The sequence below is a fragment of the Pseudomonas sp. 14P_5.3_Bac1 genome (assembly GCF_025466135.1).
Classification (GTDB): domain Bacteria; phylum Pseudomonadota; class Gammaproteobacteria; order Pseudomonadales; family Pseudomonadaceae; genus Aquipseudomonas.
Genome location: NZ_JANLOF010000066.1, coordinates 112769 through 164567, shown reverse-complemented (window position 1 = coordinate 164567; position 51799 = coordinate 112769). Strand labels below are relative to the sequence as shown.

49 protein-coding genes (1 of these 49 only partly in view) are annotated in these 51799 nt (G+C 60.8%); 24 read left to right on the top strand and 25 right to left on the bottom strand.

Annotation, left to right across the window (positions count from 1 at the left end):
- Positions 1–129: 129 nt before the first annotated feature.
- Genes NTD89_RS18110 through lnt form a run of 4 tightly spaced genes read left to right on the top strand, consistent with a single transcriptional unit; the run spans position 130 to position 3996 of the window.
- A complete protein-coding gene (locus NTD89_RS18110; protein ID WP_145162438.1) occupies positions 130–1131 on the top strand; it encodes a PhoH family protein in 1002 nt (333 codons plus the stop codon).
- Positions 1124–1597, top strand: a complete 474-nt coding sequence (ybeY, locus tag NTD89_RS18105) for an rRNA maturation RNase YbeY (RefSeq protein WP_262208886.1) — start codon at positions 1124–1126, stop codon at positions 1595–1597. Before NTD89_RS18110 ends, ybeY begins: the two co-directional genes overlap by 8 nt.
- 27 nt (positions 1598–1624) lie before the next feature.
- Complete coding sequence (locus NTD89_RS18100) at positions 1625–2464, top strand: HlyC/CorC family transporter (RefSeq protein ID WP_015373027.1); 840 nt, start codon at positions 1625–1627, stop codon at positions 2462–2464.
- An 8-nt stretch (positions 2465–2472) separates the two neighbouring features.
- Positions 2473–3996: an apolipoprotein N-acyltransferase gene (lnt, locus tag NTD89_RS18095; protein WP_262208885.1), complete on the top strand. Its 1524-nt coding sequence runs from the start codon at positions 2473–2475 to the stop codon at positions 3994–3996.
- A gap of 154 nt (positions 3997–4150) precedes the next feature.
- On the opposite strand, the gene NTD89_RS18090 is transcribed toward lnt, so the two are convergent.
- Together NTD89_RS18090 and NTD89_RS18085 are read right to left on the bottom strand one after the other, a co-directional pair.
- Positions 4151–4912, bottom strand: a complete 762-nt coding sequence (locus NTD89_RS18090) for a YdcF family protein (protein WP_262208884.1) — start codon at positions 4910–4912, stop codon at positions 4151–4153.
- Between the two features lie 97 nt (positions 4913–5009).
- Complete coding sequence (locus tag NTD89_RS18085; protein WP_145162454.1) at positions 5010–5321, bottom strand: hypothetical protein; 312 nt, start codon at positions 5319–5321, stop codon at positions 5010–5012.
- Between the two features lie 262 nt (positions 5322–5583).
- On the opposite strand from NTD89_RS18085, the gene leuS reads away from it, so the two are divergent.
- From leuS to NTD89_RS18060, 5 genes are all read left to right on the top strand, one after another.
- The gene (leuS, locus tag NTD89_RS18080) at positions 5584–8190 is read left to right on the top strand and encodes a leucine--tRNA ligase (protein ID WP_262208883.1); all 2607 of its coding nucleotides are present in this window, start codon (positions 5584–5586) and stop codon (positions 8188–8190) included.
- An 88-nt stretch (positions 8191–8278) separates the two neighbouring features.
- Positions 8279–8884 (top strand): LPS assembly lipoprotein LptE, encoded by a 606-nt coding sequence (lptE, locus tag NTD89_RS18075; RefSeq protein ID WP_145162460.1) that lies wholly within the window; start codon positions 8279–8281, stop codon positions 8882–8884.
- A 39-nt stretch (positions 8885–8923) separates the two neighbouring features.
- Complete coding sequence (gene holA / locus NTD89_RS18070; protein WP_262208882.1) at positions 8924–9961, top strand: DNA polymerase III subunit delta; 1038 nt, start codon at positions 8924–8926, stop codon at positions 9959–9961.
- A gap of 218 nt (positions 9962–10179) precedes the next feature.
- The gene (arfA, locus tag NTD89_RS18065) at positions 10180–10344 is read left to right on the top strand and encodes an alternative ribosome rescue factor ArfA (RefSeq protein ID WP_003176285.1); all 165 of its coding nucleotides are present in this window, start codon (positions 10180–10182) and stop codon (positions 10342–10344) included.
- A gap of 61 nt (positions 10345–10405) precedes the next feature.
- Positions 10406–11731 (top strand): lytic murein transglycosylase, encoded by a 1326-nt coding sequence (locus NTD89_RS18060; RefSeq protein ID WP_262208881.1) that lies wholly within the window; start codon positions 10406–10408, stop codon positions 11729–11731.
- 176 nt (positions 11732–11907) lie between these two features.
- On the opposite strand, the gene NTD89_RS18055 is transcribed toward NTD89_RS18060, so the two are convergent.
- From NTD89_RS18055 to NTD89_RS17995, 13 genes are all read right to left on the bottom strand, one after another.
- Positions 11908–12840, bottom strand: a complete 933-nt coding sequence (locus NTD89_RS18055) for an LD-carboxypeptidase (protein WP_262208880.1) — start codon at positions 12838–12840, stop codon at positions 11908–11910.
- Between the two features lie 179 nt (positions 12841–13019).
- Positions 13020–14039: a lipoyl synthase gene (gene lipA, locus NTD89_RS18050; RefSeq protein WP_090401916.1), complete on the bottom strand. Its 1020-nt coding sequence runs from the start codon at positions 14037–14039 to the stop codon at positions 13020–13022.
- 2 nt (positions 14040–14041) lie between these two features.
- Positions 14042–14689 (bottom strand): lipoyl(octanoyl) transferase LipB, encoded by a 648-nt coding sequence (lipB, locus tag NTD89_RS18045; RefSeq protein ID WP_106579371.1) that lies wholly within the window; start codon positions 14687–14689, stop codon positions 14042–14044.
- Positions 14689–14970 carry a DUF493 domain-containing protein gene (locus NTD89_RS18040; protein WP_017136054.1) on the bottom strand — a complete coding sequence of 94 codons (282 nt, stop codon included), beginning with the start codon at positions 14968–14970 and terminating at the stop codon, positions 14689–14691. Before NTD89_RS18040 ends, lipB begins: the two co-directional genes overlap by 1 nt.
- Before the next feature lie 85 nt (positions 14971–15055).
- Positions 15056–16213, bottom strand: a complete 1158-nt coding sequence (locus NTD89_RS18035) for a D-alanyl-D-alanine carboxypeptidase family protein (protein WP_106579372.1) — start codon at positions 16211–16213, stop codon at positions 15056–15058.
- 178 nt (positions 16214–16391) lie between these two features.
- Entirely contained in the window at positions 16392–17402 is a 1011-nt protein-coding gene (locus NTD89_RS18030) for a septal ring lytic transglycosylase RlpA family protein (protein WP_262208878.1), read from the bottom strand.
- Positions 17402–18412, bottom strand: a complete 1011-nt coding sequence (gene mltB, locus NTD89_RS18025; protein ID WP_262208877.1) for a lytic murein transglycosylase B — start codon at positions 18410–18412, stop codon at positions 17402–17404. Before mltB ends, NTD89_RS18030 begins: the two co-directional genes overlap by 1 nt.
- Positions 18413–18429: 17 nt before the next feature.
- On the bottom strand, positions 18430–19533 hold the full coding sequence (gene rodA / locus NTD89_RS18020) for a rod shape-determining protein RodA (protein ID WP_057703348.1): 1104 nt from the start codon (positions 19531–19533) through the stop codon (positions 18430–18432).
- Between the two features lie 31 nt (positions 19534–19564).
- Entirely contained in the window at positions 19565–21463 is a 1899-nt protein-coding gene (mrdA, locus tag NTD89_RS18015) for a penicillin-binding protein 2 (RefSeq protein ID WP_262208875.1), read from the bottom strand.
- Between the two features lie 15 nt (positions 21464–21478).
- Positions 21479–21946 (bottom strand): 23S rRNA (pseudouridine(1915)-N(3))-methyltransferase RlmH, encoded by a 468-nt coding sequence (gene rlmH / locus NTD89_RS18010; RefSeq protein ID WP_262208874.1) that lies wholly within the window; start codon positions 21944–21946, stop codon positions 21479–21481.
- 9 nt (positions 21947–21955) lie between these two features.
- Positions 21956–22450, bottom strand: a complete 495-nt coding sequence (gene rsfS, locus NTD89_RS18005) for a ribosome silencing factor (RefSeq protein ID WP_003215432.1) — start codon at positions 22448–22450, stop codon at positions 21956–21958.
- Positions 22451–22519: 69 nt separating this feature from the next.
- Positions 22520–23164 (bottom strand): nicotinate-nucleotide adenylyltransferase, encoded by a 645-nt coding sequence (nadD, locus tag NTD89_RS18000; RefSeq protein ID WP_106579377.1) that lies wholly within the window; start codon positions 23162–23164, stop codon positions 22520–22522.
- A complete protein-coding gene (locus NTD89_RS17995) occupies positions 23164–24429 on the bottom strand; it encodes a glutamate-5-semialdehyde dehydrogenase (protein WP_262208872.1) in 1266 nt (421 codons plus the stop codon). The genes nadD and NTD89_RS17995 overlap by 1 nt, the downstream gene beginning before the upstream one ends.
- A 174-nt stretch (positions 24430–24603) precedes the next feature.
- Here NTD89_RS17995 and NTD89_RS17990 point away from each other — a divergent pair, with 174 nt between their 5' ends.
- Together NTD89_RS17990 and NTD89_RS17985 are read left to right on the top strand one after the other, a co-directional pair.
- Entirely contained in the window at positions 24604–25287 is a 684-nt protein-coding gene (locus tag NTD89_RS17990; protein ID WP_262208871.1) for a DNA-3-methyladenine glycosylase, read from the top strand.
- 178 nt (positions 25288–25465) lie between these two features.
- Positions 25466–26782 carry a bifunctional DedA family/phosphatase PAP2 family protein gene (locus tag NTD89_RS17985; RefSeq protein ID WP_262208869.1) on the top strand — a complete coding sequence of 439 codons (1317 nt, stop codon included), beginning with the start codon at positions 25466–25468 and terminating at the stop codon, positions 26780–26782.
- Here the strand turns inward: NTD89_RS17985 and NTD89_RS17980 are convergent.
- The 3 genes from NTD89_RS17980 to NTD89_RS17970 are packed head-to-tail and all read right to left on the bottom strand — an operon-like array spanning position 26776 to position 28458.
- Positions 26776–27369, bottom strand: coding sequence for an LON peptidase substrate-binding domain-containing protein (locus NTD89_RS17980; RefSeq protein ID WP_145162492.1), 594 nt, complete (start codon positions 27367–27369; stop codon positions 26776–26778). The two genes, NTD89_RS17985 and NTD89_RS17980, sit on opposite strands and share 7 nt — an antisense overlap.
- A 22-nt stretch (positions 27370–27391) precedes the next feature.
- Positions 27392–28108: an LrgB family protein gene (locus NTD89_RS17975; protein WP_106579382.1), complete on the bottom strand. Its 717-nt coding sequence runs from the start codon at positions 28106–28108 to the stop codon at positions 27392–27394.
- Complete coding sequence (locus NTD89_RS17970) at positions 28105–28458, bottom strand: CidA/LrgA family protein (protein WP_262208866.1); 354 nt, start codon at positions 28456–28458, stop codon at positions 28105–28107. Before NTD89_RS17970 ends, NTD89_RS17975 begins: the two co-directional genes overlap by 4 nt.
- 158 nt (positions 28459–28616) lie before the next feature.
- Here NTD89_RS17970 and NTD89_RS17965 point away from each other — a divergent pair, with 158 nt between their 5' ends.
- The 3 genes from NTD89_RS17965 (at position 28617) to NTD89_RS17955 (ending at position 31567) form a co-directional block, all read left to right on the top strand.
- A complete protein-coding gene (locus NTD89_RS17965) occupies positions 28617–29072 on the top strand; it encodes a MaoC family dehydratase (protein ID WP_145162498.1) in 456 nt (151 codons plus the stop codon).
- A gap of 105 nt (positions 29073–29177) precedes the next feature.
- Complete coding sequence (locus NTD89_RS17960) at positions 29178–30896, top strand: C13 family peptidase (RefSeq protein ID WP_262208865.1); 1719 nt, start codon at positions 29178–29180, stop codon at positions 30894–30896.
- Positions 30897–30925: 29 nt separating this feature from the next.
- On the top strand, positions 30926–31567 hold the full coding sequence (locus NTD89_RS17955; RefSeq protein ID WP_106579386.1) for an oxidoreductase: 642 nt from the start codon (positions 30926–30928) through the stop codon (positions 31565–31567).
- A gap of 147 nt (positions 31568–31714) precedes the next feature.
- On the opposite strand, the gene NTD89_RS17950 is transcribed toward NTD89_RS17955, so the two are convergent.
- From NTD89_RS17950 to NTD89_RS17925, 6 genes are all read right to left on the bottom strand, one after another.
- Positions 31715–31999, bottom strand: a complete 285-nt coding sequence (locus tag NTD89_RS17950) for a YceK/YidQ family lipoprotein (RefSeq protein ID WP_145162504.1) — start codon at positions 31997–31999, stop codon at positions 31715–31717.
- Complete coding sequence (gene ubiX / locus NTD89_RS17945) at positions 31992–32621, bottom strand: flavin prenyltransferase UbiX (RefSeq protein WP_003219402.1); 630 nt, start codon at positions 32619–32621, stop codon at positions 31992–31994. The genes NTD89_RS17950 and ubiX overlap by 8 nt, the downstream gene beginning before the upstream one ends.
- A complete protein-coding gene (mpl, locus tag NTD89_RS17940; protein ID WP_145162507.1) occupies positions 32618–33967 on the bottom strand; it encodes a UDP-N-acetylmuramate:L-alanyl-gamma-D-glutamyl-meso-diaminopimelate ligase in 1350 nt (449 codons plus the stop codon). The genes ubiX and mpl overlap by 4 nt, the downstream gene beginning before the upstream one ends.
- 223 nt (positions 33968–34190) lie before the next feature.
- Positions 34191–35162 (bottom strand): hypothetical protein, encoded by a 972-nt coding sequence (locus NTD89_RS17935; RefSeq protein WP_262208864.1) that lies wholly within the window; start codon positions 35160–35162, stop codon positions 34191–34193.
- Between the two features lie 195 nt (positions 35163–35357).
- Positions 35358–38591, bottom strand: a complete 3234-nt coding sequence (locus NTD89_RS17930) for a hypothetical protein (RefSeq protein WP_262208862.1) — start codon at positions 38589–38591, stop codon at positions 35358–35360.
- 173 nt (positions 38592–38764) lie between these two features.
- On the bottom strand, positions 38765–40666 hold the full coding sequence (locus tag NTD89_RS17925; protein WP_262208861.1) for a sigma-54-dependent Fis family transcriptional regulator: 1902 nt from the start codon (positions 40664–40666) through the stop codon (positions 38765–38767).
- 272 nt (positions 40667–40938) lie between these two features.
- Here NTD89_RS17925 and NTD89_RS17920 point away from each other — a divergent pair, with 272 nt between their 5' ends.
- The 9 genes from NTD89_RS17920 to NTD89_RS17880 all read left to right on the top strand — a co-directional run bounded on the left by NTD89_RS17920 (position 40939) and on the right by NTD89_RS17880 (position 50463).
- Positions 40939–42459 carry an aldehyde dehydrogenase family protein gene (locus tag NTD89_RS17920; protein WP_262208860.1) on the top strand — a complete coding sequence of 507 codons (1521 nt, stop codon included), beginning with the start codon at positions 40939–40941 and terminating at the stop codon, positions 42457–42459.
- 219 nt (positions 42460–42678) lie between these two features.
- Positions 42679–44112, top strand: a complete 1434-nt coding sequence (gene eat / locus NTD89_RS17915; RefSeq protein ID WP_145162522.1) for an ethanolamine permease — start codon at positions 42679–42681, stop codon at positions 44110–44112.
- A gap of 53 nt (positions 44113–44165) precedes the next feature.
- Complete coding sequence (locus NTD89_RS17910; protein WP_169367687.1) at positions 44166–45560, top strand: ethanolamine ammonia-lyase subunit EutB; 1395 nt, start codon at positions 44166–44168, stop codon at positions 45558–45560.
- Entirely contained in the window at positions 45557–46387 is an 831-nt protein-coding gene (gene eutC, locus NTD89_RS17905) for an ethanolamine ammonia-lyase subunit EutC (protein ID WP_145162527.1), read from the top strand. The genes NTD89_RS17910 and eutC overlap by 4 nt, the downstream gene beginning before the upstream one ends.
- 96 nt (positions 46388–46483) lie before the next feature.
- The gene (locus tag NTD89_RS17900) at positions 46484–46942 is read left to right on the top strand and encodes a GNAT family N-acetyltransferase (RefSeq protein WP_145162530.1); all 459 of its coding nucleotides are present in this window, start codon (positions 46484–46486) and stop codon (positions 46940–46942) included.
- A gap of 420 nt (positions 46943–47362) precedes the next feature.
- The gene (locus tag NTD89_RS17895) at positions 47363–48019 is read left to right on the top strand and encodes a DedA family protein (RefSeq protein WP_106579396.1); all 657 of its coding nucleotides are present in this window, start codon (positions 47363–47365) and stop codon (positions 48017–48019) included.
- A gap of 6 nt (positions 48020–48025) precedes the next feature.
- Positions 48026–48856, top strand: coding sequence for a zinc-dependent peptidase (locus NTD89_RS17890; protein ID WP_262208855.1), 831 nt, complete (start codon positions 48026–48028; stop codon positions 48854–48856).
- Between the two features lie 93 nt (positions 48857–48949).
- A complete protein-coding gene (gene ppa / locus NTD89_RS17885) occupies positions 48950–49477 on the top strand; it encodes an inorganic diphosphatase (RefSeq protein ID WP_003176323.1) in 528 nt (175 codons plus the stop codon).
- A gap of 215 nt (positions 49478–49692) precedes the next feature.
- Positions 49693–50463 carry a helix-turn-helix transcriptional regulator gene (locus NTD89_RS17880; RefSeq protein WP_262208853.1) on the top strand — a complete coding sequence of 257 codons (771 nt, stop codon included), beginning with the start codon at positions 49693–49695 and terminating at the stop codon, positions 50461–50463.
- Between the two features lie 301 nt (positions 50464–50764).
- Here NTD89_RS17880 and NTD89_RS17875 read toward each other — a convergent pair whose 3' ends face one another.
- Positions 50765–51001, bottom strand: a complete 237-nt coding sequence (locus NTD89_RS17875) for a hypothetical protein (RefSeq protein ID WP_262208852.1) — start codon at positions 50999–51001, stop codon at positions 50765–50767.
- A gap of 450 nt (positions 51002–51451) precedes the next feature.
- On the opposite strand from NTD89_RS17875, the gene ycaC reads away from it, so the two are divergent.
- Positions 51452–51799, top strand: the 5' portion of a protein-coding gene (gene ycaC, locus NTD89_RS17870) for an isochorismate family cysteine hydrolase YcaC (RefSeq protein ID WP_262208850.1). The gene runs 285 nt beyond the window's last position; the window shows 348 of its 633 coding nt (coding positions 1–348); it begins with the start codon at positions 51452–51454; the stop codon falls past the right edge of the window.

The window sequence follows — 51799 nt, the reverse complement described above, 5'->3', positions numbered from 1 at the left end:
CCCCCCCCCCCCCCCCAGCTCCCACATGGGAACCGTGCTGCACTTGGGCTAGATAAGTGCTTTCGCACGTAGGCCACTGGCGTTATCCTCTCTTTCACCTCAACAGCCAAAGGGCGGCTAAAAGCGACCTTGAACGCACCCATAGAACCCCATCGTTTTCTCCTCGAGCCTTTTGAGGCTCGCCGTTTCGCCAACCTGTGCGGACAGTTCGACGAGCACTTGCGCCTGATCGAACAACGCCTGAGCATCGAGATCCGCAACCGCGGCAATCAGTTCGAGCTTATTGGTGAACCCCAGCACACCACGTCTGCAGAAAACCTGCTCCGCCGCCTCTACCGCGAAACCAAGGGTAGTGAGCTGTCGCCGGAGACCGTGCACCTGTACCTGCAGGAATCTGCCGTGGAAGATTTGGCCAACAACCCGGTGGCCGAAGCCAGCGTTGCCCTGCGCACCAAAAAAGGCATGATTCGCCCACGCGGCTTGAATCAGCAGCGCTACGTCAAAGAAATCCTCGGTAACGACATTAATTTCGGCATCGGCCCCGCCGGTACCGGCAAGACCTACCTGGCCGTGGCCTGTGCGGTGGACGCCCTGGAGCGCGAGCAAGTACGCCGCATTCTGTTGGTGCGCCCGGCGGTCGAGGCCGGCGAAAAGCTTGGCTTTCTGCCCGGCGACCTGGCCCAGAAGATCGACCCGTACCTGCGCCCGCTCTATGACGCGCTGTACGAGATGCTCGGCTTTGAATACGTGGCCAAACTGATCGAGCGCCAGGTGATCGAGATCGCCCCGCTGGCCTACATGCGTGGCCGTACGCTGAACAACAGCTTCATCATCCTCGACGAAAGCCAGAACACCACCGTCGAACAGATGAAGATGTTCCTGACCCGTATCGGTTTCGGCTCAACCGCTGTGATCACCGGTGACGTGACCCAGGTCGACCTGCCCAAGGGCACCAAGTCGGGCCTGGCCCAAGTCATCGAAGTGCTCAAGGACGTGCCGGGCATCAGCTTTACGCATTTCATGCCCAAAGACGTGGTGCGTCACCCGCTGGTGCAGCGCATCGTCGAAGCCTACGAGCGCTTCGACCACAAGGACGACGCACCCGCCAAGGACGTTCGCCGCGATGCTTGAGCTTGACCTGCAGCTGGCCACTGAAGCGCCCGCCCCCAGCGAAGAACAGTTCCGTCAATGGTGCACGCTGGCCCTGCGCCAGCGCACCGCCGACTCGGAGCTGACCATCCGCCTGGTGGACGAGCCCGAAGGCCGCGAACTGAATCGCACGTGGCGCCAAAAGGATTACGCGACCAACGTGCTGTCCTTCCCAGCCGACGTGCCGGATGAGTTACTGGATATCCCGCTGCTGGGCGACCTGGTGATCTGTGTCGAGGTGGTGGAACGCGAAGCAAAGGATCAAGGCAAGGAACTTGAGGCCCATTGGGCCCATCTAGTGATCCACGGCTGCTTGCATCTCTTGGGTTACGACCATATAGACGATGACGAAGCGCTGGAGATGGAAACACTGGAACAAACGTTGCTTGCTGAATTGGGTCACCGTGACCCTTATGCAGACGACGAAATCGAAACTACACCTCACTGAAACAACAAAGGATTTAGAGTAATCGCTATGAGCGAAGACCGATCGAGCAACGGGCAGAAGTCATGGCTGGGTAAATTGACCCAGGCTTTTGCCCACGAGCCGAAAAACCGCCAGGAGCTGCTTGAGCTGCTGCGCGAGGCCCATCAGAACAAGTTGCTGGACAGCGAAGCGCTGGCCATCGTCGAAGGCGCCATCCAGGTGGCTGACCTGCAAGTCCGGGACATCATGGTCCCGCGTTCGCAGATGATCAGCATCAAGGCGACCCAGACCCCTCGGGAATTCCTCCCGGCCGTGATCGACTCGGCGCACTCGCGCTACCCGGTGATCGGTGAAAGCCATGACGACGTCATGGGTGTCCTGCTGGCCAAGGACCTGCTGCCGTTGATCCTCAAGGAGAACGGCGACAACTTCAACATCAAGGACCTGCTGCGTCCGGCCACCTTCGTGCCTGAATCCAAGCGCCTGAATGTGCTGTTGCGTGAATTTCGCGCCAACCACAATCACATGGCCATCGTGATCGACGAATACGGCGGCGTGGCGGGTCTGGTGACCATCGAAGACGTGCTGGAACAGATCGTCGGCGACATCGAAGACGAGCACGACGTCGAAGAAGACAGCTATATCAAGCCGCTGCCCAGCGGTGATTTCCTGGTCAAGGCGCTCACGCCGATCGAGAACTTCAACGAGTTCTTCGACAGCGAATTCTCCGACGACGAGTTCGACACCGTCGGCGGCCTGGTGATGAGCGCGTTCGGGCATCTGCCCAAGCGTAACGAGACCACCGAGATCGGCGCCTATCGCTTCCGCATCCTGAATGCCGACAGCCGCCGCATCCATTTGATTCGCCTGACACCTATTGCCCGCTAAGGATTGATATGCGCCGTCTGACCCGCCCCGGCTGGCCCGGTAACTTGCTGGCCGTGGTGGCCGGCGCCATCACCACCCTGGCGCTGGCGCCGTTCGATCTGTGGCCATTTGCACTGGTGGCGGTCGGGTTGTTCTATATCGGCCTGCGCGAGCTGACGCCACGTCAGGCCCTGGGCCGTGGTTGGTGTTTCGGCTTCGGCCTGTTTGGCGCCGGCACCAGCTGGATCTACTACAGCATTCACCACTTCGGCGGCGCTTCGGTGCTGCTGGCTGGCTTTTTGATGCTGCTGTTTACCGCCGCCATCGCCTGGTTTTTCGCCCTGCCCGCCTGGCTGTGGGCGCGCTGGCTGCGCCGTAATGAAGCACCGTTGGCCGACGCGCTGACGTTTGCTGCGTTGTGGGTCGGCCAGGAGGCCTTTCGCGGCTGGTTCCTCACCGGTTTCCCCTGGCTCTACTCTGGCTACAGTCAACTCGACGGCCCACTTACCGGCCTCGCGCCGCTGGGCGGGATGTGGCTGATTTCCTTCGCGCTGGCGTTGACCGCTGCGGTGCTGTGCAACCTGCCACGCCTGCTGGCGAGCAAGCGCAACGGGTTCATCGGCGCAGGCCTGGTTCTGCTGGTTGCGCCCTGGGCCATCGGCCTGGCGCTCAAGCACCACGCCTGGACCACGCCCTCGGGCGCGCCCCTGACGGTGGCAGCGATCCAGGGCAACGTCGAACAAAGCATGAAGTGGGACCCCGAGCAGCTCAATGCGCAGTTGGCGCTGTACCGCGACATGAGCTTCAGCTCCAAGCGTGTCGACCTGCTGGTGTGGCCGGAAACCGCCGTGCCGGTGCTCAAGGATTCCGTCGAAGGCTATCTGGGCATGATGGGCAAGTTTGCTGCAGACCGGCACACGGCGCTGATCACCGGCGTGCCGATCCGCCAGGAAGTGCACCACCAGAAGCGTTTCTTCAATGGCATCACCGTGGTCGGCGAAGGCGAAGGCACTTACCTTAAGCAGAAGCTGGTGCCGTTTGGCGAATACGTGCCGTTGCAAGACATGCTGCGCGGGCTGATTGCGTTCTTCGACCTTCCCATGTCGGACTTCGCGCGCGGCCCGGCTGACCAGGCGATGCTGCAGGCCAAGGGCTATCAGATTGCGCCCTTCATTTGCTATGAAGTGGTGTACCCGGAATTTGCCGCCGGCCTGTCGGCCCAGAGCGATCTGTTGCTGACCATCAGTAATGACACCTGGTTTGGCCGCTCCATCGGCCCGCTGCAACACCTGCAAATGGCGCAGATGCGCGCATTGGAGGCTGGCCGCTGGATGATTCGGGCGACCAACAACGGCGTTACCGGCCTGATCAACCCGTTCGGGCAGATCACCGCGCAGATCCCGCAGTTCGAGCGCGGGATCCTGTACGGCGAAGTGGTGCCGATGCACAACCTCACGCCGTACCTGCAATGGCGCTCATGGCCGTTGATCATCGTGTGCCTGGGGCTGTTTGCCTGGGCGTTGCTGGCGGGGCGGATGTCCAAGACGGTCTGACAGAGAAACCCAAAATCAATGTGGGAGCTGGCTTGTGTGGGAGCGGGCTTGCTCGCGAATAGGGTGCATCAGCTAATGAACAGGCTGACTGACGCACCGCTTTCGCGAGCAAGCCCGCTCCCACATAGGCCCACCGCAACGTTGATTTACGGTGTTACCGATAAAACACCCGATACCCCACCTGCCCCACCGCCTCATTGATCAACTGCCCGCTGCGCCACACCGACACAAACTCGGGCATCCAGCCGCCGAGCGGCCGGGCATTGTCCACGCCCAAAAATCCCACCGGCGCCGGCACCACGGTGAAGCCGGCCTTCTCAAAACTCCACACCGCGCGCGGCATGTGCCAGGCCTGGGTCACCACCACCACGCGCTTGATGCCTTGGGGCAGCAGTATCTCGGCACTCATCTGCGCGTTTTCCCAGGTAGTGCGGCTGCGTTCTTCCTTCCAGCGCACCGTCACGCCGAAGTCATCCTGCATCGACACGGCCATCAACTGCGCCTCACTGGGCGGCGTGCCGTAGTGCAAGCCGCCGCTGGTCAATACCGGCAACCCGGAGGCCTTGGCCAGTCGCGCGGCGTAACGCTGGCGCTCAAGGCCGATGCCGGTGGGTTGATCACTGCCCCAGGCCGGATCACCGCGTTCGCGCCCGGAGCCCAGCACCACAATGGCATCGGCGCGCTGCGCCAATGTTGCCCACGCTTCACGCGCCAACGGTGGCTCGGTTTCCAGCGCATGCGCGCCCCATTGCACCATCACCGGCAGGCTGATCAGCCACATCCCGCCCAACCCCACCACAAAGCAAAACCCCGCCAGGCGCGGGCGGCTTTTACGAAACCACCAGGCAAACACCAGCAGCAGCAAAAAAATGCCGGGCGGCAACAGCAATTGTTTAATGAAATAACGAAAAGGCATCGGGCATCTCCAAAGATGCCCGAAGCCTAGATGCAACGGGATTTAGCGACAATCTTTACCCACACATTTCGAGAAGGTCACTGGATAACGCGATGTTTCACCGAACGGCCCGAAGCTTTTCGGGGCCGCGACCGGCCGCCACATCCTTCAACCAGATTACCTTGGCCGAACGTGATGGCGCCTGGGCTGGCGGGGAAGCCGGCCCTTGAGAGGCACGCTGGTGATTCAACTCCAGGTAAACCTTGATCAATTCAAGCTCAGCCTGGCTCAAGCCTCGCAACTCCAATTCCAGAGGCCGTTCATCACGCAATCGGCCTGCGGTTCTGGCAGCATCCAATGCCCGACCCAAACGGTCGATCAGTCCTTGGTACAACTGCGGTTTCGTTAAAGTTCGCTGCGATTCAACCATCCCCTCACCTCATTGAAGATAAGACTCACTCCCCAATAAACAGCGTAGTCCCCGTGGCTGCGCCTGCCCGGCGCCGCGACAGACGGCCCTGCCTGCGCAATCAGGGTTTCCCTCGATAGAGTGGGGTCATGTATGCTACGGCGCTTCCTGTAACTCCACTTCCCGCAGGGTTTGGGCACGGACGCGCCGCTTTTTGGTGTCGATCAACCTGAACGTTGCACCGAAGAGGATTAGGCCACCCCTATTCAGTTCAAAAGTAGCCATGCACGAACAATATCAGCCCCGTGAAATAGAAAATGCCGCCCAAACCTTCTGGGACGAGCAAAAGTCCTTTGAAGTCAGTGAACAGCCAGGCAAGGAGACTTACTACTGCCTATCGATGTTCCCTTACCCCAGCGGCAAGCTACACATGGGGCACGTGCGTAACTACACCATCGGCGACGTGATTTCGCGCTACCAGCGCATGCTCGGCAAGAACGTTCTGCAACCCATGGGTTGGGACGCCTTCGGCATGCCGGCGGAAAACGCCGCGATGAAAAACAACGTGGCGCCCGCCAAGTGGACCTACGAAAACATCGCCTACATGAAGACCCAGCTGCGCAGCCTGGGCCTGGCGGTAGACTGGTCGCGCGAGGTGACCACCTGCAAGCCCGATTACTACCGTTGGGAACAATGGCTGTTCACCCGCCTGTTCGAAAAAGGTGTGATCTACAAGAAAAGCGGCACCGTGAACTGGGACCCGGTCGACCAGACCGTACTGGCCAACGAGCAGGTCATCGACGGTCGCGGCTGGCGCTCCGGCTCGCTGATCGAAAAGCGCGAAATCCCGATGTACTACTTCAAGATCACCGCCTACGCGGATGAACTCTTGTCGAGCCTCGACGACTTGCCGGGCTGGCCTGAACAGGTCAAGACCATGCAGCGCAACTGGATCGGCAAGTCCAAGGGCATGGAAGTGCAGTTCCCGTACAACGTCGATTCCATCGGCGTTGCCGGCGCACTGAAAGTCTTCACCACCCGCCCAGACACCCTGATGGGCGCGACCTACGTCGCCGTGGCCGCTGAACACCCGCTGGCCACCCAGGCCGCACAGAACAACCCAGAGCTTTCGGCCTTCATCGCCGAATGCAAAGGCGGCAGCGTGGCCGAAGCCGACGTCGCCACCCAGGAGAAAAAAGGTCTGCCAACCGGCCTGCTCGTCGAGCACCCGCTGACCGGTGAAAAACTGCCGGTGTGGGTCGCCAACTACGTGCTGATGCACTACGGCGATGGCGCGGTAATGGCCGTGCCGGCTCACGACGAGCGCGATTTCGAATTCGCCACCCAGTACGGCCTGCCGATCAAATCGGTCGTGCGTACCAGCTCGGGTGATACCAACCCGGCTCCGTGGCAAGACGCCTACGGCGAGCACGGCGAACTGATCAACTCCGGCGAGTTCGACGGCCTGGATTTCCAGGGCGCTTTCGACGCCATTGAAGTGGCACTGATCAAGAAAAACCTCGGTGCCTCGCGCACCCAGTTCCGCCTGCGCGACTGGGGCATCAGCCGCCAGCGCTACTGGGGCTGCCCGATTCCGATCATCCACTGCCAAACCTGCGGTGACGTGCCGGTGCCGGAAGACCAGTTGCCGGTGGTACTGCCCGAAGACGTGGTGCCCGATGGCGCCGGTTCGCCGTTGGCGCGCATGCCCGAGTTCTACGAGTGCGCCTGCCCGAAATGCGGTGCACCGGCCAAGCGTGAAACCGACACCATGGACACCTTCGTCGAGTCCTCGTGGTACTACGCTCGCTACGCCTCGCCGCACTATGAAGGCGGCCTGGTGGAAAAATCCGCGGCCGACCACTGGTTGCCGGTGGATCAGTACATCGGCGGCATCGAACACGCGATTCTTCACCTGCTCTACGCGCGTTTTTTCCACAAGCTGATGCGCGACGAAGGCCTGGTCAGCTCCGACGAGCCGTTCAAGAACCTGCTGACCCAAGGCATGGTGATCGCCGAGACTTACTATCGCCGCGAAGCCAATGGCGCCTACACCTGGTTCAACCCGGCGGACGTAGAGCTTGAGCGTGACAGCAAAGCCAAGGTAATCAGCGCCAAGCTGAAATCCGACGGCCTGCCGGTGGAAATCGGCGGCACCGAGAAGATGGCCAAGTCCAAGAACAACGGCGTCGACCCACAGTCGATGATCGATCAGTTCGGCGCCGACACCTGCCGCCTGTTCATGATGTTCGCCTCGCCGCCCGACATGAGCGCCGAATGGTCCGACTCCGGCGTCGAAGGCTCGCACCGTTTCCTCAAGCGCGTCTGGCGCCTGGCGCACGCCCATGTCAGCCAGGGCCTGCCGGGCAAGCTGGACGTGGCGTCGTTGAGCGATGAACAGAAAGCCATTCGCCGCAGCACTCACCTGGCCATTCGCCAGGCCAGCCAGGACGTGGGCCAGAACCACAAATTCAACACCGCCATCGCTCAGGTGATGACGCTGATGAACGTGCTGGAAAAAGCACCGCAGGCGACCGAACAAGACCGCGCGCTGGTCCAGGAAGGCCTGGAAACGGTCGTTCTGTTGCTGGCTCCGATCACGCCGCACATCAGCCATGATCTGTGGAGCCGCTTGGGCCACAGTGGCGCGGTGATCGACGCAGGCTGGCCGGTACAGGATGACAGCGCACTGGTGCAGGACACGCTGCAGCTGGTGATCCAGGTCAACGGCAAACTGCGTGGCCAGATTGATATGCCAGCCAGCGCCAGCCGTGAAGACGTCGAGGCGGCTGCACGGGTCAACGAGAACGTGCTGCGCTTTACCGAAGGCCTGACGATCCGCAAAGTGATCGTAGTGCCTGGCAAACTGGTCAACATCGTCGCCAGCTAATCGGATCGGGCGCAGGGCTTGGGCCCTGCGCCGAACCAAACCTTTAAGGCCTCGATAAGGCCCACATGGTTTCAAGGGGAGCAACAAAATGATCAAACGCAATTTGCTGGTGATGGGCCTCGCTGTGCTGCTGAGCGCTTGCGGCTTCCAGCTGCGCGGCACCGGCACCAATGAACTGAGCATCAAGGAACTGGACGTCAGCGCCCGCAACGCCTATGGCGACACCGTGGTTCAGCTGCGCCAGACCCTGGAAAACAGCGGTGTGCACGTCTACACCGGTGCAACCTACAAACTGGTCCTGGTGGACGAGCAGGAATCCCAGCGTAGCCTGAGCTACGCCAGCGCCGGCCGCGCGTCGGACGTTGAGCTCAATACGGCCGTCAACTATGAAGTACAAGGCCGTGACCACCTGTCATTGATGGCCGACAAGCTCGAAGTCCAGAAAGTTGTGAGCCACGACGGCAACAACCTGGTGGGTTCGGACTCGGAGATCATTCAGGTTCGCAAGGAAATGCGTCGTGAGCTGATCCAGCGCCTGATGGTACGTCTGCAACAGCTGACGCCGGAAAAACTGGCCGCTCTGCAGCAAACCGCCGACAACAAGGCCAAGGCTGACGCCGACGCCCTGAAAGCCGCAAAAGAGTACGAAGACAACACGCCGAAACAATCGCCTGTTGAAGTCCCTGTCGAGTAAGCCAGACGGGGCGCCCCTGGCGCCCCGTTTGCCCCGCCTATGAAGCTCGCCCCCGCCCAACTCGCCAAACACCTGCAAGGTGGCCTCGCGCCTGTCTATATCGTCAGCGGTGATGACCCGCTGTTGTGCCAGGAAGCGGCAGACGCTATTCGCAACGCCGCGCGCCAGCAGGGTTTCGATGAACGCCAGGTCTTCAGCGCCGACGCCAGTTTCGACTGGGGCACGTTGCTGCAAGCCGGTGCGAGCATGTCGCTGTTCGCCGAAAAACGCCTGCTGGAATTGCGCCTGCCCTCGGGCAAACCCGGGGACAAGGGCGCGGCGGCGTTGATGGAATACTGCTCGCGTCCCGCTGAAGACACGGTGCTGCTGGTCAGCTTGCCCAAGCTCGACGGCAGTGCGCAGAAAACCAAATGGGGCAAGGCGCTGGTAGAGGGGCCACAGACCCAGTTCATCCAGATCTGGCCAGTGGACAGCAACCAGTTGCCGCAGTGGATTCGTCAGCGCCTGTCCCAGTCGGGGTTGTCAGCGACGCAAGACGCTGTTGAGCTGATCGCCGCCCGGGTCGAAGGCAACTTGCTTGCTGCCGCCCAGGAGATCGAAAAGCTTAAGTTGATGGCCGAAGACGGGCAAATCACCGTCGAAACCGTGCAAGGCGCAGTGGCCGACAGCGCTCGCTTTGACGTGTTCGGGCTGGTGGACGCGATTCTTAACGGTGAACCCGCCCACGCCCTGCGCATGCTCGAAGGGCTGCGCGGCGAAGGCGTGGAACCCCCGGTGATTCTATGGGCGCTGGCCCGTGAGTTGCGGGTGCTGGCCAATATTTCGCTGCAATACAGCCAGGGCACTCCGCTGGACAAATGCTTCAGCCAGGCACGGCCACCGGTCTGGGACAAACGCAAACCGCTGATGAGCAAAGCCCTGCAACGGCACTCGGCGCAACGCTGGGCGCAATTGCTGCTGGAAGCGCAACGAATAGACGCGCAGATCAAGGGCCAGGCGGCGGGTTCGCCGTGGATGAGCCTGAGCCGTTTGTCGCTGTTGATGGCCGGCCAGCGCCTGACCTTGCCCGCCGAATAACCTTCTCTCAAAAACATCACAGATCCCATGTGGGAGCGGGCTTGCCCGCGAATGCGGTGGTTCAGCTGACACTTGTAGTGACTGACACGCCGCCTTCGCGGGCAAGCCCGCTCCCACATTTTGATCGTGCACCTTTCCTACACCGCGCCGGGCTTTACAGCGGCGTCACTTCGGCAGATGATTTGCACCGCTTCATCCCACCGACAGAGAGTATCGACATGAGCAAAAAGCCATCCAAGCATGGCCCCAACAAGGCCAAATCCATCATCGCCCAGCCACTGTTCCGCAGCCGTCAGGAACGCGCCGGCAAGGGCAAAGGCAGCTACCGCCGCGAAGCCTTCCAGTCTAATAGCTGGGAGGCTTCTTACTTTCTGGCTGCCTGAAGGCAAGCGCCCCTCCGGCATGATAAGGTCTGTACCTGATTTGTAATCCCTGGACCTGTGCATGCCCTCTAGCCTTTCCCGTCGTTGGCACCTTCGCCAATTGATCGCTGCCTCCAGCCTCATTCTGCTTGTCGCCTGCGCGGAAAAACCCACCGCCGCAGACGCGCAACCCCTGCCAAAACTGCAGACTGTGCCGGCCGTCGCGCCCGCCGTCGTTGCGCCGTTGGCCGTGGACAACCTCGATATCCAACCGACCCAGACCTTTGCCGAATGGCAGGCGGCCTTTCGCGTTGACGCGCTGAAAGCCGGGATCACGCCCGCGGTGTTCGACAACGCCTTTGCCGGCGTCACCCCCGACATGGCGGTGATTCGCGCTGACCGCAGCCAACCGGAATTTTCCCGCCCGGTTTGGGAATACCTCGACGGCGCCCTCTCGCCGGTGCGCGTACGCAATGGCCAAGCGTTGCTGATCAAGTACGCCGACATCCTGCAAAGCATCGAACAACGCTATGGCGTCGACCGCCAGGCGCTGGTTTCGGTGTGGGGCATGGAAAGCAATTTTGGCCAGTTCCAGGGCAATAATTCGGTGATCCGCTCCCTGGCAACCCTGGCCTACGAAGGCCGTCGCCCGGCATTCGCCCAGGCGCAACTGCTGGCGGCGCTGCAGATCATCCAGCATGGCGACATCCAGGCCGACCAGATGAAAGGCTCCTGGGCCGGCGCGATGGGCCAGACGCAATTTATCCCGACCACCTACAACACCCACGCGGTCGACTTCGACGGTGACGGTCGCCGTGACATCTGGAACAGCCCAGCCGACGCCCTCGCCTCCACGGCGCACTACCTGCAAAGCTCTGGCTGGCAAAAAGGCCAGCCGTGGGGCTTTGAGGTGCAACAGCTGCCGGCCAACTTTGATTACGCCCTGGCAGACGGCGGCGTGCGCAAGACCGTTGCCGAGTGGCTGAAACTCGGTATCCAGTTGCCACCTGGCGCGAGCATGCCGCCCAACGTCGACCAACTGTCCGCCGCCCTGTTGCTGCCGGCAGGCTACCGTGGCCCGGCGTTTCTGGTGCTGGACAACTTCCGCGCCATCCTCAAGTACAACAACTCGTCGTCCTACGCATTGGCGGTTGGCCTGCTGTCGGAGCGGTTTGGTGGCGGTGGTGTGATTCGTGGCGATTGGCCCAAAGATGAGCTGCCACTGAGCCGCTCCCAGCGCATCGACTTGCAGACAGTGCTGAGCGCCAAAGGGTATGACGCGGGCAATGCAGACGGCATCATCGGCGCCAACACGCGCAAGGCGATCCGCGCAGCGCAGCAGTCGTTGGGCTGGCCGGCAGACGGGTATCCGACTGTGAAACTGCTGGAGTCGTTGCAGAACCGATAGACCTGCAATGGTGGCGAGCGGGCTTGCCCCGCGTTGGGCCGCGAAGCGGCCCTGATCAAGCAGAATACGGTGTATCAGCTGCGCCTGAGTGGCTGGTTTTGGGGCTGCTGCGCAGCCCGACGCGGGGCAAGCCCGCTCGCCACAAAAAAGGCCCGCGCGGTGGCTTTATCACCACGTCAGGGCTTGAACACTACATCCTGCTCCAACACCAACCGCTGCGCTCCCGCATCCAGCCGTACCAATGCGCCCATCGGCAGCGTCAGGTTCGGGTCGCAGTGCCCACTGCGCCAGCCGGACAACACCGGAATGCACAAAGGTGCAAAGGTCTGCTTCAGCAGTCGCTCCAGCGCTGCTTTATCCACACGCGCCACGTCACCCACCAGCACACCGGCAATCTGCTCCAGCTTGCCCGCCAGGCGCAGGTGAGTCAGCAGGCGGTCGATACGGTAGATCGGCTCGTTGACGTCTTCGATCAGCAAAATGATGCCTTCGGCGTCAATCTCATAAGCCGTGCCCATCACCGCCGCGATCATCGACAGGTTGCCACCCAGCAAGCGCCCACAGGCGATACCTGGCTCAAGGGTGGTCAATGGGTAGGCCACCGGGTGCGCCACTACACTGCCGGCGCCAAGCTGACCGCGCAGCATGCTGAACAGCGATGACTCCGTGGGCTGTTGCTTGTCGCCCAGCAAATCGGCGTTGAGCATCGGCCCGTGGAAAGTCACGAAGCCCGCGTAGCGGCTGATCGCCAGGTGCAACGCGGTGATGTCGCTGTAACCCACGAAAGGCTTGGGGTTGGCGCGCAGCAGGTCGTAATCCAGACGATCCAGCAAGCGTGGCGTGCCGTAGCCGCCGCGCAGGCAGAAGATGGCATCGATGTCGGGGTCGGCGAAAGCAGCATGAAGGTCACGCAGGCGCACGTCATCGCTGCCTGCGAGATAACTGTCGCGTTCGTATACACCTGGAAAAATCCGCAGCTCATGGCCACGGGCGCGCATCCATTGCCCGGCTTTTTCAACGTCGAGGGCGGCAGGGCCGGCGGGGGCAATCAGGCCGATGATGCCTTCGGGGCGAAGTGCAGGTACCGCGGCCGCAAGTTGAGTTGTCATCCATGGGTCTCCCTGTATGACGCGGAACGAAATGTGGGAGCCGGACCCTGTGGGAGCGGGCTTGCCTGCGACGCAAACGCCTCGGTTTTCAGTCAAACCGAGGCGATGCTATCGCGGGCAAGCCCACTCCTACATAAGCCCGCTCCCACATTGGATCTGCGGTGTTGCGCACATCGTTATTACGAAACCAGGCTGGCCTTGACCAGCTTGGCCTGCTCGTCAGCGTGGTACGAGGAACGCACCAGCGGGCCGGACGCCACGTTCTTGAAGCCCATTTTGTAACCTTCCTCGGCGAACCAGGCGAAGGTGTCCGGGTGCACGAAGCGCTGCACCGGCAAATGGCTGCGCGACGGCTGCAGGTACTGGCCGAGGGTCAGCATGTCGATGTCGTGTTCGCGCATGCGCTTCATGACTTCGATCACTTCTTCGTCGGTCTCGCCCAGGCCCAGCATCAGGCCGGATTTGGTCGGGATGTGCGGCATCATCTGCTTGAATTTCTGCAGCAGGGTCAGCGACCACTGGTAGTCCGAGCCTGGACGCGCGGCCTTGTACAGGCGTGGCACGGTTTCCAGGTTGTGGTTGAACACATCCGGTGGCTCGGCCGCGGTGATTTCCAGCGCGACGTCCATACGGCCACGGTAGTCCGGCACCAGGGTTTCGAGCATCACGTTCGGCGACAACTTGCGGATCTCGCGAATGCAGTCGGCAAAGTGCTGGGCACCGCCGTCACGCAGGTCGTCGCGGTCTACCGAGGTGATTACCACGTATTTGAGTTTCAGGTCGGCGATGGCGATGGCCAGGCTTTCCGGCTCGTTGACGTCCAGAGGCTTCGGCCGGCCGTGGCCAACGTCGCAGAACGGGCAACGACGGGTACAGATGTCACCCATGATCATGAAGGTGGCGGTGCCGCCGGAGAAGCATTCGCCCAGGTTCGGGCAGGACGCCTCTTCGCACACGCTGTGCAGCTTGTGTTTGCGCAGCAGGGCCTTGATACGGTCGACTTCCGGCGAAACCGGGATGCGCACGCGGATCCAGTCAGGTTTTTTCGGCAGTTCGGTGGTCGGGATGATCTTGACCGGGATGCGTGCAACCTTCTCGGCGCCGCGCAGCTTGACGCCGGCTTCCACCTTGGCACGCGGGGCCGGACGCTCGGTGATGTCCAGCGTCGGGATCATGGTTTGCACTGCATCAGTAGTCATAATCAGTCGATTCCGCCCGTAAGGGTCGTCTGCTCAGCATAGTCGAGGTGTTTGACGAGCTGCGCACGCAGCCGGGCACTTACCTCGGCAAATTTAATCGGTGTGGCGTGATCGCTCAGTTGCGTCATCGCCAACCCTGCATAACCGCACGGGTTGATGCGCCCGAATGGCGCCAGGTCCATGTCCACGTTCAAGGCCAGGCCATGAAAGGAACAACCGTGGCGGATCCGTAAACCGAGGGAGGCGATTTTCGCGCCGTCCACATACACACCGGGTGCATCGGGCTTGGCCGCGGCGCTCACGCCGTAACTGGCCAACAGCTCGATCAGGCAAGCTTCCATGCGGCTCACCAGGTCACGTACGCCAAAACCCAGCTTGCGCACGTCCAGCAAGAGATAAGCAACAAGCTGACCCGGCCCATGGTAAGTCACTTGACCACCTCGGTCGACCTGCACCACCGGAATATCCCCCGGCAGCAGCAGATGCTCGGCCTTGCCAGCCTGGCCCTGGGTGAATACCGGCGGGTGTTCCACCAGCCAGATTTCATCCGGGGCCGAGCTGCCGCGCTCGTTGGTGAAGCGCTGCATGGCATGCCAGACCGGCTCGTAGGCCATCTGGCCGAGCTCGCGAAAGCCCAGGACCTGAGACATCACAGCACCATGTGCACGAAGCCGGTGGCCCGCAGTTCGCTGTTGATGTCGTAGAGCTGGTCTTGACCGGTCGCAACGATGTGCAACTGGATCGTGGTGTACTTGCCGTTGGAGCTCAAACGCTCGTCCACACGGTTGTCGTTGATCGTCGCGTGTTTACGCACGATCTCCAGAATCTTGTCTTTGTTGCCCACACCCGTATCGCTGATTACCTTGACGGGATAGTCCACGTTAGGGAATTCGATCTTTGGCGCCTTTACTTCTACTTCTTTATCGGTCATGGCGTAACGGCCTCGTAAGCGTAAGCCGTGGCGACGGGCAAAGCCCCGCGTCAGGTCGACGCGGGGCTTTGCAGGTGCACACTTATCAGTTGAACAAGCTGTAGAAGAATAGACGGATGCTATCCCACACGCGGCGGAAGATACCACCTTCGTCGACGGCGTCCAGCGCGATCAGGTCGGCGCTGTGCACCACCTTGTCGTCCAGCTTCACTTCGACTTTACCGATAACGTCACCCTTGGCGATTGGCGCAACCAATTGCGGGTTCATGGTCATGCTGGCAGCGAGCTTTTTCAGCTGGCCTTTAGGCATAGTCAACGTCAGGTCATCAGCCAGGCCGGCTTTGACTTGGTGGGTAGCGCCTTTCCATACCGGGGCTTGAGCCAGCTCAGCACCCTTCTGGTAGAAGGTCTGGGTTTCGAAGAAGCGGAAACCGTAGGTCAGCAGCTTTTGCGTCTCGGCCGCACGGGCCTGCTCGCTGTTAGTACCGAAGACCACGGCGATCAGGCGCTGGCCGTCACGTACAGCAGACGACACCATGCAGTAGCCGGCTTCGTCGGTGTGGCCGGTTTTCAGGCCATCGACAGTCTTGTCGCGCCACAGCAGCAGGTTGCGGTTAGGCTGCTTGATGTTGTTCCAGAAGAACTCCTTCTGGGAGTAGATCGCGTAGTGCACCGGGTCGACGCGGATGATCGCGCGCGCCAGCAGCGCCATGTCGTGAGCCGACGAGTAGTGCTCCGGGTTCGGCAGACCGGTCGGGTTCATGAAGTGGCTGTTGGTCATGCCCAAGTCGCCGGCCGTCTTGTTCATCATGTCGGCAAAGGCGTCTTCGCTGCCGGCGATGTGCTCGGACAAGGCCACGCTGGCGTCGTTACCGGACTGGATGATGATGCCGTGCAGCAGGTCGCTGACAGTCACCTGCGAACCCACCTTGATGAACATCCGCGAACCGCCGGTACGCCAGGCGTTTTCGCTGACGGTAACCGGGTCGTTTTCGCCGATCTGGCCGCGACGGATTTCCAGGGTCGCGATGTACGCCGTCATCAGCTTGGTCAGGCTCGCGGGTGGCAGGCGCTGGTCACCGTTGTTCTCGACCAGCACGTTGCCGCTGGCGGCATCCATGAGGACCCAGGCCTTGGCGGCCAGTTGCGGGGAAGCCGGCACCATTTCAACCGCCCAGGCGGCCGGGGTGATGATCAGCGAAAGAAGCAGGCACGTGCGTTTGGCTAAGGTGGTGATGTTCATCCGTCTCTCGAAATTGCTTATGGAAACTTGCCCTCGCGGGCAAAACTATTCAGACAGCCCGCTGCCAGACTGTCACGTGTTCGGTTGCCCGCTCACCCCTTGCCCCTGGGTTTTTATTGTTCAACGAGCCAACAACCAGGGCCCAGACCCGCGCACGCGCCTGAGCCATCAATCTTTCTTATTCGGCGGTGACCACGCTGGGTTGCCCCAGGTTGGCCAGGCGCACGCTGTTCTGTACTTGCGCCACTTCACTTGGCGAACCAATTGGCCCCATGCGCACACGGTGCAGGGTCTGCTGGTTACGCACGATGGAGCTGATGAAAACCGGCGCATTGACCATGCTGCTCAGCTTGGACCTTAACAGTTCTGCCGCATCGGGGTTGGCGAAAGCGCCGACCTGCAGGTACTGACCGCCCACCGTGGAAGCGCCCGGCGCTGCGTGCGGCACGACCACCGTGTCCGGTGCGTGCTGCGCCGGTGGCGGTGTCCACTGTTCGATCTTGCCGGCTGACGCGGTCACTTGCGGCTGTGGCGTTTGCGGCTCGTTGAGCATCAACGGCGCCGGTTTGCCACGCTGGGCCCAGTACTGCGCCGGGTCGATGCCTTCGACTTTGACGCGCGCGGTGCCGATTTCGGCGTAACCGAGTTTCTTCGCGGCGGCGTAGGACAAGTCGATGATCCGGTCCGAATAGAACGGCCCACGGTCGTTGACCCGCAGGATCACCGTGCGGTTGTTGTCCAGGTTGGTCACGCGTACGTAGCTGGGCAGCGGCAGGGTCTTGTGGGCCGCGCTCATGCCGTACAGGTCATACACTTCGCCGTTGGCGGTGTTCTGGCCATGGAACTTGGTGCCGTACCAGGACGCCGTGCCCGATTGGACGTAGGTCTTGGAATCCTGCAGCGGGAAGTAATTCTTGCCCAACACGGTATACGGGTTGGCCTTGTAAGGCCCGGTGTGCAGGGTCGGCGTGGCATCCGGGATTTTCGACACGTCGACATCCCACCACGGCGCGCCGTCTTTGTGCGCGCGGTTGATGTCCAGGCCCGGCTGGGCGCGGACGATACCGCCACCGCTCTTCTGGGCCGGCGCGCGGCTTTTGGTGGTGGTGGAAGAGCAACTGACAACCAGCAAGGACAACGCGGCAAACGCCACCAGCTTGAGCGGTTTATTGAACGGCGATGCCCGCATTACTTGTTGCCCCGTGCTTGGACCAGCATGTCTGACAGCTGATGCACGGCCATGGCGTACATCACACTGCGGTTATAACGCGTGATTGCGTAAAAATTCTTCAGGCCCATCCAGTATTCCGGGCCGTTTTCGCCTTCCAGGCGGAACGCCGTCACCGGCATATCATCGCGTGGCGCATTCTGACTCGACCAGCCCAGGGCTCGCAACTCCCCGACGGTCTTGACCGGCTCGATTCCCTGGGTCAAACCTGCGTCGGCGCGCTCCCCGGTGACATCGGCACGGATCACCACCGGCTCGCCGGACACCCAACCATGGCGCTTGAAGTAGCTGGCCACGCTGCCAATGGCGTCATCCGGATTGCTCCAGATATTGATGTGGCCGTCGCCGTCGAAATCCACCGCGTAAGCACGGAAGCTGCTCGGCATGAACTGCGGCAAGCCCATCGCACCGGCGTAGGAGCCCTTGAGGGTCAGCGGGTCGACTTGTTCTTCGCGGGCCAGCAGCAGGAATTCGCGCAGCTCCTTGCGGAAGAACTCGGCGCGCGGCGGGTAATCGAAGCCCAGGGTCGATAAGGCGTCGATCACCCGGTAACTACCGGTATTGCGCCCGTAAAAGGTTTCAATGCCGATGATCGCGACGATAACCTGGGCCGGCACGCCGTATTCCTGCTCGGCGCGGGCCAGCGCGGCTTCATGCTGGCGCCAGAAGTCCACACCCCGCGCCACGCGGGCGTCGGTGAGGAACATCGGACGGTATTCTTTCCACTGTTTGACGCGCTCGGCGGGACGCGAGATCGCATCAAGGATCGCCTGCTTGCGCTGGGCTTCGCGGAACACGCCCATCAGCTGTTCACCGGCGAAACCGTAGTCGCGGGTCATTTCACCGACAAATTCGGCGACCTGGGGTGAGCCATCGTAGTCACCGGCCTGCGCCTCTTGCGTCGCGCCCAGCAGCCCAATCAGGCTCATCCAGGACGCATGCCGAGTCGCCCAGCCGCGCATTACTTGCATTGACATCTTCACCTTATTCAAACCTGTGCGATCCACTTGCGATGCGTGTGAATCGACATCAAAACCCCAAACGCTGACAGCAATGTCACCAGCGAAGTTCCGCCGTAGCTAATGAACGGCAACGGCACCCCAACCACCGGCAGCAGGCCACTGACCATACCGATGTTGACGAAAACGTAAACAAAAAAAGTCATGGTCAGGCTGCCGGCGAGCAGTTTGCCGAACAGCGTCTGCGCCTGTGCGGTGATCACCAAACCGCGACCGATCAACAGCAAATAAATCAGCAACAGCGCGCAAATGCCTACCAGGCCGAACTCTTCGCCCATCACGGCAATGATGAAGTCGGTGTGGCTTTCGGGCAAAAAGTCCAGGTGCGACTGCGTGCCCAGTAACCAGCCCTTACCAAATACTCCGCCGGAACCGATGGCGGCCTTGGACTGGATGATGTTCCAGCCAGTGCCCAGCGGGTCACTCTCCGGGTCGAGGAACGTCAGGATCCGCTGCTTCTGGTAGTCGTGCATAAAGAAGAACCACATGGCCACGGCCACGGGGATGGCGGCCGCCAGCACGCTGAGGATCCAGCGCCAGCGCAAGCCACCCATAAACAGTACGAACGCGCCACCCGCGAGGATCAGCAACGAGGTGCCGAGGTCGGGCTGGCGCACGATCAGGATGAACGGCACGCCAATCAAGATCAGGCTGATGCCCACGTGCTTGAGCTGCGGCGGCAAGGTGCGCTTGGACAAATACCAGGCGATGGTTGCCGGCATCAAAATCTTCATGAATTCCGACGGCTGGAAGCGAATCACCCCTGGAATGTTGATCCAGCGCGTCGCCCCCATGGCGTTGTGGCCCATCACGTCCACCACCACCAGCAGCAATACGCCAGCGACATAACCAAGCGGCACCCAGCGCGCCATGAAACGCGGTTCGAGCTGGGCGATCACCACCATCGACAACAGGCCCAGGCCGAACGACGAAGCCTGCTTGATCAGCAGGTCCCAGTTCTTGCCGCTGGCCGAATACAGCACGAACAGGCTGCCGGCCGCCAGGGTCAGCAGCAGGATCAGCAACGGGCCATCAATGTGCATGCGCTGCAATAACGTCGCGCGGCGACGCATCACATCCTCGCTGGAGAGGATGCGGTCAAAATTACTCTTCACGGGCCGTAACCTCGGTGCTTGAAGGGGGGCCGCCATATTCGGGCTTGAGCCGGCCGTCGTCGGCCAACAGCCAGGCGTCCATGATCTGGCGCACCACGGGCGCAGCCACGCCGGAGCCGGACTCGCCGTTTTCGACCATCACCGCCACGACGATTTTCGGATCATCTGCCGGGGCAAAACCGACGAACAAGGCGTGGTCGCGATGGCGTTCCTGAACCTTGGAGCGGTCGTATTTCTCGCCCTGCTTGATCGCGACCACCTGCGCAGTACCACTCTTGCCGGCGATGCGGTATTGCGCGCCGACCGCCGCTTTGCGCGCGGTGCCCCGGGCGCCGTGCATCACTTGCTGCATGCCGTGGTTGACCTTGGTCCAGTCGGACGGGTCACGCAGCACGATGTCGGGAATCGGGTTTTCATCCACAGGCTTTTCGCCTTCGATGGTCTTGGCCAGGTGCGGACGGTTCCAGATGCCTTTGTTGGCAACCAGCGCCGTGGCCTGCGCCAGCTGCAAAGGCGTTGCCTGCATGTAACCCTGGCCGATACCAAGAATCAGGGTTTCGCCCGGGAACCAGGCCTGGCGACGGGTTGCGCGCTTCCACTCCCGCGACGGCATCAGGCCGGGGGATTCTTCGAACATGTCCAGGGAGACTTTCTGACCCAGGCCAAACTTGCCCATGTAGGCAGACAGCCGGTCGATGCCCAGCTTGTGGGCCAGGTCGTAAAAATAGGTGTCGTTGGAGCGCATGATCGCGGTGTCCAGGTCGACATAGCCGTCACCGGTGCGGTTCCAGTTACGGTATTTGTGATCGTAGTTGGGCAGCATGTAGTAGCCCGGGTCGAACACACGGCTTGACGCGGTGACCACGCCCGAATCCAGGCCGGCAATCGCCACCGCCGGCTTGATGGTCGAGCCCGGCGGATACAGCCCGCGCAGCACGCGGTTGAACAGCGGTCGGTCGATGGAATCACGCAGCTCGGCGTAGGCCTTGAAGCTGATGCCGGTGACGAACAGGTTGGGGTCGAAGCTTGGCTGACTGACCATCGCCAGCACTTCGCCGGTTCTCGGGTCCAGTGCCACCACGGCACCACGACGGCCGCCGAGGGCCATTTCGGCCGCTTCCTGCAACTTGATGTCCAGGCTCAACACGATGTCTTTGCCCGGCACCGGGTCGGTGCGCTTGAGCACGCGCAGCACGCGGCCGCGGGCGTTGGTCTCGACTTCCTCGTAACCCACCTGGCCATGCAGTTCCGGCTCGTAGAAACGCTCGATGCCGGTTTTACCAATATGGTGGGTGCCGCTGTAATTCACCGGATCGAGGCTTTTCAGCTCTTTCTCGTTGATGCGCCCCATGTAACCGACGGAGTGGGCAAAGTGCGGCCCTTGCGGGTAATGCCGCACCAACTGCGCCACCACTTCCACACCGGGCAGGCGGAACTGGTTCACGGCGATTCGCGCGATCTGCTCTTCGGTCAGCTCGAACAGGATCGGCACCGGCTCGAATGGCCGGCGCCCCTGCTTCATGCGTTTTTCGAAGATCACCCGGTCCTCCGGCGTCAGCTGCAGCACCTCGACGATCACGTCGAGGATTTGCTGCCAGTCACCGGAACGCTCGCGGGTCATGCTCAGGCTGAAGCTGGGCCGGTTATCGGCCACCACCACGCCATTGCGGTCGAAAATCAGCCCACGGGTCGGCGGAATCGGCTGCACATGCACCCGGTTATTTTCCGACAGCGTGGAGTGATAGTCGTACTGGATCACCTGCAGGAAATACAGGCGCGCAATCAGCACACCGATCAGCCCCACCACCAGAAAGGCGCCGAACACGACCCGCGCGCGTACCAGACGTGCGTCTTTCTCGTGGTCCTTGATGCGGATCGGCTGGGTCATCGGCAGGGGCGCAGATTATTTGTGGTAAGGGTGCCCGGACAGAACTGTCCAGGCGCGATACAGCTGTTCACCGATCAGAATCCTTACCAACGGGTGCGGCAGCGTCAGCGCTGACAGCGACCAGCGCTGCTCCGCCCGCGCACAGACTTCCGGCGCCAGCCCTTCGGGGCCGCCGACCATGAAGTTGACCGTGCGCGAATCCAGGCGCCAGCGATCCAGCTCCACCGCCAATTGCTCGGTGCTCCAGGGTTTGCCGTGCACCTCGAGGGTGACGATGCGCTCGTTGGGGCCGACCTTGGCCAGCATGGCTTCGCCTTCCTGACGGATAAAGCGCGCCACGTCGGCATTCTTGCCCCGGGTGTTGAGCGGTATTTCCACCAGTTCCAGCGACAGCTCAGCGGGCAGACGCTTGGCATATTCGTGCCAACCTTCTTCCACCCACTTGGGCATGCGTGAACCGACAGCGATCAGACGCAGGCGCACAGCCGTTCCTTATTCCTGGTCTTTGTTGAGCTTGTCGAAGTGCGCGTGGCCCACTTCCGGGCTGTGGTGCTTGCCATCAGCGGCACGGCTCTGCTCGGCGCCTTTCCACAGACGCTCCAGGTCGTAGAACTGACGGGCGTTGGACGTCATCATGTGAACGATCACGTCATCCATGTCCAGCAACACCCAGTCGCTGTCGCCCTTGCCTTCTTCACCCAGCGGCTTCACGCCTTGGGCTTTGACGGCTTCGCGAACCTTGTCGAGCATCGCGCCGATCTGGCGGTTGGAGGTACCGGTGGCGATGATCATGAAGTCGGTGATGCTTTGCTTGTCGCGCACGTCCAGCACCTGGATGTCCTGGGCCTTAACGTCTTCCAGGGCGGCAACGGCGACTTTTACCAGCTCTTCGCCAGCCAGCTCAGGGCCGGTGTGCGCTTCAACTGGCAGCGGGGCGCTTTTGAAAGTGCCTTTGCGCTTAACTTTGCTTACGTCTTTGTTCGTCATATAAAACTCGTTTTGCTCGTATGTTCGGGCGCTTGCTGCACGACTGTGCGTGCGATCAAACGCGCCTTTTCAGTTCGACGCACGGTAAAGCCCGTGCGCATCGATGTAGGCCAGGACCGCGTCAGGCACCAGGAAACGTACCGACTTCCCGCTGGCCAGCAGTTGACGGATCTGGGTGGCGGACACCGCAAGCGGGGTCTGCCAGACGAATGCAATATTCCCGTTCGGCCCGGTCAGGGCCAAGGGGTCACTTACCGACCGCGCGGCCAGCAGGTTGCGCAAGGCATCCGGCGGTTCGCTGTCGGCATCCGGGCGTTGCAAAACCAGGATGTGGCAATGCTGGAGGAGTTCCTCCCAGCGATGCCAAGAGGGCAGGCCGCAAAATGCGTCCCAGCCCAAAAGCAGAAACAACTGGTCGTCTGCGGCCAACTCGGCACGCATCAGTTCCAGGGTATCGACAGTGTAGGACGGTTTATCGCGCTTGAGCTCGTGGTCGTCCACCACCAGCGGCGCAATGCCGTCTACCGCCAGGCGCACCATCTCCAGGCGTTGTTGCGGTGATACCTGTGGCGTATCGCGATGCGGCGGCCGCGCGTTGGGCATCACCCGCAGCTCATCCAGCGCGAGGGCGTCCGCCACCTCCAGGGCACTGCGCAAATGGCCGATGTGCACGGGGTCGAAGGTACCGCCGAGCAGCCCGATGCGTTTAGCCATCAAGTGCGCACGTGACCGTCGCCGAACACCACGTACTTCTCGCTGGTCAGGCCTTCAAGGCCAACCGGGCCGCGTGCGTGGAGCTTGTCGGTGGAGATGCCGATTTCCGCCCCCAGGCCATATTCGAAGCCGTCGGCAAAACGCGTCGAGGCGTTGACCATCACCGAAGCGGAATCCACTTCGTTGAGGAAACGCCGGGCATCGCTGAAATGCTCGGAAACAATGGCATCGGTGTGCTTGGAGCCGTATTTATTGATGTGCTCGATGGCCTGGTCCAGGTCGTCAACGATGCGGATCGACAGGATCGGCGCCGTGTATTCGGTGTACCAGTCCTGCTCTGTCGCCTCGATCACGTCCGCGCCCAACAGCGCACGGGTACGCTCACAACCGCGCAGTTCCACGCCCTTGTCACGGTAGATGGCAGCCAGCGGCGGCAGCACGCGATCGGCAATGCCGACGTGCACCAGCAGGGTTTCCATGGTGTTGCAAGGGGCATAGCGGTGTGTCTTGGCGTTGTCGGCAATGCGGATCGCCTTGTCGATGTCGGCGGCGATGTCGATGTACACATGGCAAACGCCGTCCAGGTGCTTGATCACTGGCACCTTGGCATCGCGGCTCACGCGCTCGATCAGGCTCTTGCCACCGCGCGGCACGATCACGTCGACAAATTCCGGCATGGTGATCAGCGCGCCAACGGCGGCGCGGTCGGTGGTTTCCACCACTTGCACCACTTCAGCCGGCAACTCGGCCACGGCCAGGCCCTGCTGAATGCAGGCGGCGATGGCGCGGTTGGAATTAATCGCCTCGGAACCGCCACGCAGGATCGTAGCGTTGCCCGACTTGAGGCACAGGCTCGCGGCGTCGATGGTCACGTTCGGGCGCGACTCATAGATGATGCCGATCACGCCCAGGGGCACGCGCATTTTGCCGACCTGGATACCGGACGGCAGGTAACGCATGTCGCGGATTTCACCGATGGGGTCAGGCAGCTTGGCCACCTGACGCAGGCCTTCGATCATGTCGTCGATACGCGCCGGGGTCAGCGCCAGGCGGTCGAGCAGGGCTGGCTCCAGGCCATTGGCGCGGCCATTGGCCAGGTCCTGTTCATTGGCGGTGGCCAGCTCGGAGCGCGAAGCATCCAAAGCATCGGCGGCGGCCAACAGGGCACGGTTCTTCTGCGCAGTGCTCGCACGGGCGATCAACCGCGAGGCCTGCCGGGCAGCGCGACCCAGGCGGGTCATGTAGTCAAGAACGGACTCAGTCATGGTCAGGGAGTCTTGGCAAAGAGGAAAGCGGCAGATTATAGCTGTGACGCCGCCCGACTGACAGCGGTGAGGGGCGGATGGTCGAAATGAACTGTAAAAACTTGGGGTTCAGCGGTAATTAAGGTGGGAGTTGTTATTATTCCGTCACATTTAGCCGCATTAACCCTGATCGCCATGTCCAGTTTTGCCCCTCTGCTCCCCGCCAGCGCCCTGCCCGACAGCTTCTTCGACCGCGACGCGCAACTACTCGCGCGCGAATTACTCGGAAAAGTCATACGCCACCGCGTGGGCGATATCTGGCTTTCAGCGCGAATTATTGAAACCGAAGCCTATTACGTGGCCGAAAAAGGCAGTCACGCGTCGCTCGGCTACACAGAAAAGCGTAAGGCTTTGTTTCTGGATGGCGGGCACATCTACATGTACTACGCCCGTGGCGGCGATTCGCTGAACTTCAGCGCCCAGGGCCCAGGCAATGCCGTGCTGATCAAATCGGCGTATCCGTGGGTCGATGAGCTCTCCGGCCCGGCGAGTCTGGCGCAGATGCTGCTCAACAACCCCGACGCCAACGGCCACCCTCGCCCCACGCAGAAACTCTGTGCGGGCCAGACGCTGCTGTGCAAAGCCTTGGGATTGAAAGTGCCGATGTGGGATGCCAAGCGTTTTGACCAGGAACTGCTCTACGTTGAAGACGTCGGCCAGGCGCCGTCGCAGATCATCCAGACCACGCGCCTGGGCATACCCAGCGGGCGCGATGAACATTTGATGTACCGCTTTGTGGACGCGGGCTATGCACCGTATTGCACCCGGAACCCGCTGCGCCGGGGCCAGGTCGAAGGCCGCGATTACTTTTTGATTTGAATTGATTGAACGTAGAAACCCGCAGCACAGCAATTCCAATGTGGGAGCTGGCTTGCCTGCGATAGCGGTGGCCCAGGCGACTCTATGGTCGTCTTGAGGCCGCCATCGCAGGCAAGCCCGCTCCCACAGTTGATCTTCACTGTCTCAGGTTTCGCAATACAGATATGGAGTTGATTGTATGGGCCAATGGCTCGATAGCATTACCGGCTGGCTGACCCTGAACCCGCAATGGCTGGCCGTCGCGGTGTTTATCGTCGCGTGCGTGGAATGCCTGGCCATCGCCGGGCTGATCGTGCCGGGCACTGTGCTGCTGTTTGCCATTGCGGCGCTCGCCGGCAGTGGCGCGCTGTCCTTGAGTGAAACCCTGTTGCTGGGTTTCCTCGGCGGCTTGCTGGGCGACGGGGTTTCCTACTACCTGGGCCGACATTTCCATCAGAACATCCGACGCTTGCCCGGCCTGCGCCACCATCCTGAATGGATGAACGGCGCAGAAACCTACTTCCACAAGTACGGCATCGCCAGCCTGTTGGTAGGACGTTTCATCGGCCCGTTGCGTCCGATGCTGCCGATGGTGGCCGGGATGTGCGACATGCCCTTCCCGCGCTTTGCCGCCGTGAGCGTGTTGGCGGCGGCCGGCTGGTCGGTGGCCTATCTGCTGCCGGGCTGGGCCACCGGCGCGGCCTTTCGCCTGCCACTGCCAGCCGCTTTCTGGCCGCAGGCAGGTATCGTCGCGGCCTGCCTGGCGGTGTTGCTGGGCCTGAGCTTGAACAGCAGCCTGCGCGGCCATCGTCGCGCCACCTTGTGGATGGGTTGCGCCAGCCTGACGCTGTTGATCGCCCTGTTCATTGGCTACCCGCACCTCAATGACTTTGATCAAGGGTTGAGCGCACTGGTGCAGGAACACCGTAGCCCCTGGCTGGACGAGGTGATGGTGCGGATCACCCAGCTGGGTGAGTTCAGGAAGATGTTTTTCGCCAGCGCCATCTTCACCGGTTTGTTGCTGCTGGCGCGGCAGTGGCGTCATGCGGTGTTCGTCGGCGCGACGCTGGCCGGCGCGGCGGTGATCAACACCGGCACCAAGCTGTTTTTCGCCCGTGGCCGGCCGGAAATCCTCACCGACCCGCTGACCAGTTTCAGCATGCCCAGCGGCCACGCCTCCGGCGCATTTGCGTTTTTCCTGGCGCTGGCGGTACTGGCCGGTCGCGGCCAACCCACAAGATTGCGCCTGACCTGGATGCTGCTGGGCTGTATTCCGGCGGCCTTCATTGCGCTGTCGCGCGTCTATCTCGGCGCGCATTGGCCCACGGACATCCTGGCCGGCACGTTGCTGGCGATGACGGTGTGTGCGTTCAGCCTGACCGTCACCCAGTATCAAAGCCCGCTGCCGGCCATGCCGCGCAAGACCTGGTGGCTGCTGCTGCCGGTGCTGGTGGCGCTCATGATTTTTATCGCCCTGACCGGCACCCCGCACGCCCTGCTGCGCTACGCCTACTGAGTGAAGAGTTCGCCCTGCAACTCGTCGAGCAACATCTGGATGGCATCCAGGCGTTGCTGCGGGTCGTCGAGTTGCAGCAGGTCGATCTTGTCGGCCTCGGTGAACGGCAGCAGATAGGCCAGCTGGTTACCCAAGGCTTGCTGGCCATCGGCGTGGGTGCCCATGTCCAGCGAGGCAACCATCGGATGCTCAGCCAGCGCCTGGAGCAATGCCAGCAGGTCAGCGTCCTCTTCTTCCAGCGGTTGATCCGGCAGCTCTTCGAGCCACTGCACCTCGGCGACCAGTAGCTGGTCCTTCTGCACGCCGGTGTCACGCACGCGGAACCTGCGCCCGCCTTCGACGCGAATCCCCAGCAGGCCGTTGTCCTGTTGCTTGAAGTCGCGAATCAGCGCTTCACAGCCGATCAGCGCGTAGCCGTCCGGGGCCATGCCCACTTCCCTGCCGCTTAAGATGCACACCACGCCGAAGCTTTCGCCCTTTTTCATGCAGCGGCTGATCATGTCCAGGTAGCGCGCCTCGAACAGTTGCAAGTCGAGGGTGCAGCCAGGGAACAGCACGGTATTGAGCGGGAACAGCGCCAGACTCATAGAGGTTTCCTTCAAACCCGGTTTAAACGATCACGGACACGGCCAGCGGCAGGAACACCGCCGTGGCCACGCCCATCAGACTCATGGCCAACGCCGCGAAGGCGCCGCACTCTTCGCTTTCCTGCAGCGCGACCGAGGTGCCGACCGCATGGGCGGTCATGCCCAGGGCCATGCCGCGCGCTTCGGGGCTGTGCACGCCCAGGCGCGACAGGTACGCCGGGCCGATCATCGCGCCGACCACACCGGTGATCAACACAAACACCGCCGCCAGGGCCGCCACGCCACCGATCTGCTCGGCCACCAGCATGGCAATCGGCGAGGTCACCGACTTGGGCGCCATGGTCATCAGCATCCTATGCTCAGCGCCAAACCACCAGCCCAGCAGCACACACAGACCAGTGGCCAACACGCCACCTACCACCAGCGTAGTAAAAATCGGCCAGAACAATTGGCGGATCCGCCGCAGGTTCAGAAACAGCGGCACCGCCAGGGCCACGGTCGCCGGGCCGAGCAGGATGCCCATGATCTCGGTGCTTTTGCGGTACTCGACGTAAGTCAGGCCACAACTGAGCAATACGCCGATCACCAGCAGCATGGACACCAGCACCGGCTGCAGGAAGATCCAGCGGGTTTTCTCGAAAGCCGCCAACACCAGTTGATAGGCACCAAGGGTGATACCGATGCCGAACAGAGGGTGATGAATGACCGCCGTCCATGCGCCTTGCCAGTCGAAGGTCATTGATCCTTCTCCTTGCGTTTAACCATCTGCTGCATCAGCACACCGACAAAGCCCATGGCGATCACCAGCGACAACACCAGCGCGCCGACGATAGCCCAGAAGTCGGCGGCGATGTCCCTGGCGTACACCATCACGCCCACGGCCGGCGGCACCAGCAGCAATGGCAAATAACGCAACAGGCTGCTGGCGGCCAGGCTCAAGGGCTCGCCGACTTCACCGCGCCAGATCAGAAAGCCCAGCATCAGCAGCAAGCCGATGATCGGCCCAGGCAGCACCGGCATCAGCAAATGGTTGATCGCGGTGCCGATCAATTGAAACAGCACCAGCCATGTCAGGCCCCTTAACAGCATCGCTTATCTCCCCCTCAAAACCCGCCCGCATTATAAGCACGCCGGCTCTATGCTTCGGCATTCGCCAAAAGCATGGTGGGTTGACCGGGTGGGTTGCCCATGATGATCTACCCTGGATTTGGCCCACCTATAAAAACGATGAACCAAGGAGAGTCACAATGCCCTATGTACCCGTAGCGCAGCTCAAAGATTATGTCGGCAAGGAACTGGGACGTTCCGAATGGCTCACCATCGACCAGGCGCGTATCAACCTGTTTGCGGAGGCCACCGGCGATCATCAGTTCATCCACGTCGACCCGGTCAAGGCCGCGCAGACCCCGTTCGGCGGCACCATCGCCCACGGTTTCCTGTCGCTGTCGCTGATACCCAAGCTGATGGAAGACCTTCTGATCGTGCCCGAAGGCCTGAAGATGGCGGTCAACTATGGCCTGGACAGCGTACGCTTCATCCAGCCGGTCAAGGTCAACTCCAAGGTGCGCCTGAACGTAACGCTCAATGACGTCACCGAGAAAAAGCCTGGCCAATGGCTACTCAAAGCCACCGCCACCCTGGAAATCGACGGGCAGGAAAAACCGGCTTACGTCGCCGAGTCGTTGTCGCTCTACTTCGTGTAAGCCCGCGCCTGTGGTGGGGATATAAACCTCACCACAGCGTATGTAAATTTATGTATGAAACTCGCAGCTGCGGCATACTCGGCGCTCAATTATCCGGATCCCGCTATGCGCCCACTCGCTCCCCTTGCCCTTGCCCTGTTGCTCACCGCTTGCGGAGACGGCGAATCGCTGTTGCCGCCCGATGCGCGCCTGCCCGACGGCGGCCGTTACCGGGGCGATGTGGTCAATGGTTTGCTGCAAGGTCAAGGCCGGGTCGACTACCCCAACGGCAGTTGGTACGCCGGCCAGTTCGACAAAGGTCAATGGCACGGCCAGGGTGAATGGCATGGCAGTAACGGCGAGGTCTATAAAGGTCAGTTCAAGCAAGGCCTGTTCGATGGCCAGGGCAGCCTGACCACGGCGGGCAGCAGTTACGTTGGTGGTTTCAAAAATGGCCGGCGCAACGGCGAGGGCACCCTCAAAGAGGGGCAAATGACCTATCGCGGCGAATTCAAGGACGATCAATATTCCGGCCTTGGCCGCCTTGAGCTGGCCGACGGCAGCCAATACCAGGGCCAGTTCGCCCACGGCAAACCGAATGGCGAAGGCCAGCGTAACGACGACAGTGGCAACCAGTTCAGCGGCCACTTTGTCGATGGCCAACTCGAAGGCAATGGCACGTTCAACAGCGCCGACGGCGACATCTATGTCGGCCAGTTCAAACAGAACCAGCTCAACGGCAAAGGCCGCTATGAAAACGCCGACGGCGACGTGTGGATCGGCCAGTTCAAGGAAGGCGCCCTCAGCGGCAAAGGCGAGCTGATCGGCGTGGACGGCAGCCACTATGTCGGCCAGTTCAGCGACTGGCGCTTCACCGGCGAAGGCCGCTTGAACCTCACTGACGGCAGCTTCTATATCGGGGATTTCGACAGCGACAGCTATCAAGGCAAGGGCACCCTCGTGCTCACTGATGGCACCGTAGAGGCCGGCACCTGGGTCAATGGCATGCGCGTGCGCGACGCCGACGGCAAGCTGCTGCCCGACCCGCTGGAAATCGGCATACTGGCCCAAGGCCGCTTGCTCGATGCCGCCCTTGCCGCCGTGCCCGCCTCCACCCCCGCCGTCGAGCTGTACACCCTGGTGCTGGCCGGCGACGGCAAGCAAAGCGTGTTCCTGCGCGAAGCCGATTACGTGAGCAACATGCTCGCTACCCGTTTCGGCGCGCGCGGGCAGATTCGCCTGGTCAACCACCGTGACCATATTGCCGACCGCCCTCTGGCCACGCGCGAAAGCCTGCGCCGCGCCGTGCAAACCCTTGCCGAGCGCACGGGGCCGGAAGACCTGGTGTTTATCTACATGACCAGCCATGGCACCCACGAGCACGAACTGGTGCTCGACCAACCGCGCATGGAACTGGCCGACCTGCCGGCCGATGAACTGGCGGCCGTGCTCGCCCCCCTGAAAAACCGCGACAAGGTCATCGTGATTTCCGCCTGCTACTCCGGTGGGTTTATCCCGGCGCTCAAAGATGAGCGCACGCTGATCATGACCGCCTCGCGTGCCGATCGCGTGTCCTTTGGCTGCTCCGAGGAAGCGGACTTCACCTACTTTGGCGATGCCCTTTTCGCACAAGCTTTAAACCAGACAGATGACTTACAGCAGGCTTTCAAACTGGCACAAATGCACGTGGCCGAGCGCGAACAGGCGGACAACTTCGAAGCGTCCGAACCGCAGATCTGGGCGCCCAAAGGCGTGATCGCCCATTGGCAGTTATTACGTAAACAGCAGGCACGAAAGGCGCTCGAAAGCGTCTCAATGAATAGCAAGGAAGCCAAAGGCAACTAAGCTGTAACGTGTTACAAGGGGGAAACACCATGTACCTGACACCACAACATATCTTGCTCGCCGGGGCCTCGGGCCTCACCGGCGAACACCTGCTCGACCGCCTGCTCAACGAACCTACCGTGACCCGCGTACTGGCGCCTAGCCGCAAGCCGCTGGCTGAACACCCGCACCTGGAAAACCCGGTGGGTGATCCAGTGGCGTTGCTGCCGCAACTGAGCGGCCAGGTCGATATCGCCTTCTGCTGCCTGGGCACCACAATCAAACAGGCTGGCTCCGAAGCGGCCTTTCGCGCCGTCGATCTGGACATGGTCGTGGCCTTCGCCAAGCGCGCTCGGGAAATGGGCGCGCGGCACCTGATCGTGATCAGTGCAATTGGCGCCGACCCGAAATCCTCGATCTTCTACAACCGCGTCAAAGGCGAAATGGAACAGGCGTTGAAGGCTCAGGACTGGCCGCAACTGACCATCGCGCGCCCTTCGCTGCTGCTGGGAGAGCGCCTGGAACCTCGCCTGGCTGAACAGCTCGCCGGGCCGTTGTCGCGGTTGATTCCAGGCAAGTACCACGGCATTGAAGTCTGCGAGCTGGCCCGGGCCATGTGGCGCCTGGCGCTGGAAGAGCAGGACGGGGTGCGGGTGGTCGAGTCGGATGAGCTACGCAAACTCGGCAAGTAATGTCATTGAGCTCTGGCACGCAACAAACGGTGGGAGCGGACTTGCTCGCGAAGGCGGTGGACCAGTCAACTTAGGCATCGACTGACACGCCGCCTTCGCGAGCAAGCCCGCTCCCACATTGGTTTTGTGTTGCCTGCGAGGTCGGTGCTACAGACCACCGGTTGCATTGAAACCCACGCCCAATACCGTCAACGCCGACAACGGCAACAGCAGCGTGTCGAGCAACGCACTGGCCGGCAGGTCGATGTGCGGATAGCTCGGCGCTTCAGCGCCAAACCGGTCCTTGGCGCAACAGCCGCCGTTAATCGCATACAAATCCAGCCGTGTGCCGGCGTACACCACCGGCGCGCCAGGCTGCGCGGCGTCGAGCGTGCGCGCGGTGGCGCAGCCCGTCAGTTGCAGCGCCAGCATCACCAGCAGCGCCTTATTCATCGCTGCTCAAATGGTGCTCGCCCCAACGCGGCAGCATGTCTTGGGGAATATTCAGCAGGTTGAGAATCCGCGCGACCACGAAATCCACCAGGTCATCAATGGTCTGTGGCTGGTGATAGAAGCCAGGCGAAGCCGGCAAGATGGTCACACCCATGTTCGACAACTTGAGCATGTGCTCCAGATGGATACTCGAATACGGCGCCTCGCGCGGCACCAGAATCAGCTGGCGGCGCTCCTTCAAGGTCACGTCCGCCGCGCGCTCGATCAAGTTGTTGCAGGCGCCCGTCGCAATCGCCGACAAGGTGCCGGTCGAGCACGGCACCACCACCATCGCCGCCGGCGCTCCGGAGCCTGAGGCCACGGGCGACATCCAATCCTCTTTGCCGTAAACCTTGATCTGCCCTGCCGCCGCGCCCGTGTATTCGGTGAGGAAGGCTTGCATCATCTGCACTTTGGGCGGCAACGCGACATCAGTTTCGGTGGCCAACACCAACTGCGCGGCCTTGGAGATCAAAAAATGCACCTCGCGGTCTTCGCGCACCAGGCAATCGAGCAAGCGCAGGCCATAAGGCGCGCCGGAGGCACCGGTCATCGCCAGCGTGACGCGTTCCGGGCCGCTCATTTCAGGGCCTCGGCCAGCTTGCCATGCAGACCGCCGAAGCCGCCGTTGCTCATCACCACGATGTGGGTGCCCGGCGTGGCTTGATGCTTGACGTGTTCAATGATGCCCTCGATGGAATCGCAAACGGTGGAAGGCACGGTGCACAGCGCTGCAATGCCCGGCAGGTCCCAGCCAAGGTTGGGCGGCGCATACCAGACCACTTGGTCGGCGTCGTTGACGCTTTCCGGCAGGCCATCGCGGTGCGCGCCCAGCTTCATGGAATTGGAGCGCGGCTCGACAATGGCAATGATCGGCGCATCGCCGACCTGCTTGCGCAGGCCATCCAGCGTGGTGGCAATGGCCGTCGGGTGGTGGGCAAAGTCGTCGTAGATGGTAATGCCGTTGACGTCGGCGACTTTCTCCATGCGGCGTTTCACGCTTTTGAAGGCACTCAACGCGGCGATGCCCATGGCGGGCACCACGCCCACATGTCGCGCGGCCGCCAGGGTGACCAACGCGTTGGCGACGTTGTGCTGGCCAGTCATGCCCCACTCGACGATGCCTTGGGCTTGCCCTTCAAACAGCACTTCAAATCTGGAACCGTCTTCGCTGAGCAGCTTGACCTGCCACTGCCCGCCCGCGCCGGTGGTTTGCACCGGGGTCCAGCAGCCCATGTCGATCACGCGCTGCAACGCCGGCTCGGTGGTCGGATGGATGACCAGGCCTTCGCTCGGAATGGTGCGCACCAAGTGGTGAAACTGGCGCTCGATGGCCGGCAGATCGGGGAAGATGTCGGCGTGATCGAACTCAAGGTTGTTCAGGATCGCCGTGCGCGGGCGGTAATGGACGAACTTGGAGCGTTTGTCGAAGAACGCGCTGTCGTATTCATCCGCCTCGATCACAAAGAACGGCGTGTCACCCAGGCGCGCCGACACCGCGAAGTTCTGCGGCACACCGCCAATCAAAAAGCCTGGGCTCATGCCCGCGTGTTCCAACACCCAGGCGAGCATGCTGCTGGTGGTGGTCTTGCCGTGAGTGCCAGCCACCGCGAGTACCCAGCGACCTTGCAGCACGTGGTCCGCCAGCCACTGCGGGCCGGAGACATAAGGTAAACCTTTATTGAGTACGTACTCGACCGCCGGGTTGCCACGCACCATGGCGTTGCCGATCACCACCAGGTCTGGCACCGGGTCGAATTGCGACGGATCGTAGCCTTGGGTCAACTCGATACCCTGGGCCTGCAGTTGCGTGCTCATGGGCGGGTAAACGTTGGCGTCGGAGCCGGTGACGTGGTGGCCCAGCTCTTTGGCCAGAACCGCCATCGAGCCCATGAAGGTGCCGCAAATACCGAGAATATGAATGTGCATGGTTGACCTCGTAAAACATCGAGGCAGGTTAGCGCAGGGAGGGGAAAATCGCACTCTTTAGCTGTCGCCGTGCAGCGCTGACGGGGGTCAATCCCGACGTGCGTTTGCCGAAAAAGAAGTGCCGCCACGTACGCTGTGGTTGCCAGTACGCAACCCATCGAACACAACAGCACTTCTTTCATTGCTGGCTCCGTGGCTCGGAGCCTGGAACGTCGGCGCTCACCTAGGCGGCGCTGGCCCTATGCTTGACTTTCATTGCCCCCATCAATGCGGTAAGGGCCGCCATCCTGGACTCCAAGCCAAGCGCCCGGCTTTTGATGTCGTCTTTTGCGGCCCCGGTTGAGGCGGCCTGAAAGGAAATACTCAGCTTCTGCGCTTCGTTGGCAAATGCCGGCTCAATGTAATCAAGCATCTCCTCGAGATAATCCATTCGCTCTTCATTTGTTTTCGCTACCCATTCCAAGCCTGGCTGTACATGCGGCTCGGAACGAAGATCCGCCAAGGTATTCGCCAACAGGAATACGCTCTTCTGACTATGATCCACCAAACGCCCATCCTGAACACTTTGCTCGGTGGCGGCCGTCTGCGCCGAACTGATGAGGGGTTTTACAACCTCCAGAATGGCTCCGCTGACGACCACGCCGACCGTCGACAGCGGTACTGTGACCGCGGCCGTGATGCTGGCGACTTTTGCAATGTCCTTGCGCTGAAGTGGAAGCGCGCGGTCCGCTTTCGCACTGCTGGCTTTCACCAACTCTACTGCGTTTTCTTCCAGGCCCTGTGCAGAAAACGGTTCGACTTCCTGGCCCTCTACTCGACCGGGCGTCGGCTGCGCAAACAACTTATCTCGCAATCCAGCATCTTTCTGGGCTTGCCATTCTTTTTGATGCCTGGCGTGATAATCAGCCATTTCCGGTGTGTCAGGCGTATCAGGTGCCTCTCCCGGCGTGCGGGTACCGCTCGCATGGCCTGGCGCGCTGAAGCCATTCACGTGTGCGTCCACGAACTGCTGATCATAGGCCTGATTGCCAGCCCCGGGTTTACTGCCTGCCCCGCCTTCCAGTTTCGGCGCGTCAATCACTCGCGTAGAACCGGAAGGAACACCCGAGACATCCACCCTGTTAAAACCCGTGGAGAAAAGATCGCCGATCTTTGAGAATGCCAATGGCCGCGAGATTGAATTTGAAAACATCATAATGATTTACCTAATGGTTGATTAACATTAGAAAGTCATCCATTTCCTTCATTTAATACGTGGCAAAACAATCAATAACGTTCCGACCAGAGTCTATAAATATACAACCGATTAATTAGCATGCCACTTACCCACAGCCATAACTTCTCAAATACGAAGAGACCGCCACATAGCACAATGTAACTACTTGCTAAACTATTTGGCCGCAGGCGCTATTGCGCTTACTACACCGAACTGCAGCAACTGAGGCCCAAACGGCGTATTAGTGAGAATATTGTAGGCGTACCATGCACCTTTCTTGAAAACTGCAACCACGGGCACCCACAAACTATTGCTTTGCGCGCGATGAAACCCCTTAACGATATCATCGTCTTTATAAACTTTTGTCACATCATAGCTGCGCCAGCGCCCTCTTAATCGGGACAACACCTCGTCGCCATGTTCAAGCACGTACTTGATATCTTTATACCCAGCGCTCGCGCCTCGATTAAGGTTTTTTGCAATATCGGCCGCATCGGTATAGCCCACCGAAGCGCCGACACCGGAAAAGACCGAACTCTTGATGACATTGCCGAGCGACTGACCGCCCTTGACTGCTTTTCGAGCCGTGTTAAGCGCCGGAAGCGCAAAGCCTAAAATATCGAAGCCGATATTAAAGATCGCGCCCGATACGTCACCCTTGATCGCGTCCTGAATACCGTCGTAGAAAGGGATAAGCCCAAGAAAAAAAGCCTTCAACTGTTTGTCGTAGCGCTCTCCCTTTTCTATCGCTGTCATGCCGGCCGCCTTGGACTTTAGCGCCTCATAGTCACGGGTAAAAAAGCTGGCTGCGGTGATACCAAGGGCACCGCTTTTGGCGGAAAAATACGTCCCGTGTGATTTACCGGGGTTTTCAAGGGGATCACGTCCGTGATGGGTCACGCCGTATTGCGTATAGACGTTGTACGTGCCCGGAACACGGCCTTGGGTGCTCCCGCCAAAATAAGCGCCATCGTTAGCATTGGTGTGTTCACCCGGAAACCCGCTTTCCTTGACGAACCGCCCCAATGCCGGGAAGTAACTGTAGTAGCTGGCCTGGCCCGCACTCCCCGCTACTTTCATGAGCAAACCATGCCGGCCCTTGAGTGCCTCTATCTCCTGTGCTGTCGGCGTGCGGGGCTTGATATCGGCGTACAAGGAGAGCCCTGATACAGGCTCTGCACTGTTCCAGGACAATCCCGGTGCGGGCGCTGTATTGAGAAAGGGGCGAGACACCTCGATAAAACTGACCGCCGACTGTTCGATCCGCGCTTGATCCTCCCTGGGTAAAAGCGAAAGCTGATACTTAAACTGAATGGCCCAGGCACTGTCGTGCGCCACTTTATAGTTCTCAAACGTTGTAGAAAATACCTGATTGATATCGGGAACAAGTTGAGTAAGGCGTGGCGTTATTGCCGCCCAAGGCAGCACCTTGTTATTCAGCGACCGCCAGCGCTCTGGCTTGATCGGCCCGCTCATATAGACATCAAGCAGCGAAACAGGGTCATGTTTGACCCACGGTGCCTGCAATACTTTTTGGGTGGGGTCCAACTCAGGAAACACCCGCTTCAACTCAGCCGCCGCCAACTGCTCCCGTGTCGTCGCAGGCGCTGACAAGGTATCACGCGCCCATGCCAGCTCTTTTTGTTGTTTATTCAACGCCTCTTGGGAACGCTTGACGTCTGTGTACGTATAGTTGTGGTCGGGTTTATGCGCGATAACACCGTTGGCCAGGCCCCAGGTAATAATCGCAATGCCTGACGCAGCGCTCAGCTGATCCTCGCTTTCCAGGGACGTAAGTGGCGCTTCACCAAACGCCATGACCTGGCTGAACGTCATGTTCCCCGAAGCGCCAGGCACTTGTTGCTCTATACGTGAAACTTCGATGGAAAAGTTCGCCCATGTATGAGAGCCGTAAACAAGGTTAGGCGGGATGTCTTTTACCAGGAACTCCGGGGCGGCTGCCGCTAATAACAGCTGCGCAGCAAGAGGCGCCGCTTCAACCCCGACCTTACGCTCAAGGTGAGTGATGAAACTTTTGACGATGGTTGCCGGTGAGTAACCTGCGTTGTCCCTTTGATACAGGTTGTAGCCCGCCAGGTTGAAGCAGGACTTGCCCATTCCAGGATCAAGCTCTTGCACCAGGGCGACACTTACACTCTCAATGACGCTGGTGGGCGTCTCGATCACCTTGATCTTTTTTTGTATCTCCTGACCCAAGGCCCGCGCCTTGGGTGATCGAATCAGCTGGTCCAATGCCGACGCAGGGTTGGTCGCTATCGTCGTCCTGGTGGCCGGAGGAAGCTCGCTGATCAACCCCCGTAATAAGCTGCCGGCACCCGCTTGAGGATTTGAACGGTGGGTTACTTGGGCCTTGTGCCATTGAACTACCGTTGCGCGGACCTTGCGCAGTGAGGTTGCGCTCAATAAACCAGCAATCGGCCTTGCCCCGCCAGCGTTCGCCCGCGGCGCCCGGTGGGCAAGGTCAAACGATAAAGCCAGCGCCAAACCCTGGGCCTGCTGACTATTGACGGGCACTTTATGCCCATCCTGCCTGAGCATTTGCGCCACGCTCATCTGGCGGCGCTGCTCGCTGGCAAATCGGCTGGAACGCGGGTCGATCTGGAGCATGACCTGGTCCAGGTCGATGCTCCCGTTGGCGTCGTCTGCCTGAGACCTCAGCGCAGTCATGAGCGCATGACGGTCAGCGTCATCACCCAGCGCCGTCTGCTGCTGGGCCAACGCCTCTGCAGACCGCAGCGATGCATAAGCCGAGGGCGCGAATTCAAACAGCGCCTTATTCGCCAGCTTCTTGCGGTGCAAGGCCGCTTGCGCCGGCGTGAGGTCTATCGGCTGGTTGTAAAACCGGCCCACTGTGTACAACGGCACTTTGCCTTCCGGCCAGGGGTAACTGAACCCATGCCCGGGTTGAGGCGCGATCACCCTGGCAATCGACAACAGTGTTCGGGACACATCGGACCACCCCGAATCGTCCCGCAGCGTAAAAGTCTGCACCTTGCCGTCGACGATGCCGGCAAGCTCCCCGCGCGCCGGGTCCAGTTGCATGCCCGCCGTATCAAGCCCCTGCCCTTTTGCCCATGCGAGGAACCCAGGGGCTTTGAACGCGCTGTCCAGCTGGGCGCGCCAACGCCCAAGCGTGGACCCCGCGGGCACTTGAACATCAGGCGACATCCCCGACGTCTGGTAGGAACGCGTGGCCAATGCGCTTGCGAAGAACCTCGCCAATTGGGCATCCCCCGTGGCACGGCACTCGGTGCTGTCCGGCAACGCGGCACTGCGCGCCTGTCCAATGGCAGGGTTATCGACAGGCGCCGGGGCGGACTTCACGACCGGCGCCGCTGCATGAGTTGCAAAGATTGGCTGTGGACTAAACTTCGAAACATTAGTCATTCAACACCTCGCAGGCAAAACAGTCTGGCTGACTGTTCACGCACTGAGTGGTGCAACCGCCTACAAACATCACAACAAACTGCCAAAAAGTCTGCGTTCGGATATGTCAATTACTGGTTGTTTCTCTCTCTACATTACGCAACACATAACCGGCGTTAATTGCCTGACTAAGCTCAAGAACTTCGTTCAATCCCGTGTTTGCGCAACTTTCTGTAAAGCGTATTTCGGCTCACCCCCAAATGCTCAGCGGTGTGGGTCATGTGCCAATGGTGTTGCTGCAACGCTTCAAGCAAGGCCACGCGCTCCGCATCGTTCAAGGCAAGACCGGGAACGGGTTCAGAGGCCACGGCGGGGCGGGCCTGGCGAATGATTGGCGGCAAGTCGTCAAACCTGATGCGCCCATCCTCGGACAACGCCGCCAAGGTGCGTAATACGTTGCGCAACTGCCGCACGTTGCCCGGCCAGGCAAAGTCCAGCAGCGCCTGGCGCGCTGTCTGGTCGAGCAACACGACCTGCCCTGGCGCCTCATCGGCGAGCAAAAAGTCCAGCAATTGGGCTTTGTCGCTGCGCTCACGCAGAGGCGGCACGTCAATTTCAAGGCCATTGAGGCGGTAGTACAAATCTTCGCGGAAGCTGCCGCTGGCCACACGCGCCAACAAATCACGGTGGGTTGCGCTGATGATCCGCACATTGATTGCTTGCGGCTCACCGCCGATGGGCACGACCAGACGGTCTTCCAACACCCTCAGCAGACGGGTTTGCAATGCGAGGGGCATGTCGCCGATCTCGTCGAGAAACAAGGTGCCGCCGTCGGCCTGCTGTAACTTGCCGCGCATGCCTTCCTTGAGCGCGCCGGTAAAACTGCCGCCGCGATACCCGAACAGCTCGCTTTCGATCAGGCTTTCAGGGATGGCGGCGCAATTGAGCGCAACAAACGCCTTGTCGGCCCGCTGACTGGCCTGATGCACGGCCTTGGCGAAGGCTTCCTTGCCCGAACCGGTTTCACCGTTGATCAGCAACGGCACGTCACGTTCGAACACCCGCAGCGCCTTGCGAAACTCATTCTGCAGCACCGGGTCGCCCAGGCAGATGCCCGCCAGGCGCGGCGCCTCGGGCTTGGCCAGCGGTGCCGGTACGCTGCGCGCCTGGCCGCGCAATGCGGCGAATAGATGCCGGCCATCACGGGTACGCAGTGGCCAACTGGCTGTCGCATTGGCGCTGGCACGGCCGAGCAGCTGATCAAGGGAACACTCGAAAAACGCCTCCACCGGTTGCCCCAGCAAACCGCCACGAGCCTGTGCCAGCAGGTTCAGCGCGCTTTGGTTGACGGCGCAGATCCGCCCTTCGCCATCGAACGCCAGCAACCCTTCACTGAACAGCCCCACGGATTCGGCCTGCAGGTGAAAACGCAACAACCACTGGTTTTCAAAATGACGCAGGAAGTAACAACTCTCGATCATCTTCGCTGACAGGTTCACCAGCGCCATGGTGTGGAATTGGCTCTGACGCGACACGGCTTCACGCGCCGACGACACGTCCAGCACGGCCAACAGCTCACCCTGAGGGTCGAACACCGGGCTTGCCGAACAGGTCAGGCCGGTGTGGCGGCCGCGAAAATGTTCATCACGGTGAATGGTCAGGGACTGGCGCTCCACCAGGCAGGTGCCGATGCCGTTGGTGCCTTCGCACGCTTCGCTCCAGTCGGCGCCCAGCCACAGCCCGGCACGCTCGAAAATCTTGCGTTCCGAAGGTGCCGTCACACAGTTGAGAATCACCCCACGCGCATCGGTGAGCAATACCGCATGGCCGGCGCCGGAAAGCTGCTGATGCAGGCTGTTCATTTCGCTGCCGGCGATGTGCAGCACCTGCTGCAGGCGTTCGCGGCTTTCCAGCAGGCGGCCATGTTCGAGCACGGTGGGGGCGATGCTCAAGGCGGGGTCGAGGTGATAATCCTCCAGGCAACGCAGCCAGGAGCGGGCGATGGACGGGTCGCTGCCGGGGCCTTGGGCAAGGTCCTGCCCACGGGTGACGGTGAGGACTTGCTGGGCATGGCGACTGAAATGATCGTTTTGCATGTTCTTATTATTCTCTCTGCGTGAGAACAGCCAGCATCCCCCAGCCATCCAGGCATTGCAATCCCGGGCAGACCCGCCGGTCATAGGCTGTACCGTTTATGGCACACACTGTCACCCCGCCTGTACCAGCCCTGTCACAGCAACGCTTTGCAATAAACCTCAAGCCCTTGATTTACCTGGCCTGCAAAGCAGTGGCCCGACCTTTGCTCTACGCTTTATCAAGCGCAACACCGCTGAACTCCAATAAACATAAAAGTCAGGAGATACCCACCATGCGTTATGCAAATCCCGGTACTGAAGGCGCGATCGTTTCGTTCAAGGCCAAGTACGGTAACTACATCGGCGGCGAATTCGTCGCGCCGGTGGATGGCAACTACTTCACCAACACCTCGCCGGTCAACGGCAAGCCTATCGCCGACTTCCCGCGCTCCACGGCCAAAGACATCGACAAAGCCCTCGACGCCGCCCACGCCGCCGCAGATGCCTGGGGCAAGACCTCGGCTCAGGACCGCTCGCTGGTGCTGCTGAAAATCGCCGACCGCATCGAACAGAACCTCGAACTGCTGGCCATCACCGAAACCTGGGACAACGGCAAAGCCGTGCGTGAAACCCTCAACGCCGACATCCCACTGGCGGCCGACCACTTCCGCTACTTCGCCGGCTGCATCCGCGCGCAGGAAGGCACCAGCGCCGAAATCAACGAACTGACCGCCTCGTATCACTTCCACGAGCCGCTGGGCGTGGTCGGCCAGATCATCCCGTGGAACTTCCCGCTGCTGATGGCCGCGTGGAAACTCGCCCCGGCCCTGGCTGCCGGTAACTGCGTGGTGCTCAAGCCCGCCGAGCAAACGCCGCTGGGCATCAACGTGCTGATGGAGCTGATCGGCGACCTGCTGCCGCCAGGCGTGCTGAACGTGGTACACGGTTACGGCAAAGAAGCCGGCGAAGCCCTGGCCACCAGCAAGCGCATCGCCAAGATCGCCTTTACCGGCTCGACACCGGTGGGCTCGCACATCATGCACGCGGCGGCCGAGAACATTATTCCGTCCACCGTTGAGCTGGGCGGCAAGTCGCCGAACATCTTCTTCGCCGACATCATGAAAGCCGAACCGTCGTTTATCGAAAAGGCCGCCGAAGGCCTGGTGCTGGCGTTCTTCAACCAGGGCGAGGTGTGCACCTGCCCATCGCGCGCGCTGGTGGAAGAGTCGATCTACGACGACTTCATGAAAGTGGTGATGAAAAAGATCGAGCAGATCAAACGCGGCGACCCGCTGGACACCGACACCATGGTGGGCGCCCAGGCGTCCGAGCAGCAGTTCGACAAGATCCTCTCCTACCTGGAAATCGCCAAGGGCGAAGGCGCGCAACTGCTCACCGGCGGTAAGGTCGAGCAGCTTACCGGCGACATGGCCGGCGGTTATTACATCCAGCCGACCCTGCTCAAGGGCACCAATGAAATGCGCGTGTTCCAGGAAGAAATCTTCGGCCCGGTGGTGAGCATCACCACCTTCAAGGACGAAGCCGAAGCCCTGGCGATTGCCAACGACACCGAGTTCGGCCTGGGTGCCGGTGTGTGGACCCGCGACATCAACCGCGCCTACCGCATGGGCCGCGCGATCAAGGCCGGCCGCGTGTGGACCAACTGCTACCACCTGTACCCGGCGCACGCCGCGTTCGGCGGTTACAAGAAGTCCGGTGTGGGCCGTGAGACGCACAAGATGATGTTGGATCACTACCAGCAGACCAAGAACTTGCTGGTGAGCTACGACATTAATCCGTTGGGCTTTTTCTAACTTAAACCTGTAACGGGCGACCAGTTCTCAACTTGAAATGCAATCAAGTGTGGGAGCTGGCTTGCCTGCGATGGGGGTGTATCAACTAAGCGTGTGGTGGCTGACACACTGCTTTCGCAGGCAAGCCAGCGCCCACATTAGCTCTTCGCAAGTACTCGCAACTCGCATTCGGCACAAAGAGGCCGAGTTAAAAACAATAAGAATGGACGGTACTTTCCCATGCCTAGCGAACCTACTGGCTCTTCCGTCGACTTCGAAAAAGTCGGCACCGACTACTTCCAACAACGCGAACTGAAAAAAGGCGCCGCCGGCTGGGTGCTGTTGGTCGGCCTTGGCGTTGCCTATGTGATCTCCGGCGACTACGCCGGTTGGAACTTCGGCCTGGCCCAAGGTGGCTGGGGCGGCATGTTCCTCGCCACCTTGCTGATGGCCACCATGTACCTGTGCATGTGCTTCTCCCTGGCCGAACTGTCTTCCATGATCCCCACCGCCGGCGGCGGCTACGGCTTTGCCCGCAGCGCCTTCGGCCCCTGGGGCGGCTTCCTCACCGGCACCGCGATCCTGATCGAATACGCCATCGCCCCCGCCGCCATTGCGGTGTTTATCGGCGCTTATTGCGAGTCGCTGTTCGGCATTGGCGGCTGGATGATTTACCTGGCGTTCTACATCATCTTTATCGGCATCCACATTTTCGGCGTGGGCGAAGCCTTGAAGCTGATGTTTGTGATTACCGCCGTTGCAGCGATTGCCTTGGGCGTGTTCCTGGTGTCGATGGTGCCGCACTTCAACGTTGCGAACCTGCTGGACATCCCGGTGACCGAGGCCAAAGGCGCCAGCACGTTCTTGCCGTTCGGCTACGTCGGCGTATGGGCGGCGATTCCCTATGCAATCTGGTTTTTCCTCGCCGTCGAAGGCGTGCCGTTGGCTGCCGAAGAAACCAAGAACCCCAAGCGTGACCTGCCTCGTGGCCTGATCGGCGCCATTGTGGTGCTGACCAGTTTTGCCCTGTTGATTCTGGTTATCGCCCCCGGCGGCGCGGGCACTTACGCGTTGATCAAGTCGGGCAACCCGTTGGTTGAGGCGCTGGCACTGTCCTACGGCGGTTCGACCTGGATGGGCAGCTTCGTCAACCTGGTCGGCTTGGCAGGCTTGATCGCGAGCTTTTTCTCGATCATCTACGCGTATTCCCGGCAGATCTTCGCCTTGTCCCGCGCCGGTTACTTGCCGCGCAAACTGTCGCAGACCAACAAAAGCAAGGCGCCGGTGCTGGCGTTGGTAATCCCGGGCATCATCGGTTTTGGCCTGTCGCTGACCGGCCAGGGTGATTTGCTGATCCTGGTGGCGGTGTTTGGCGCGACCATTTCCTACGTACTGATGATGGCCGCGCACATCACCCTGCGCATCCGCCGCCCCAAAATGGATCGCCCGTACCGCACACCGGGCGGCATTTTCACCTCAGGTGTCGCGCTGGTACTGGCCTGCGTAGCCGTAGTAGCGGGCTTTCTGGTGGATCCACGGGTGGTGATTGGCGCCGCGATCATCTATGGAGTATTAATTGCTTACTTTGCTTTCTACAGCCGGCATCACTTGGTAGCAGGCACGCCCGAAGAAGAATTCGCCGCGATCCAGGCCGCAGAGGCCGCCTTGCACTGAATGCCGTAAACCTCGACGCGGGCAGTTGGCCCGCGTCGCCAAGGAGACACTGTATGGCAAGCTTTTCCCACGCGGTGGGTGCACAGACCTACCGCTTCGACAGCCTCAAGGACGTGATGGCCAAGGCCAGCCCGGCGCGCTCCGGGGACTTCCTCGCCGGCGTGGCCGCGCAGAACGACGGCGAACGCGTGGCCGCGCAGATGGCGTTGGCGAACATCCCGCTGAAACACTTCCTCGAAGAAGTGCTGATCCCCTACGAAAGCGACGAAGTCACCCGGCTGATCATCGACACCCACGATAAACAGGCGTTTAGCGTGGTCAGTCACCTCACCGTCGGCGGCCTGCGCGACTGGCTGCTCAGTGACGCGGCCGACGAACACGCCCTACGCGCATTGGCGCCGGGGCTGACACCGGAAATGGCCGCCGCCGTCTCCAAGATCATGCGCGTGCAGGACCTGGTGCTGGTTGCGCAAAAGATCCGCGTGGTCACCCAGTTTCGCGGCACCATGGGCCTGCGCGGGCGCCTGTCAACGCGCCTGCAGCCCAACCACCCGACGGATGAGCCGGCGGGCATCGCGGCGAGCATTCTCGACGGCCTGCTCTACGGCAACGGTGACGCCATGATCGGCATCAACCCGGCCACCGACAGCATCGCCTCGATCTGCGCGATGCTTGAGATGCTCGATGCGATCATCCAGCGCTACGAAATCCCCACCCAGGCGTGTGTGCTGACCCACGTGACCACGTCCATCGAGGCCATCAACCGAGGTGTACCGCTGGACCTGGTGTTTCAGTCGATTGCCGGCACCGAAGCGGCCAACGCCAGTTTCGGCATCAGCCTGAGCGTGCTGCAGGAAGGTTACGAAGCGGGCTTGAGCCTGAACCGCGGCACCTTGGGCCAGAACCTGATGTACTTCGAAACCGGCCAGGGCAGCGCCTTGTCGGCCAACGCGCACTTTGGCGTCGACCAGCAAACCTGCGAAACCCGCGCCTACGCCGTTGCGCGGCATTTCAAGCCGTTTTTGGTCAACACCGTTGTAGGTTTTATCGGCCCCGAGTACCTGTACAACGGCAAGCAGATCATCCGCGCCGGCCTCGAAGACCACTTCTGCGGCAAGCTGCTCGGCGTGCCGATGGGGTGCGACATCTGCTACACCAACCACGCCGAGGCCGACCAGGATGACATGGACACCCTGCTGACCCTGTTGGGCGTGGCCGGGATCAACTTCATCATGGGCATCCCCGGCTCCGACGACATCATGCTCAACTACCAGACCACCTCGTTTCACGACGCGTTATACGCCCGGCAAACATTGGGTTTAAAACCGGCGCCGGAGTTTGAACAGTGGCTGGCCAAGATGGGCATCTTCACGCAAGCCGACGGCAAGGTGCACTTCGGCAACAGCCTGCCACCGGCATTTCGCCACGCCTTGAAGCAATTGGGATGAAGGAGCCGCCTGTGCAAGTAGAACTGCCTGACAACCCGTGGCTGGAACTGCGCCGCCTGACCCCGGCGCGCATCGCCCTGGGCCGCACCGGCACCAGCATTCCCACCAGCGCGCAGCTGGATTTTCAATTCGCCCACGCCCAGGCGCGCGATGCGGTGCACCTGCCTTTTGACCATGAAGGCCTGAGCAGCCAATTGGCCGAGCGCGGCCGTGAGAGCCTGTTGCTGCACAGTGCCGCTGTTGACCGGCATATGTATTTGCAACGCCCGGACCTGGGGCGACGCCTCAGTGATGAGTCGGCGCAGAGCTTGCGCGACTACGCCGCCGCCAACCCTGGCGGGGTGGACCTGGCCGTGGTGGTGGCCGATGGGCTGTCGGCGCTGGCCGTGCATAAACACACGTTACCGTTTCTGACACGCATGGAAGAACAGACTCACGCCGAAGGGTGGTCCTTGTCGCCTGTCATCCTGGTGGAACAGGGCCGCGTAGCGGTGGCCGATGAGATCGGCCAATTGCTGGGCGCCAAGATGGTAGTGATTCTGATCGGCGAGCGGCCGGGGCTCAGCTCGCCGGACAGCCTGGGGCTGTATTTCACCTACAACCCCAAGGTCGGGCTTACCGATGCGTATCGCAACTGCATTTCCAATGTGCGCCTGGAAGGCCTGAGCTACGGCATGGCCGCGCACCGCCTGCTTTACTTGATGAAAGAGGCGTGTCGCCGGCAGCTGTCGGGGGTCAATCTCAAGGACGAGGCACAGGTGCAGACCCTCGAGTCGGATGATCCTGACCTGATGAAAGGCAATTTCCTGCTCAGCCCGCCGGAATGAACGATAGCCGCACGATTGCGCTTTTTCGCGCCATTAGGCAGCATCCGGTCACGGCCGCTTGTGTGGTCATCCCCCCTTTGGAAGTTGAGGCCTGGCATGCGGATTACTCAAGCGACCCTGGAACACTTAGACCTGTTGACCCCGTTGTTCGTCAAATACCGCGAGTTCTATGGCGCGCTGCCGTTTCCGGATTCATCGCGGGCGTTTCTGGAAAAACGCCTGCGCCGCAAGGAGTCGGTGATCTACCTGGCCCTGGCCGACGATGATGACAAGCGGTTGCTGGGCTTTTGTCAGCTGTACCCGAGCTTTTCGTCGCTGTCGCTTAAACGCGTGTGGATCCTCAACGACATCTACGTGGCCGAAGATGCGCGCCGGCAATTGGTGGCAGACAACCTGATGCGCACGGCCAAGAAAATGGCCAAGGAAACCCAGGCGGTGCGGCTGCGGGTGTCAACCAGCAGTGATAACGAGGTGGCGCAGAAGACTTATGAGTCGATCGGCTTTCGCGAAGATACGGAGTTCAAGAACTACGTGTTGCCGATCAGCGAAAACTGATAACGCCGAATGACGTTGGCTTCCCCTTGTGGTGAACGGCCTTACAGTGGCGAGCGGGCTGAGTGTGGCGAGCGGGCTTGCCCCGCGTTGGGCTGCGCAGCAGCCCCAAAACCAAACGCCGAGTTATAACTGAAGGAATGCAGAACTTCTCGGGGGCTGCTTCGCAGCCCAACGCGGGGCAAGCCCGCTCGCCACAGCAAGCCCGCTCGCCACAGAAGGCCCGCTCCCCTATTTGGATCAATGTAGATCGGACATACCCACGACACGCCCCGCTACAAAACCCACACGCTTTTCACCTCTCAATACGTATAATGCGGACCTTTCAGGGTTGTAAGAAATACGGCATACACTTGTAGCCTTACTTACCCGTAGACCCCCGCACTGGCCTGCTGAGCCGGGCCATTCACACAGGTGCCATCCATGGATTTCAACCCGCTCGACCTTATCCTGCATCTCGACGTGTACCTCGACATGCTGGTGAGAAACTACGGAGTGTGGATCTACGCCATTCTGTTCCTGGTTATCTTTTGCGAAACTGGCTTGGTGGTCATGCCATTCCTGCCCGGTGATTCCTTGCTGTTCATCGCTGGCGCGATCGCGGCAGGCGGCGGCATGGACCCGATCCTGTTGGGCGGCTTGCTGATGCTGGCGGCCATCCTGGGTGACAGCACCAACTACGTGATCGGGCGAACAGTGGGCGAACGCTTGTTCAGCAACCCGAACTCGAAAATCTTCCGCCGCGACTACCTGCAAAAAACCCACGAGTTCTACGACAAGCACGGCGGCAAAACCGTGACCCTGGCGCGTTTCCTGCCGATCCTGCGCACCTTCGCACCCTTCGTCGCCGGCATCGCCAAAATGCCTTACCCGCGCTTCTTTGGGTTCAGCGTGTTCGGCACCGTGCTGTGGGTCGGCGGCCTGGTGACCCTGGGTTACTTCTTCGGCAATGTGCCGTTCATCAAGAAGAACCTGTCGCTGCTGGTGGTGTTTATCATCCTGCTGTCGCTGATCCCGATGATCATCGGTGTGTTCCGCAGCCGCTTTGGCCGCTCGTCCTCCGAAGCCAAACCGCAGTAACCTGCGATGTGGTCCCTCAGCGCCTGGCGTCGCCGGCGCCTGCTGGCCAAGCACCCGATTGCCGATGACACCTGGCAACGGGTGCGCCACCACCTGAGCTTTCTCGACGGCATCAGCGCCGAGCAAGACCAGTGGCTGCGCGAAGCCTGCGTGATCTTCCTCGCCGAAAAACACCTCACCGCCCTGCCCGGCGTCGAGCTGCACCAGGAGCACCGCCTGCTGCTCGCCGCCCAGGCGCAACTGCCGTTGATGAACCTGGGCGACCTCGATTGGTACCAGGGCTTCCACGAAATCGTGCTGTACCCCGACGACTTCGTCAGCCCGCAACGCCATCGCGATGCCAGCGGCGTCGAACACGAGTGGGACGGCGAACACAGCGGTGAAGCCTGGCAGCAAGGCCCGGTGATTCTCGCCTGGCCCGGCGTGTTGGCCAGCGGCCAGTGGGAAGGCTACAACCTGGTGATCCACGAGCTGGCGCACAAACTCGACATGCTCAACGGCGACGCCAACGGCCTGCCGCCGCTGCATCACGACATGCGCGTGCAGGAATGGGCCAGCGTAATGCAAAGCGCCTTTGATGACCTCAATCGCCAGCTCGACGCCAACCCGGACGCCCATACCGAGATCGACCCCTACGCCGCCGAAAACCCGGCGGAGTTCTTTGCCGTCACCAGCGAATATTTTTTCAGCGCCCCGGATTTACTGGTCAGCACTTATCCACAGGTGTACGCGCAACTGAGCCGCTTCTATCGCCAGGATCCCATGGCCCGCCTGCACCAACTGCAAGCCAGCGACGCGCGCTATCAGACGGAACGCCACGCGCCGTACGACGTCTGACGCATGGCATCGGCGTCAGAATATGCCTATAATCGCCGCCACTTTTAGGCCAATCCGGCCATGTTCCATGGCCAACTACGGGGGCATCGCCCAATGAGCTACAGCAAGATTCCGGCTGGCAAAGACCTGCCGAACGACATCTACGTCGCCATCGAAATTCCGGCCAACCACGCGCCGATCAAATACGAAATCGACAAAGACAGCGACTGCCTGTTCGTTGACCGTTTCATGGCCACCCCAATGTTCTACCCGGCCAACTACGGTTTCATCCCCAACACCCTGGCTGACGACGGTGACCCCCTCGACGTGCTGGTTGTAACCCCTTACCCGGTTACCCCAGGCTCGGTTATCCGCGCGCGCCCAGTCGGCATCCTGAACATGACCGACGACGGCGGCGGCGATGCCAAAGTTATCGCAGTGCCCCACGACAAGCTGTCCCAGCTGTACGTGGACGTGAAGGAATACACTGACCTGCCGCCACTGCTGCTGGAACAGATCAAGCACTTCTTCGAGAACTACAAAGACCTCGAAAAAGGCAAATGGGTGAAGATCGACGGTTGGGGCAACGCAGACGCCGCCCGCGCCGAGATCATGAAGTCGGTGGCTGCCTACAAAGGCTGATACCCGCTCCTCATTGCCCCGGCAATTAAAAAAAGCCCCGACTATTCGGGGCTTTTTTTGTGGGAAAAATTAAACTCCAAGTGCAATGTTTAATGCGCAATGTTTAACAGCGTTAAGACACTGACATATCGACCTACAACTAAGTAAATCCCTACACGCGCAATTCAACGCATAGTTTATTTGATGTCTTTTTCCGGCCAGTAAACTCTGCGTTTATGAATACATCAGGTGATCGACTAAAAGCGTTATTACGGGAAGTTCATCTTTCCGCCTCCGACTTCGCCAAGAACCGCGGCGTCACGCCTCAACACGTGAACAACTGGTTCAAACGCGGCGTGCCCATGGGCCGACTCAACGAGATCGCAGAACTGCTCTGCGTCTCCAGCCGTTGGCTACGCACCGGCGAAGGCCTCAAACACCCACCGGCCAACTTCCTGCTGGAAGGCCCCGGCACCACCAAAGGACTGCCCACCCGCGAAGAAAGCGGCAAATACCTCACAGGCCCCGCCTGCCTCCCGGAAAAAATCGACGTGGAGATCGCCCTCCACCCCACCTTCACCTCCACCGAGCGCATTCGCGTCTCCCTTCACACTCTGGAAACCCTCAACGTAAACCCCGACCGCGCCATAGGCGCCTACATGGTCGACAACAGCATGATCGACATCATCCAACAAGGCGCCACCCTCGCCATCGACCGCGGCCGCAGCCAAATCACCGACGGCGAAATCTACGCCGTCGAACACGACGGCATGCTACGCATCAAATACCTCTACAACCGCCCCGGCGGCGGCCTGCGCATGCGCAGCCACAACGCCAGCGAACACCCGGACGAATACCTCACCCACGAGCAACGCTTCGAACAGAACTTTCAGATCGTGGGCTGGGTGTTCTGGTGGTCCACCCTCAACAACCGCCGACCGGTGCCGCTGGACGAACAACTGCTGGGCTGGGAAGGCTCTAAATCGGACCCGGAGGTAGGCATTTGAGGTGAATGTGGGTATCATCCGCCGCACATTTGGCAGGGGGTGGCTTTGCGCTATCCATCCTGCCTGGCGATGCGGAGGAGTTCCCGCGGATGCCCCTACTATTCAGTCAGACGGTAAGTTGGCTGAGCGATTTGAAGGCTGGTGAGGTTTGTCAAAAACAAGCTGGGGCAGTCCCCGAGAAGCCGGCCACAAGCCGGCTTTTTAATGTCTGTAAGAACCACAGACCAATAGTCCAACCGTTGTTGGACTATTGGATAAGCAAAAGCAGGCCGCTAATCGCCTCGCCCTCCCCTCAGTCGCGTTATTTAGGCTGCATACACTCCACAGCCCGATCCGCCACCATCTTCGCCATCTCCACTAAATGCATCACCGCCCGATGCGGCGCCTCCAGCGGTTTACCCAGCGCCCGCGACGTAGCCACCGCAAACTGAAGCAACTCCGCAACACGCACCCAGGCATCTTCAAAGCTCAGCTCTTCGTTAACGGTAAATGGGTTAGTCGCAGCCGATGACGGCAAATCCGAAACAACGTTATCCATAGAAAACCTCTAGCGGTAAGTGATACCACCGTCCTTTCGCGACTAAACGAGCAGAGGTGGCGGCTGTACGCAGGTTAGTCGACCGGCCGCTAGGCACCGGCGCACCCGAAGATGCCCTGCGCACAGCCACCATAAAGTGCAGATGAGGAGACACCTGGCTTTGGGATGGCGCGTGCGCCTAGCGAAGTCCGGGCGACTAAACCCGATCACTGAATGTGCAGTGACGGTCCGCAGCCTAGTCGCGGGATTTTGCTGGCGCAAGCCGCTCGGATTCTCTAGGAAACGTCCTGCAAATGAAAGGGACCGGTACTGCTGGCTCTTCAACCACTGTCGCCTTTGAGTTGACAGTAAGACTCACCCCACCCGATTTATCCCCCACGTCCCACCCATTAATCTGTGCCCATGTTGAACGCAACGCCAAACCAACCTAAACAAAAAAGGATTTCAACCATGAGCACTCCAACCCTCAGCCGCTTGAACAAAGACGACGCCGTAGTCCTGCTGGTCGACCACCAAACCGGTCTGATCTCTCTTGTGCAGGACTTCTCCCCCAACGAGTTCAAGAACAACGTGCTGGCCCTGGCCGACCTGGCGAAGTTCTTCAACTTGCCGACGATCCTCACCACCAGTTTCGAGCAAGGCCCTAACGGCCCGTTGGTGCCGGAGCTGAAGGAAATGTTTCCGGAGGCGCCGTATATCGCTCGCCCGGGTCAGATTAATGCGTGGGATAACGTGGACTTCGTTAAGGCGGTCAAGGCGACCGGGCGTAAGCAGATCATCATTGCGGGTGTGGTGACG

Excerpts from the sequence above, each read along its gene's own strand:
- rsfS (WP_003215432.1), bottom strand. The coding sequence starts at position 22,450 with ATGACGAACAAAGACGTAAGCAAAGTTAAGCGCAAAGGCACTTTCAAA.
- NTD89_RS17955 (WP_106579386.1), top strand. The coding sequence starts at position 30,926 with ATGTACCTGACACCACAACATATCTTGCTCGCCGGGGCCTCGGGCCTC.
- NTD89_RS17960 (WP_262208865.1), top strand. The coding sequence starts at position 29,178 with ATGCGCCCACTCGCTCCCCTTGCCCTTGCCCTGTTGCTCACCGCTTGC.
- rodA (WP_057703348.1), bottom strand. The coding sequence starts at position 19,533 with ATGCGTCGCCGCGCGACGTTATTGCAGCGCATGCACATTGATGGCCCG.
- NTD89_RS17970 (WP_262208866.1), bottom strand. The coding sequence starts at position 28,458 with ATGCTGTTAAGGGGCCTGACATGGCTGGTGCTGTTTCAATTGATCGGC.
- NTD89_RS17990 (WP_262208871.1), top strand. The coding sequence starts at position 24,604 with ATGTCCAGTTTTGCCCCTCTGCTCCCCGCCAGCGCCCTGCCCGACAGC.
- ubiX (WP_003219402.1), bottom strand. The coding sequence starts at position 32,621 with ATGAGCGGCCCGGAACGCGTCACGCTGGCGATGACCGGTGCCTCCGGC.
- mrdA (WP_262208875.1), bottom strand. The coding sequence starts at position 21,463 with ATGACCCAGCCGATCCGCATCAAGGACCACGAGAAAGACGCACGTCTG.
- NTD89_RS18055 (WP_262208880.1), bottom strand. The coding sequence starts at position 12,840 with ATGACAACTCAACTTGCGGCCGCGGTACCTGCACTTCGCCCCGAAGGC.
- ybeY (WP_262208886.1), top strand. The coding sequence starts at position 1,124 with ATGCTTGAGCTTGACCTGCAGCTGGCCACTGAAGCGCCCGCCCCCAGC.
- nadD (WP_106579377.1), bottom strand. The coding sequence starts at position 23,164 with ATGGCTAAACGCATCGGGCTGCTCGGCGGTACCTTCGACCCCGTGCAC.
- NTD89_RS17875 (WP_262208852.1), bottom strand. The coding sequence starts at position 51,001 with ATGGATAACGTTGTTTCGGATTTGCCGTCATCGGCTGCGACTAACCCA.
- eutC (WP_145162527.1), top strand. The coding sequence starts at position 45,557 with ATGAAGGAGCCGCCTGTGCAAGTAGAACTGCCTGACAACCCGTGGCTG.
- NTD89_RS17930 (WP_262208862.1), bottom strand. The coding sequence starts at position 38,591 with ATGACTAATGTTTCGAAGTTTAGTCCACAGCCAATCTTTGCAACTCAT.
- NTD89_RS18060 (WP_262208881.1), top strand. The coding sequence starts at position 10,406 with ATGCCCTCTAGCCTTTCCCGTCGTTGGCACCTTCGCCAATTGATCGCT.
- NTD89_RS17880 (WP_262208853.1), top strand. The coding sequence starts at position 49,693 with ATGAATACATCAGGTGATCGACTAAAAGCGTTATTACGGGAAGTTCAT.
- NTD89_RS17900 (WP_145162530.1), top strand. The coding sequence starts at position 46,484 with ATGCGGATTACTCAAGCGACCCTGGAACACTTAGACCTGTTGACCCCG.
- ppa (WP_003176323.1), top strand. The coding sequence starts at position 48,950 with ATGAGCTACAGCAAGATTCCGGCTGGCAAAGACCTGCCGAACGACATC.
- NTD89_RS17995 (WP_262208872.1), bottom strand. The coding sequence starts at position 24,429 with ATGACTGAGTCCGTTCTTGACTACATGACCCGCCTGGGTCGCGCTGCC.
- NTD89_RS17980 (WP_145162492.1), bottom strand. The coding sequence starts at position 27,369 with ATGAGTCTGGCGCTGTTCCCGCTCAATACCGTGCTGTTCCCTGGCTGC.
- NTD89_RS18030 (WP_262208878.1), bottom strand. The coding sequence starts at position 17,402 with ATGCGGGCATCGCCGTTCAATAAACCGCTCAAGCTGGTGGCGTTTGCC.
- NTD89_RS17910 (WP_169367687.1), top strand. The coding sequence starts at position 44,166 with ATGGCAAGCTTTTCCCACGCGGTGGGTGCACAGACCTACCGCTTCGAC.
- lipA (WP_090401916.1), bottom strand. The coding sequence starts at position 14,039 with ATGACTACTGATGCAGTGCAAACCATGATCCCGACGCTGGACATCACC.
- NTD89_RS17925 (WP_262208861.1), bottom strand. The coding sequence starts at position 40,666 with ATGCAAAACGATCATTTCAGTCGCCATGCCCAGCAAGTCCTCACCGTC.
- lipB (WP_106579371.1), bottom strand. The coding sequence starts at position 14,689 with ATGTCTCAGGTCCTGGGCTTTCGCGAGCTCGGCCAGATGGCCTACGAG.
- eat (WP_145162522.1), top strand. The coding sequence starts at position 42,679 with ATGCCTAGCGAACCTACTGGCTCTTCCGTCGACTTCGAAAAAGTCGGC.
- NTD89_RS17895 (WP_106579396.1), top strand. The coding sequence starts at position 47,363 with ATGGATTTCAACCCGCTCGACCTTATCCTGCATCTCGACGTGTACCTC.
- leuS (WP_262208883.1), top strand. The coding sequence starts at position 5,584 with ATGCACGAACAATATCAGCCCCGTGAAATAGAAAATGCCGCCCAAACC.
- NTD89_RS18090 (WP_262208884.1), bottom strand. The coding sequence starts at position 4,912 with ATGCCTTTTCGTTATTTCATTAAACAATTGCTGTTGCCGCCCGGCATT.
- NTD89_RS17985 (WP_262208869.1), top strand. The coding sequence starts at position 25,466 with ATGGGCCAATGGCTCGATAGCATTACCGGCTGGCTGACCCTGAACCCG.
- NTD89_RS17975 (WP_106579382.1), bottom strand. The coding sequence starts at position 28,108 with ATGACCTTCGACTGGCAAGGCGCATGGACGGCGGTCATTCATCACCCT.
- NTD89_RS17920 (WP_262208860.1), top strand. The coding sequence starts at position 40,939 with ATGCGTTATGCAAATCCCGGTACTGAAGGCGCGATCGTTTCGTTCAAG.
- NTD89_RS17890 (WP_262208855.1), top strand. The coding sequence starts at position 48,026 with ATGTGGTCCCTCAGCGCCTGGCGTCGCCGGCGCCTGCTGGCCAAGCAC.
- lptE (WP_145162460.1), top strand. The coding sequence starts at position 8,279 with ATGATCAAACGCAATTTGCTGGTGATGGGCCTCGCTGTGCTGCTGAGC.
- mltB (WP_262208877.1), bottom strand. The coding sequence starts at position 18,412 with ATGCAAGTAATGCGCGGCTGGGCGACTCGGCATGCGTCCTGGATGAGC.
- mpl (WP_145162507.1), bottom strand. The coding sequence starts at position 33,967 with ATGCACATTCATATTCTCGGTATTTGCGGCACCTTCATGGGCTCGATG.
- arfA (WP_003176285.1), top strand. The coding sequence starts at position 10,180 with ATGAGCAAAAAGCCATCCAAGCATGGCCCCAACAAGGCCAAATCCATC.
- NTD89_RS17950 (WP_145162504.1), bottom strand. The coding sequence starts at position 31,999 with ATGAATAAGGCGCTGCTGGTGATGCTGGCGCTGCAACTGACGGGCTGC.
- NTD89_RS18040 (WP_017136054.1), bottom strand. The coding sequence starts at position 14,970 with ATGACCGATAAAGAAGTAGAAGTAAAGGCGCCAAAGATCGAATTCCCT.
- NTD89_RS18100 (WP_015373027.1), top strand. The coding sequence starts at position 1,625 with ATGAGCGAAGACCGATCGAGCAACGGGCAGAAGTCATGGCTGGGTAAA.
- lnt (WP_262208885.1), top strand. The coding sequence starts at position 2,473 with ATGCGCCGTCTGACCCGCCCCGGCTGGCCCGGTAACTTGCTGGCCGTG.
- NTD89_RS18035 (WP_106579372.1), bottom strand. The coding sequence starts at position 16,213 with ATGAACATCACCACCTTAGCCAAACGCACGTGCCTGCTTCTTTCGCTG.
- NTD89_RS17935 (WP_262208864.1), bottom strand. The coding sequence starts at position 35,162 with ATGATGTTTTCAAATTCAATCTCGCGGCCATTGGCATTCTCAAAGATC.
- NTD89_RS18085 (WP_145162454.1), bottom strand. The coding sequence starts at position 5,321 with ATGGTTGAATCGCAGCGAACTTTAACGAAACCGCAGTTGTACCAAGGA.
- NTD89_RS17965 (WP_145162498.1), top strand. The coding sequence starts at position 28,617 with ATGCCCTATGTACCCGTAGCGCAGCTCAAAGATTATGTCGGCAAGGAA.
- holA (WP_262208882.1), top strand. The coding sequence starts at position 8,924 with ATGAAGCTCGCCCCCGCCCAACTCGCCAAACACCTGCAAGGTGGCCTC.